This window comes from Acinetobacter sp. WCHAc060006, from assembly GCF_004209135.1.
Classification (GTDB): domain Bacteria; phylum Pseudomonadota; class Gammaproteobacteria; order Pseudomonadales; family Moraxellaceae; genus Acinetobacter; species Acinetobacter cumulans.
In genome coordinates this window covers 57672-115342 of the sequence record NZ_SGSS01000005.1, presented here as the reverse complement: position 1 = coordinate 115342, position 57671 = coordinate 57672, and the positions used below count along the sequence as shown (strand labels likewise).

Here is a 57671-nt window from a genome sequence, read left to right as displayed (position 1 = left end):
CCAAAATTCAGATTCTGCATACAGTTTGACATTGGCTAAATTGGCAAGGGTAATGACCGCAAAAAATACCAGTACCGAAACCCATGCTGGCACATGTGGCCACCAATAATTCACATATTTACCAATGGCCGTCAGCTCAGTCATCACCACTAAAATATACAAAATCCAGTAGTTCCAGCCTGTTAAAAATCCTGCAAAATTACCCCAATATTTAAAGGCAAAATAACTGAATGAACCTGTTACTGGCTCTTGTACAATCATTTCACCCAGCTGGCGCATAATTAAAAAGGCAATCAAACCGCCAATCAAATAACCTAAAATGATCGATGGCCCAGCCGATTCAATAATATGTGCAGAACCTAAAAATAGGCCTGTACCAATTGCACCGCCCATGGCAATCAGCTGAATATGGCGGTTCTTCAATCGGCGCTGCAGTTGAGGCATTTGGCTGCTCACAACACGTTCTCATCTGATAAAAAAGTAGATTGTAAATCTTTTTAGCCGTGTTAGGCGCTATTGTGGCTAACTCACCCCAATAAAAAAGGCGAACACATTTGTATGCATTCGCCTTGAGATGATCTAAATATAATTAATCTTCAGGATATTCAAAACGATAACCAACGCCATACACCGCCTGAATCCACTCATGACGGTTGCCCGTTTCGGCAGCTTCAGAAATTTTACGGCGTAGGTTTTTAATGTGGCTGTCAATGACACGGTCAGCAACATCAAAGCTGTCTGGGTTAATGTGATCTAGCAACTGCGCACGCGAATACACTTGCCCCACATGCTCCAAAAATAGTTCCAGTAATCGAAACTCTGTTGGTGTGAGGTTTAATGACTTTTGCTGATACCAAACACGTTGCTGGCCTTTGTCCATACGGAATAAATCGTTGCTTTCTGGCTCAGCTTTACGCTCTAGACGACGTAATACCGCTTGTACACGTGCAACCAATTCTTTCGGGCTAAAAGGCTTACAAACATAATCATCTGCACCCATATTTAAGCCCAACACACGGTCAATTTCCTCAGTACGGGCAGTGACCATAATAATTGGCAGATCTGACTGCTCACGCACTTTACGGCAAATGGTGAGACCATCCATACGCGGCACCATCAAATCTAAAATCATTAGACTAGGCTTACGCTGTGTAAAACTCTCATAGGCCTCTTGGCCATCATGAAACATGCTCACTTCAAAGCCTGCTGCTTCTAAATAATCACGCACCAGTTGTGCAAGTTCTACTTCATCTTCAACCAGCATAATATGCTTCATAAATGCTTATTTTCCTTTTAAGAGTTCACTTGTTTTGGGAAGCTTAACTTGCAACGTAATCCACCCAATGGCGAATGATCAAAACTGAGCTCACCACCCATTGCTTGCGCAATTTTGCCAGATAATGCCAAACCTAAACCTGTTCCACCAGTACTGCGTGTGCGCGAATCGTCTACACGATAGAAGCGTTGCCCTAAATTAGCCAACTGCTCATCGCTGAGCCCTAATGGACTATCGTCAACGTACACCATCCAATAGGCATCATTTTGTTCAGTATGAATTCGAACCTCACCACCCGCTTCAGTATAACGAATACTGTTACCCAGTAAGTTCACCATAATTTGTTTAAAACGGTCTATATCCAATTGTAAATCAGCACCCTCACCCTGTGCACTCACTGTTAAGTGTGCCTGCTCAAACTTCGGCTTAAAGTTTTCAACTTCTTGCACAATCACCTGCCACGGATTCACATTGGCCATATAGCATTTCAATTGCATCGCTTCAGCTTGTGCTAAATCTGCCAAATCTTGGGTCAGTTTTTTCAAACTGCTCACCTGATTGAGCATTGAGGCAAAATGCTCAGGCGTTGGCTTACGTATGCCATCCTGCATGGCTTCAATTTGCGCTTGGAGTACAGCCAGCGGGGTTTTCAGTTCATGTGAAGTATCGGCCACCCATTGACGACGTGATGTTTCATGTTGATCTAAAATCATGGCCAACTGATTTAACTCATTTGATAAATCGCCTAACTCATCATTACGATTGACAGTAATTTGATGCTGATAATGGCCTTTGGTTAATTCACGTGTTCCATTTAATAAGCGCTGAATCGGCTTTTTAAAATAGGTCGCTAGTAATAATGAAGCAATTAAACTGGCCAATAAGGTTAAACCATACACCAAAATCAAATAACGTTTCTGCTTACTAAAAAAGTTAATACTAATCGCATCATCTTGATCAAGTACAGGTTTTAAACCCAAATAACCAACGACCTGATTTTTCACCATAATCGGACGATAGGAAATATTTGCATCTGTTGGTTCGCCCACAACAAATTGGTGTTTTGCATCATATAAAGATAAACGTGAGCTCAAGCCCAAACGATCTGGCATTTGAATAAATTGCTTTTTGCCATCGGGTTGTGATTTTGAAGAGTCTGCTTGTTCCGATGCTTTTGCATCCTTCGGATCTTTGGGTCTAAATACATTTTGATTTGAACTTAAAGGAAATTTTAAGCCATCAAATGGGCGAAATTCCGAAGGTAAATTACGTTCAATAAAATCTAATTCGGCAAGATCCGCCTTATGTTTTTCAATATCCGATGGATTTAGAGTCGGGGTGGCTGCCACCAAAGTATGTTCTTTAAAATAGCGTTGTTGCAGTGCAATATCATACTGACGACGTAACCACCAATTTGATAATCGGTCATAGTCATCAGGCCCTGCATTACCTTCTATTTGTAATATTTGCGCCTGAATAGCATTGCCCCAGTCCTGATACACATCATAGACATCGGACAAATTATGGATCAGTAAATCCAGTTTCTGCATTTCAACATCTGCAACATAATTGGTAAAATTACGTTGCATATTCCAATGAAGCACGCCCAAACTCACCGTTGTGATCACTAAAGTGGTCAACAGCACAGTCAGAAATAAACGTAAAGCAATGGGCACACGACGGATATTCAAAATAGAGTCTCTATTTTTTCTTCTATATTTATTATTGTAACGAACACTGGTCTAAAAAACTCTTCATTGTTTCTTCATCATTATTATTTAATCTTTAAGCATCAAATATTCAATATATGCAGTGGGGCGAAACCAATGAACAAAACGACCAAACTCGCGTTAATCGGTGCAAGTGTTATCAGTATGGGTGCATTAACAGCCTGCCAATCAACCACTGCAAATCAAGCCAATGATCATCAACGTATGATGAAAGAACATCATGGTGATTCAGCGCGCAAAATGTCTCCAGAACAACGCGAGCAAATGAAAGAAATGCGTGCTGAACAACGCCAAGTGTTTAAAGAAATGAAGCAGGCCTGCGATAACAAAGCATCGGGGACTGCCGTTCAAGTCAAAGCTGGTGACAAAGTTATTGATGGTACCTGCACGGTTCAATTTAAAGCGGATCGTCAAGCGATCAAACAAGAGTTCAAGCAAGCACGTGCAGAACAAAAGCCAATGCGTGGCGAACACCGTCCAATGCGTGGTGATATGAATGGCCCAATGCACATGCGTTCTGCTGAGCCACTCACAGATGCCAAACGCGCTGAATTGGTTAAACAATTCGATCAACGTTTAGCTGAGCGTCAAGCACATCAACAAGCCATTGCTCAAGCTTGCCAAGCTAAAGCCAATGGTACAGCGGTACAAATTAAATCTGGCGAACGTACGATTGCAGGTAAATGTGAAGTTCGCTTTATCCCTAATGCCCCCCTTAAAACCGCTTAAGCTGACACAAAAGATCCGATAGACTAGAAATAGTCACATGAGGCGCTCTATTGCGCGCCTTTTTTATGCACAGTATTTCACTTTTCATGACTCCATTTAGCCTCTGCATGTACTCATCACCTTCAGCCCTTTGATACAACAACTTAATTATCGTTAAGCAACTGTTTTAAATAGCGCTTTATGAGGCGACATAACTTTTTACGTTTTTGACTATTCTGCTCATTAATATTGAAGCAAAACTGTATACACTCTACACACTTAGGATTTTCAAGATCAGATTCTTTGACTTTACAGTCACTAAGAAATGCCCTGGAAATGCTTGTACCTTACAATAAGATGTTGCACGATTAACCCATTGCAAAAACATGTGTCATTGAAGACACGATTAACCTTTATTTAGGATTATTAACGCTGGTAGAAACCAGTATTGAGGAAAACGATATGCCACAATACAAAGCGCCTTTACGTGATATGCAATTCGTTCTGCATGAATTATTAAATGCTGAAGAACATTATGCGAAACTTCCTGCATTTTCTGACACCGTAAGCCGTGAATTGGTTGACCAATATTTAGAAGCCGCTGCAGATTTCTGTGAAAACGAACTATCTCCTTTAAACCAAGTCGGCGACCGTGAAGGCTGTACTTGGAACGATGGCGTTGTAACAACTCCAACTGGCTTTAAAGAAGCGTATCAAAAATACATCGAACTAGGCTTCCCTTCTCTTTCTGCAGATGAAGAGTTTGGCGGTCAAGCATTACCAAACTCTTTAGGTATTTCTATCTCTGAAATGGTCGGTACTGCGAACTGGGCTTGGGGTATGTACCCTGGTCTTTCTCATGGTGCTGTACGTACTTTAGAGCACCATGGTTCTGCAGAACAAAAAGCAGCTTACCTTCCAAACCTAGTATCAGGTGTTTGGACGGGCACAATGTGCTTAACAGAATCTCATGCAGGTTCTGACCTTGGTATTATCCGTACTAAAGCTGAACCACAAGCAGATGGTAGCTATGCAATTTCTGGCGAGAAAATCTTTATCTCTGCTGGTGAACACGACATGGCTGAGAACATCGTCCACATCGTTCTTGCACGTCTTCCTGGCGCACCTAAAGGTACAAAAGGTATTTCTTTATTCATCGTACCTAAGTTCAACTTAACTGCAGATGGTTCTGTAGGCGAGCGTAACGGCGTACGTTGTGGTTCAATCGAACACAAAATGGGTATCCATGGTAACTCTACATGCGTGATCAACTTTGACAACGCAAAAGGTTTCCTCATTGGACCAGAAAACCGTGGCCTAAACTGCATGTTCACATTCATGAACACTGCACGTATTGGTACTGCTGTACAAGGTCTATCTGCATCTGAAGGCGCTTTCCAAGGTGCTTTAACTTATGCAAAAGACCGTCTAGCAATGCGTTCTTTAACTGGCCCTAAAGCACCAGAAAAAGAAGCAGATCCAATTATCGTTCACCCTGCTGTACGCAACATGCTATTCACACAAAAAGCATTTGCAGAAGGCGGTCGTGCACTAGTTTACTTACTTGCTCAACACGCTGACGTGGTAGAAAAAGGCGCGACTGAAGAAGAACGTAAGTTCTCTGACAACATCTTGTCTCTTCTTACACCAATCGCTAAAGCATTCTTAACTGAAACAGGTTCTGAATCTGCGAAACACGGTGTTCAAGTCTTCGGTGGTCACGGTTTCATTTCAGAACACGGTATGGAGCAAATCGTACGTGATACACGTATCTCTTGCTTATACGAAGGTACAACTGAAATCCAAGCGATTGACTTGTTAGGCCGTAAAGTATTGGGTACTCAAGGTGCAATGTTGAAAGACTTCACTAAGATCATCCACAAATTTGCAGAAGCAAACAAAGATAATGCAGCAATGGCTGAGTTTGTTGCACCGCTTGCTACCCTAAACAAAGAATGGGGTGACTTAACAATGCAAATTGGTATGAAAGCAATGCAAAACCCTGACGAAGTGGGTGGCGCAGCAGTTGATTACCTATACTTCTCTGGCTACGTAACACTTGCTTTCCTATGGGCACGTATGGCACTTGTAGCACAAGAAGCACTTGCAGCAGGTACAACTGAAGTTGACTTCTACAACGCGAAAATCACAACAGCACGTTTCTACTTCAAGAAAATCTTGCCACGTGTTCGCGCACACGTAGACGTGATTGCTGGTGGTGTAGATCCACTCATGACTTTAGATGCTGAACACTTTGCATTCTAATTTCAGTGCACACTGAACAATAAAAAGAACAAAGGACAGTCATTGATTTGGCAGTCCTTTTTCTTTATAACTAATTCAAAAATTAAGCCTTTAGTCGTCTAACACTGCAAAAAATTATCGCTTAGACTGATTAAATCGTTACGAATCAAACAATAAACAGGTGACACACGATGCCAATTTATAACGCACCTCTTGCGGACATGAAATTCATCCTAAACGATGTATTTAAAGCAGAACAATTCTGGCAAGACAATGAAAATCTTGCACATGTAGATGCAGCAACGGCTGAAGCAATTTTAGAAGAAATGGCAAAATTTGCTCAAAACGTAACGCATCCTTTAAACCGTACAGGTGATGAAGAAGGTGCAACATATAACAACGGTAGCGTAACAACACCTGCTGGCTTTAAAGAAGCATTTAAACAATATGCTGAAGGTGGCTGGATTGGTCTAGGTGCAGACGAAGAATGGGGCGGTCAAGGCATGCCAAAAATGCTGACTGTTCTGTCTGACGAAATGCTTTTTGCGACGAATCCATCTTTCATGCTCTACCCGCTTCTTTCAGTTGGTGCAGGCATGGCATTAAACAGCTATGCATCACAAGAGCAAAAAGAAACTTACCTACCAAAAATGTATACAGGTGAATGGTCAGGCACGATGTGCTTAACTGAACCACATGCAGGTACAGACTTAGGCATTATTAAAACTAAAGCTGAACGCAATGAAGACGGCACCTACAACATCACAGGTACGAAAATTTTCATTACTGGCGGTGACCACGATCTTTCTGAAAACATCATTCACTTAGTCTTGGCAAAAACACCAGATGCACCTGCAGGTTCACGCGGTATTTCACTGTTTATCGTGCCGAAGTTCATCGTGAATGCTGACGGTTCTTTAGGTGAGCGCAATGCAGCAGGCCCAGGTTCAATCGAACACAAAATGGGGATCAAAGCATCTGCAACGTGTGTAATGAACTTTGACGGCGCGAAAGGTTACCTCGTGGGTAAAGAAAACGAAGGCCTTGCTGCAATGTTCGTGATGATGAACTACGAACGTTTATCTATGGGTATTCAAGGCCTCGGCGCTTCTGAATTTGCATACCAAAATGCTGCGCAATATGCGACAGACCGTCTACAAGGCCGTAGCGCATCTGGCGTGCAATCCCCTGCTAAACCAGCGGACAGCATTTTAGTTCACGGTGATGTACGTCGTATGTTATTAAATGCACGTGCGAACAATGAAGCATCTCGTGCATTTGCAGTCTATGTTGGCCAGCAACTCGACATCACTAAATTCTCTACCGATGCAGAAGCAGTGAAAAAAGCCAATGACCGTGTTGCGCTTTTAACACCAATTGCAAAAGCATACCTAACAGACACAGCATTCAACGCCACTTTAGATGCACAAATGGTGTTTGGTGGACATGGCTTTATCCGTGAATGGGGTATGGAACAATGTATCCGTGACTTACGTATTGCCCAAATTTACGAAGGTACCAACGGCGTTCAATCTCAAGATTTAATCGGCCGTAAAACCATTAAATGTGGCGGCGCGTTCATTGCTGAATACATCCAAGAAATCCGTGATTTTGCCAATGACTTAAGCGCTGACCTAAACTTCATTAAAGATGCAACTTTAGATGCAGCTGCAGAAGTTGAGTCTGTAACGCAATATGTACTTGAAGCAGCAAGTGAAAACGTAGAATTCTCGAACTCTGCAGCGGTGGATTATCTACATGCTGTAGGCCTACTCAGCTTCTCTTATATGTTTGCCCGCATTGCCAATGCAGCCAAAGATAAAGACGGCGAGTTCTATCAAAACAAACTGTCTCTTGCACTGTATTTCGTTCAACGCGTTTTACCTGAACTTGCTGTACGCATTCAAAAAGTAAAAGCAGGTTCTGAAGTAATTATGAACTTCTCTGAAGATTACTTTACCAATCAGGCTTAAGCCTCCTTAAGTTTGAAATAAAAAAGCCCGAATATTCGGGCTTTTTTTATTTCTCTACTGGATGATACTGCCGCACCGAATCTGCCATTTCAGCATTCGAAGTCGCCAACGCCTTTGCTACATTCATCGCATCTACAATACTGCGGTTTTGACTCACTTTAAACTTACCCACAATTGAGTCTATTTCGATTTCAATCGCCACAATTTTCTCTAATTGTTCAATAATAAAATCATTCGGTGCATCACCCATTTTCCATGGCACAGCTTGCGTGGCTTCATGAGTACGAGTTAAACGAGCCAAAATTCCACGCAAATATTTTTCATCCGTGACTTTACGTATTTTGCCTTTGACATGCACTACACGATAATTCCATGTCGGCACGACGCGGTGATGTTCTTGTTTTCCTTCGTACCAATTTGGCGAAATATATGCCTGATCTGCATGAAAAATCACATAAGCTGATCGCTCATGTTCCAGTAAGTTAAACAGCGAATTTGCTTTGGCAATATGCCCACGAAGCATGCCCTTTTTGCCAGCTGAACGATCCAGTTCCAGCGGAATATGATTGGCCTCAATTTCCCCTTCATGAACCACCATCACACTGGCTAATGGATGCGCTTCAATACAGTCAAATAGCTCCGTTAAATCTTCCTGCTGAAAATGAGTCGGCAAATACATTCTATTTTTCTCAGACGAAATATCACCCGAACAACATAACATTAAAATTCAGCCAATTTATTTAAAAAAAATCTAATTTCGCTATTTAATGTGCATGAAACTTGCTTGTTATTTAATGAAATTTAACACTTTATATAGGAGGATAAGCCATGAGCCACCGCGACCCACGAATTATAAAACTTGAATCCCTCCTCGATCGTTTAGGCAATCTTGCCGTAGAAAGCTTTCACTACATTGCTTTATTTATTATTGGCTGTATGGTGATTTGGTCTGCTGGACATACGGTTTTTGAAATACTCACCGTAAAAAAATTCGCGACTATTGACGATATTCTCTTGCTGTTTATTTACTTAGAACTGGGTGCAATGGTGGGGATATACTTTAAAACCAATCACATGCCCGTACGTTTTCTAATTTATATTGCCATTACAGCACTGACACGATTATTAATTGCTGACATCCAACACACGCACAAAGCCAGTATGGATTTGGTGATTATTACGGGGTCTATTTTAATTTTAGCCTTTGCCATTTTGGTCGTGCGCTATGCATCTTGGACATATCCATCGGTTATTCGTGATAAACACACCGAAAAACCACTACCTGAAGGCAAAACCCCACGCCCAGAAGATGATGAACTCGCATAGACTCTGATAGTGCCCGTCCTCACCTGAGCAAGCTTTAAAGCACTGCTTTTAAAAGTGACGTGAAGTGAGGGTTCGGGATATCTGATAAAACCTGATCAATTCGATGCTAAGACATAACGACCATTTTCAAAGATCCAAAACATACCTGTTGGTGGTGCAGGCAAACCTAGTCGGTGCCAATCTGAAATCACACGATAAGTGGAACTCGAAATACTGGCCGTAGCAGGATCACCATTGACCCAACTATAACTTTGCGAATTTTGAATAATTGTTGTGGGTGCTTGGTACTGGATACTAATACCATTTTGAATTGGTGGACGGTGCTGTGGCGGACGCGGTTGATTTGGGTAAATGGGCGGACGATGCTGTGAATTGTTTGGATACTGCGGATAATGCTGAACATTAGGCTGTTGTGGATAGTTAGGACGGTGCCCCTGTTGCTGATAACCATTATGCGGTGGCATAGGTCTGTTTTGCTGCGCACTCGGAACACCCTGATAGTTTGCCCATTGATTTTCAGCAAAGGTCAACGGACTCGCACTGAGTAATCCAGCTGTTAGACTTAATGCAAATAATGCTGTTCTCACAAGATGCTCCTCCTCTATATGTGCATTCATTATAAAAGCATTTTTAGGAGAAAAAATGAACACTGCAGGGATTTTTTGCAATGCCGTAGATAAGCATGAATAAGATTGAATGAGCATTCATTACAGTGGAATATGCTAATATTCTTTTTATTTCGTTGTGGATCCAAAGCTGTGTCTGAATTAAGTTTTGACCGACTTTATCAATTCTTCTGTAAAGTTCCGAGTGTGCAACAAAACCATATTGACTCTTATGGTACAGATGGTAAAAGTGCATGGTGGTTTAAATTTCAAATTAATGTCGATCATCCCTTGGCATGGCAAACCGTACAAGAGCTTGGCCATGTGTTGAACTATATTTCTAAAAATGAACGCTTACCGACTCAGTTTTTACCGGTATCACCACCACCCTATATGAATGGTGAAGCTAAACAATTTTTAGCATGGGTCATTCAATGTAATCATGACGACTTTCCACCCGATGTGGTCTGTGACTGGCTTGAGGCACGCTTGCCACAACCTGTAGAAGATGAAACCAAGTGGAAAATCAAAACTGATTTGCATGAATTGGATAATATGACGGATAAGGATTTAGATACCTTAGTACCACCAAATCCAGAACCGAAGAATTAAAACTGATTAAATCCCTCCTAACCTCCCTTTAAAAAGGGAGGAAAGTCCCTCTTTTGAAAAGAGGGATTGAAGGAGATTAATACAATTCTAAAAAGTAGATAACCCGCTCCATTCCATAAAACGGTATAAGGCATATTTCAGTTTAGATTCATCAGCATATTGACGATATGGCACACTCATTTGACGGCCATCTAAATTTGACCATGCACGATTAAAATACTGATTGGCTTGTGTAAATACCCGAGCATCACGCCCACCAATAACATTTAAATCTGTTTCCAAATTATAGTTTTTTAAATTGCGCGCAGTGAAATTTGCCGAACCTAAAATCAATTGAGTCGTATACATATCACGTTTTAACAGCATTTTACTGTGGCACTGCTCGCCTTGGGTATTGCACCAACGCACATCAATACCCGCATTGTTCAGCTCAGCCGCCACTGGCCGGTTAGGAATACCATTTTTAGTACGGCCAAACGCATCTTTATTTGGATCTAAGAGTACTCGGATTTTTACACCGCGTTGATGTGCTGCAATTAACTGCTGAATAATCTGACGCTCAGATAAATAAAACATTGCGATGTCGATTTCTACGCCAGCCTTTTGACTACTTTTAATCGAGTCAAGTACCGCCTGATAAATCGCACCTTCAGTCAGCACTTGAACTTGCGGTAATGTTTTCGCCTCTTCAAATTCGCCCGTAATCACTGCCGGCAAATTGGCTTTCGACATTGCACCAACGGCTTGTTCTGTCTGCAGCACATCCAGTGCGGTTTTGCCTTGAACTAACAAGGCCACATTTGAATGGCGTGAGCTTCCATCATGTGGATTCATGGAACTAACTAAGGCTTTCCAACCATCAACCGTGTCCACCACCATAGTTTTACGATGATTGGCTTTAAAATTTAGAAGCTCAAAGTAGCTACGCAAAGTGATTTTTTCATTGCCAAATGGATTCGGCAACCAGCCTGATTCCGTGTTATTTCCCATTCCCTGACAACATAAATACCAAATGCCAGACCACGTTGGATTAGATGCACGCAATGGACTTAAATCGGTTTCAATCACATCAATCCCAACTTGGCGCAAGTCATGGTATTGCTCAGAATACACACCACCGTAAACGGTATTGATTGGATCAGTGATGAACTTAATTTCGAGATTAGGATTGTATTTACGCTTCTCAATAAGCGCATTCGTCAATTGTTGCATAAGCGCTTGATGCTGTACTTTAGAATCGCCTACTTGCTGATTAAACAAGAACATATCGATCACAATCGTGCTTTGCGCCTGCTCAATCAATTGAAGCATTTGCTTGAAAATTTGCTGATCTACATGTTGCTGACCTGTCGTATCGAGATAAGTTTGATCAACCAAAAATTCCACATTTGCATGACGTAATTTACCCGTGTAATCCAGCCCTTCTGGTAAAGGCTTATACATGTGATATACAGCGGAAGATAAATAGCCTAGCGCCAATAACCCTACAACCAGCCCCACATATCGACGTGTAGACCAATTGAGTTTACGGTGAATTCGCTCAAAAATACGCATAATAAAAAACCTAGTCCAATATGCTCAGACTAGGTATTATCCATTGATTTTTCAAGCGGATTTCTGTGATTGTATGCAATCAAAGGGCTATTGCGCACTCATGATTGCAACTCATTTAAAAGCCAAACTCTACGCCTACGCTAAAGTTACGGCCAACTTGTGGAATGGTCGATAAGTACGATGCATGTGAATAAACTTGATCATCTAACAGGTTATTGGCTTTAAAATACACACGATAATCGTTGTCTTTGGCATATTGTCCTGCATACGATACGCCTAGGTTCACCATATTATAGCCTTGCGTCTCTTGCTCAAAGTCTGCAAATTTATCTTGCTTAAACACATGATAATACTCTGCTAAACCTGACCACTGATCAGTGAATTTTGCATCCACTTTAGTCCCTAAACGGCCTGAAGGTACGCGCGGTGCATTGGCGCCATCAATTTTACCTCGTACATAATCACCAAATAAGCTGACTTTATACAGATCACTCAGTTGATAACCTGTTTCCGCCTCTACACCATAAAATTTCGCTTTGTCTTGGGTATAGTCCACTAAGCGGAAGTTGTCGTGTGTCGCCGTTGTTGCTGCATAAATATAGCTGTCATACCAGTTGTGATACACATGTACATGGTAGTCCAACTTATCAGCTTCGTAATGTAAGCCCAATTCAACATTATTCGACTTTTCTACACCCAGATTTTCATTGCCACGTTCATAGGTATTAGTTGCAAAGTGTTTGCCATTGGCATACAGCTCTTGCGCCAAAGGCAAACGTTCTTGATGTGATGCCACAAAGGATAGTTTATAGTCTGGTGCAAATTCCCAGTTGACTGCACCTGAGTACGAAATTGCATAATCGCTAAAGTCTTTTTGTGTCGAATCAATATCAATTTTTTGCTGATCGGCACGTAAACCCAGTTCCACGTGGAAATCGCCAAACTGTTTATGCTCTAAACCAAATAAGCTCCACTTTTCTGTGGTACTCGGATTCATCAAGGATTCTTCGCCTGAAATATTCAGCTTTTGGCGGTTATATTGAGTACCAATAACCCCTTCCCAATCGGCAATCGGGTTATGCACCAACTCTAAGCGTGCATCATAGCCTTTACTTTTAAAGGTGGTTAATACTTCACTTTCTTCTAACTCATCATGCTTATAGTCGGTATAACTCGCATGTGCACGAAGCTTTTGAAATCCTGCAAATGGCTCAGATAATTCCGTACGTAAATCATAACGCTCAGATTTTAAGTCAACCCAAGGCCCACCGTGCTCTTCTTCATCGTGGTCATGCGTATGACCACCTGCACCATGTACGTCACAGTCCAACGCATCACCATGCGGATGGCAGTTTTCATATTCATGACTATGCCCAGGCAAACCATACTGATCTTCACGATTACTATAAGACAGCCCGACAAAACCGCGATCATGAATCCATGATCCACCAATATTTACGGTTTGGCCTTCGGCAAAAGTATTATCAACACGGCGTTCTTTTACAAACTCAGTGTGGGTTTCATGCTGACCATTGCCCAAATCATGTTCATGGCTGTGCTCATGTACATAATCTGGCGCGATATAATTATTGGCTTTACGTTTTGAGCCTTCTACACGAATCGCAAATTGATCACCCAATGCAGCAGTGACCCCAGCACTCGCCAGCTTTTCATCACTACCTGAGTTATAGCGGAGACCAACTTGACCTTCGTAGCCTTTATCAGGCATTTGCGTTGGGATTTTTTGATCAGTGACATTCACTAAACCACCCACCGTGCCTGCGCTATACAGTAAAGTTGATGGGCCTCGAATGATTTCTACTTGTTTTGCCAAAATTGGATCAACCGTGACTGCATGATCTGGTGAAAGTGCAGAAACATCTGCGGTTTCAGAAGCATGCTGTAATACTTTTACACGTGGGCCATCTTGCCCGCGAATCACTGGACGGCTAGAGCCTGAACCGTATTGGTTTGAATACACACCAAGTTCATCAGCCAAAGCATCACCAATGGTTGTACCACGTTCAGCTAATTTTTTCTGACTAACAATATGATCAGCAACTGCAAAATCGGCAGCTGATTGTTCTAGGGGATGGGCTTGTACATGAATGGTATCGAGTTGTTGTACGGCCCCCTGCTTAGATTGGGTTAAAACTTCATCTGCAAATGCAAACGGTGCCATAGAGGCAAAAATAGATACGCTGATTAATTTCTTCTTGAATAGCATGCTGGCAGCTCAGGTAGATGGCTTTGTTTTGTTATATTATAACATTTCAATATTTTTTCAATAAAAAACATTTCTTGCCACAGCTCTAAGTTATAATTTGGTAATTAGCTTTTTGATTTATTTTAAATAATTATATTTTAAATTATGCCCTTTACTATTTCGCATGCTGTTTTAGCACCGCCATTATCTAAATTAACTGGTGGCCGTTTGCCCATTGCTGCTTTAGCCATTGGCTGTATGGTGCCTGATTTATTCCGCTTGTTTACCAATGCCAATTATGAAGGCTCACATCAATGGTCTGGGCTCATAGTGCCTGATCTTTTATTGGGCTTAATCTTTTGCCTACTGTGGTATGCACTGTATAGACCCATGCTATTTACTTTTTTTGGTCTACATAAACCTCTCAATCTACACGGCCTCAATCAATGCTGTGGTTTTATTCTAAGCCTCATCATTGCCATTGTGGTGGGTACATCCACACACATCCTTTGGGATGGCCTAACCCATGTCGACTTTCGCACCTTTGCCTTTAAAAATATTTTACTGCAGCCTATTCAGCTCTTTGGTCACAGCTATCCGCTACACCGTGTTTTACAAATTGGCTTGTCTATATTAGCGCTACCTGTTTTAGCATGGATGATTTACCGCCATCACCTAAACCACCGTAGTAGCGTAATCGTCAATCGATGGACTAAAGCTTATGTCTATGCTCTAGGGCTACTGTCCTTGCTTGCAGGCTTTCTCAGCTATCTATATTTTGCAGAAAGCGTCTATTCTGATGCTTTTGTTCATGATCTCTATACTTATATTGGTAAATCGATTAATTATTTTTTTCGCGCATTTTTAGCTGTGTTTACTATCGGTAGCCTTATTTTTGTCATCCTTAAATCGGCAACAAATATTTTTAAGCCCTCAGTTGAATAAGCACGATTTAAAATGATCAATGCAGGGAAATTTTACGGTTTTAAAGCCTAGCCCTTGTGACAAAATGGTCAAAAAGAGGCATAATCGCTGTTTCGAATAAAAGCGGTACGCTGTTTACGTATTCGCTGACCTTAACCCATATAGTTGGATTTCTAACGCTATGATGCGAACTCATTACTGCGGTTCTTTAACCGAAGCTCAAATTGACCAAACCGTAACATTATGCGGTTGGGTTCACCGTCGCCGTGACCACGGTGGTGTAATCTTCCTTGACATGCGTGACCGTGACGGTCTTGTTCAAGTGGTTATTGACCCAGATACTCCTGAAGCATTCGCAACTGCGGACAAATCACGTTCAGAATTTGTTTTAAAAATTACAGGTCGCGTACGTCGTCGTTACGAAGGCACTGAAAACGCGAATATTACTAGCGGTCAAATCGAAGTGCTTGGTAAAGACATCGAAGTGCTTGCTGCTTCTGAAACACCGCCATTCCCATTGAATGACGAAAATACCAATATTTCTGAAGAAGTACGTTTAAAATACCGTTTCTTAGACATCCGTCGTCCTGAAATGTTAGATCGTCTTCGTTTCCGTTCTAAATTGACTAACCTTATTCGTAACTATTTCGAAGACAATGGTTTCTTAGACGTTGAAACTCCGATTTTAACGCGTGCGACACCTGAAGGTGCACGTGACTATTTAGTACCAAGTCGTGTTTCTAATGGTAGCTTCTACGCGCTTCCACAATCTCCACAGCTATTCAAACAGTTGTTGATGGTTGGCGGTATCGATCGTTACTACCAAATTGCTAAATGTTTCCGTGATGAAGACTTACGTGCTGACCGTCAGCCTGAATTCACACAAATCGACGTTGAAACATCGTTCATGAGTGACGATGACATCATGGATTTAATGGAACGTTTAACTGTTAAGATGTTCAAAGAACTTCTAAACGTTGAATTCGATAAATTCCCTCGTATGACTTATGCAGATGCAATGCGTGACTATGCATCTGACAAACCAGATATGCGTATTCCTTTGAAATTGGTTGACGTTGCAGACATGATGCAAGACGTTGAGTTCAAAGTATTCGCAGGTCCTGCTAAAGATCCTAAAGGCCGTATTGTTGCGCTTCGCGTACCAGGTGCTGGCGCGCTTCCACGTAGCCAAATCGACGAATACACTAAATTCGTGGGTATCTACGGTGCGAAAGGTTTGGCTTACATCAAAGTCAATGAACTTGAAAAAGGCATCGAAGGTCTTCAATCTCCAATCGTTAAATTCATCGAGCCAATCGTGCTTGATTTATTGAAACGTGTTGGTGCTGAAAATGGTGACATCGTATTCTTCGGTGCGGACAAAGCGAAAGTTGTAAACGATGCAATGGGCGCTTTACGTATTAAAGTCGGTCATGACATGAAGCTTGCAACTTGCGAGTGGGCTCCACTTTGGGTTGTTGACTTCCCAATGTTCGAAGAAACTGATGATGGCAAATGGACCTCTGTTCACCACCCATTCACGTTGCCAAAATCAAGCGTTGAAGAAGTGAAAAACAACCCAGGTGCTGCATTGTCTGTTGCGTACGATATGGTATTGAACGGTACTGAAATTGGTGGTGGTTCACTACGTATCTTCAACCTCGAAATGCAAAAAGCAATCTTCGAAGCGCTTGGTATTGGTGAAGAAGAAGCAGAAGAGAAATTCAGCTTCTTGCTTAATGCGTTGAAATTCGGTGCGCCTCCTCACGGTGGTTTAGCATTCGGTCTTGACCGTCTCGTAATGTTGATGACTGGTGCATCTTCAATCCGTGACGTGATTGCATTCCCTAAAACTAAGACTGCGGAATGTCCTTTAACTCAAGCGCCTGCGCCAGTTGAAGCGAACCAATTGCGTGACCTTGGTATTCGTTTACGCGAAAAACCGAAAGCAGAATCTCAAGAATAACTTCTGAGAGTCTAAGTCTTAAAAAACCCTGCTCTTTCGCAGGGTTTTTTTATTAAATGTTATAAATCTCAAATTAAATTACATAGCATAAAATCGAATATTTGGTTGACTTTGCTAATTCTAAATACCCATCTCTACGCTATGATGCCAAGCCTCATCATGAACAATTGAAACGTTCAATTTCATGAATCATTATATTTTGTTTTAAAGCTTCTGATCATTTTCATTATTGAATACAACCAGTCTTCTCTTAGCAAAATTCATTTTCATTCGCTTGTTATACTTTTGAGATCGACGACCTGATGTATTTCGTTTTTAAAATCATCTCTGCCCTACCTTTAGAACTGTTGCAAAAGATAGCCTCTTTCATTGCATTATTTCTTTTTTATTTTAACTCATCTATCAAACGTATCACTGCAATTAATATTCAACTCGCATACCCTACCCTTCCGATGGTGACACAAAGACAACTTGTCAAAAAAAGTATTCAAAGCCAATGTTTCACTTATATTGAGTTTATTAAGTGCTGGGATATGCCACCAAGCTATAGTCTCAGCTTACTAAAAGATATTTCTGGTGAAGACATCGTCAACGAAGCGCTTGCGAATAAAAAAGGTGTGATTGTTGTTGTTCCACATTTTGGCTGCTGGGAATTGCTCAATGCATGGCTAAATTTATACACTGAACCCATGATTATGTATAAACCTAACAAGCATAAAGGGATTAACCGTTATTTATTAGAAGCTCGGCAAAAATTTAACGCCACATTGGTGCCTACAGATGAAACTGGAATACGGAGTATTTTCAAACACCTAAAACAAGGTGGACTGACCGTTATTTTGCCCGATCACTTACCTAAGCCATCAGGTGATATTTACTATGAGTTTTTTGGGCAAAATACCTTGTCTATTACGCTGGTGTCCAAACTTGCAGCCAAAACCCAATGTAACGTTATTGGCTTAAGTTGCATTCGAAATTCAGACTTAAAAAGTTTCAACGTTCATTGCGAAAAACTGAGTGATGACATTCTATCCCGCGATTTACAACATTCTGTAGATCACCTTAATATTGCGATGCAAGAGATCATCAATCAAGCGCCAGAACAGTATATCTGGTCTTATAAGCGCTTTAGACATTGTTTAGGCGACATCAACATGTATCATCAATAAGCAGATTTTGCTCCATATAGTGCCACCATGCAGACCGTTGCCACAGATGGATTGGGCTTATTCAATTGAGATCAATTTTCAACAGTGGCATAATAGCGCTCTCTTAGATTGTTACAGTGTATATCCCTATGGCTATGCGTCCTGAAGTTCGCCGTCGTGCAATTGTTATTATTGTATTTTCAATCGTTCAATGGGTGTTTATGCGCTATATCGTCGACAATCAGCTTTTTAATTTAACCACCTATAACCGTATTGTGATTTTCTGTGCCAGCAGTTTGGCAGGTGCATTCGCTATTTTTGTTGCCCTGATTTATATGGTCTTAAAGGGTAATGCGGATAAAGAAGAATAATTTCAGCTTATATATCGTCTAAGCCTAGAAGGTTCGCATAGGCTTTGTAAGTATTTCTTTTCTTAATAAGTTCACTCATAAGCAAACTTTCTATGCACCAGCGCCCTTCTGCAATCAGCAGAAGGGGCTATTCATCCAAAATAATTAAACCTTAAGCAACATGTGCTTTTTGATCTAATAGACTCTCATAAGCATCTAAATATTTTTGAGCAACATTGTTAATATCAAATCGCGCTGATTCAGCTTTCACTTTTGCAAATTTTTCATTAAATTCATTATAGTGTGAATAAACTTCATTAAATTTTAGCGTCAGTTTTTCCGCATTATCTTCAATAATAAAATCATCACCCAAAACTTCACGATGATTCGCTGTATCTAATGCAAAGACCATTTTCCCATAATAAATGCCTTCAATCAGCGCCAAAGAAAAGCCTTCTAGTCGTGACGGTAAAATTTGTAGATCTGAGCTATAAATATAATCCCAAGGATTATCGACAAATCCAACCAGTTTAACTTTATCTGCGACGTTTAATTTTTCAATCAATTCTTTCAATGCTTGCTCATGAATACCTTGACCCAGAATATAAAAACGATAATCAAAATTAACCTGACTTAAAGCACTAATTGCCAATTGCCAATTTTTATGTTCTTCCAGTCGGCCAACACCAACTATATTAAAAACGTCATTACTTAGAATCTTTTTCGGTTGCTGAAATTTAATGCCGTTTTCTATCAAAATATTCTTTTGTGCATTACAAAGCTTCAGCGTTTCTGGCGAAATACCCACACATATATCTGCATATTTCATGCGTTTCTTAACGAACCAATTATGCTTGGTAAATACCAACGGTATTTTTTTTGACAGAAATATTTGACAATATTTCATGATTTCTAGCATTTTTGTATTATGGCAATGAATCACATCGGGGTTAATATTTTTTAAAATTTTGGCAATTTTATATAAATATAAAATATTATGACGGTTTCGGTCCGTTTCAATATCAATAAAATTGACAGTGTCATCAATATAATCTGTAATTTTGTTGCCTTGAAAATCGTAAGTATTGGCTAATAAAAATACTTCATTATTTTGGCTCATCGCATTACACAAATCTACGCAGACTTTTTCTGTACCGGCAAACTCAGTAAAATATAATATGTGGACGATCTTCAACTTCTCATTCTCTAAATAGATTTTAGTTAACTCAGCTGCGTAAGCTGTGAGAAGATATTTTATACAAAAAAAATTACATTACGTTAATTTAGCCTTAATAAATTAAAAATATTTTAGAAAATAACACGATATAATACAAATAGATGTCAAAAAAATGGCTGACTTAAAAATTTTCAAATCAGCCATGTAAAAATAATACAAAAATAAACAAACTTTAAAGGATAGTTTGATATGCCTCTAAGTAGCTATTTGCCATTTTTTGAATACTAAATCGATCTTTACTGGACTTAATATTCGCAAACTCACCGACAAAGTCATTATAGTTTTTATAAACTTCATCAATCTTAGAGCGCAAAGCATCCGCATTAGTTTCAAATTTTAAAGACGCTGGTAAAATTTGCTCACAAATACCCGTATGAGATGAAATCATTAGAGGTGCATAATAGATTGCATCAATCGCAACAAGACCATAGGGTTCAAAACGTGATGGAATAATATGTAAATCACTACTATACAGAACGTTATTAATTTGATTACTGAACCCTTTTAAAAAGACTTTGTCTTGCAAATTTCGCTCTTGAATCAACTGCTGTAAATTGTCTTTTTCATCCCCTTCGCCAAATATATGACATTCAAAATCAAAGTTCACAGCGGAAAGTGCTTCAATCGCAATATCAAAGCCTTTCATGTTATCTAAGCGACCTGTTAGTACAACGTAAAATTTATCAGGACGTTCAATTTTGATTGGCGCTTTATAGGCCATACCATTTTTAATAATAATCGATTCTTGTTTCAAAAGTTGCTGCGTATCTTCTAAAATCGCTACACATAGATCGGCAAGATTGTATTTTTTCTTATATTGCAAGGTATGTTTAGTCGCAATAATCGGTATCTTTTTTTTCAAAAAAAATTGAGCATATTTCATAATCTCAATTTCCTTTGTGTTATGACAATGGATAATATCTGGTGCTATTTTTTCTAATAACTTCGCAGTTTGATATAAAAATAATGGATTATGACGATTCTTTTGAAAATCAAATTCTATGAGCTCTATAGAGTCATCAATATAAGGTTTGATCTTGTCATGACTCAAAAGATAGACCTGATGTTCTTTTACCATCTCATTACACAAATCCACACAGACTTTTTCCGTGCCCGCAAACTGAATCCAATGTAACGTATGAAGAATCTTCATCTATCTTCCCAAAATTGTATTACAGCTCAATTATTTTAAATACAGACTTAGATCTGAAAGTAAAGATCAAATCCGTCCATAGTCAGATAAAAATAATGCCGTAAGCGCTCATAAAATTTAAAACAACACGATTCTATTGATGTATAAGCCGTGCCAAACACCAATATTTTACTGAATGAATATCATACCTAATGTAGAATTAGATAAATAGTATTATGTCTTTACACAGCTTTATGATGCGCACAATTTTAAAGAAATGGTATAAATTTCAACAAAAGCAACATGCTAGAAAATTTGATTCTCATTGGTACATGCGTTTTGGCTGGTTGCAACAACCATTAAACAATCAAGAACAGCTAAAAACGCTTTTTGAAATTCACTCACCACGCAAATTTACTTTCGCTGATTGTTTTTATGCACAAGACAATGATCGACATTTCATTTTCTTTGAAGAAGTTGATGATATTCATCCTGTTGGTTTTTTGTCAGTTCTAGAAATATTTAAAGATGGAACTTATACAGAACCACAGACCATCTTAAAACTTGACTATCACCTGTCTTACCCATGTGTTTTTCAGGTTAAAAATGAATGGTTTATGATTCCAGAAACCAGCGCCAACAAAACTGTTGAACTTTGGAAATGCATAGACTTTCCTCTAAAATGGGAAAAACACAGTAATTTACTTGAAGGCATAGAGGCAGTAGATACAACACCCTTTTTGCATCATGGCATGTGGTATTTATTTACTTCAACCCGTCGAAATTGCAAAAAATTTGGTGACCGTTTAGATTTATTTATGACGCAAGATATTTTAAATCCTAACTGGCAAGAGCATCCACAAAACCCTGTATGCAAGGGACATCAGCAATTCCGCATGGCAGGAAAACCATTTATCTATGATGGCAAACTGGTGCGCCCAAGCCAAGATTCTCTCAAACGTTACGGTGGCAACATTGAGCTCAAGCATATTGTAGAGTTAAGCCCAACCACCTATAAAGAAGAGCTCTTAGAAGTAGTTCTGCCAGATTGGAATACCCAAGATGACGGCTGTCATACCATCAACGCTGAAGATAACTTTGTGGTACTCGATGCTATTCGCTTAACAGCCAAAAAGTAAATGATTATGCTGAGCGTAGCAAATCCTTGTAAATTTGAAGGGTTTGCTGTGTCATGGCTTCAACTGTAAGTTCTGCTTTTGCCTTTGTAAATAAAGGCGCAAAATCCTGCTCAGCGACATCTGATAGCGCTTGCTGAATTGAGGCATTTAACTGCTCAGCATTGCCAATTTCCGCCAAGTATGGTGCAGGCAACCATTCAATTACCCCATTCACTTTGGTTGATGCCATGGTTTTATCTGCTTGTAGCGCTTCCACCATGACTAATGGGAAGCCTTCACGATCTGAGGAAAGTACCACGGTATCAGCCAGCTGGATCAAATCACGTGCATCTGTACGAAAGCCTAGAAATGCAACTTGAGACTGCATATTTTGTTGCTGAACTTGCGCTTCTAAATGACTACGCAAAGAACCATCACCAACAATCCATAAATTAGCATCAATCCCCTGCATGGCCTGAATCAACAGACTGATATTTTTTACAGGTTCTAGACGCCCAATGCACATCACCAGTTTTTTTGAGCTATCCATAGCTGGATGCACTGTATAAATATCTGCTTTCAGTTGCTGTTTTTGCTCACTCAACAGTGCAGGTTGCGGATAAACACCGTTATATACAATATGTGCTTTATCTGCGGGAATGCCTTGTGTAAGCGCTTGACTGACTGCAATGACCGCATCACCAGAAGCATAAATGGCTTTATTTTTTTTGGTCCCATGTACTGTAGTCACCAGTTTTACAGGTTTCAACCAGCCACGGATTTTGCTCATCAGCTCAGCGGCCTTACCCGCCTGCGCATGCACAATATCTGGCTGAATTTGATTAATCAGACTTTTGAGTTGCCAAAGCAAAAATAAATTCCAGCGACTACGAGCAAAATCAACAGGGTGAAAGTGAACCTTTTCATTAAATTTTTCGGCATAACATGGGTGCGCCAAAATATGCACTTCATGTTGGAGCGACATTTCATTCACCAAGTTAAAGGTATGTTGCTCTAAACCACCAATACCGCCACTCGTTGCTAGAACTTGTACAATTTTCACGGCTGATCCTGTTTTTTCTTTGTAGCATTTTGATGTTGCTCAAAAAGCTTTGCCTCTTTTAAAAAGGCATAAAATGCATTGATCATGCTGTTTACAAAACCACGCCAGCCATTTAGACAGCTACGACGAATAAAGTAGGACTTTAAAAAGGTCACTGGCATAACCAAGCTTAATTTCAACAAGCTAGGCTTTTTGCCTTTTTGAAATTTTTCTGCGGCTTTTAAGTTGGAGTACTGATTATTTTTTTCAACTTTGACAAAAATACTCGACTCGCCATAGTGATAAATATCACCCTCTGCTTTCAGACTTTGCCCATCGACAATCACATTTTCATGGACTTTATTTGCAAGGTCATATTGGCCTTTGCTTTTACGAAAAAACCGTACTTTGGCATGTTTTTTCGTATGCTTACTATTGGGCACACCTAAAAATACATCGTTAATAGGTGTGATGAGTGCATCCACTTGATTGTCTTGAATTGTACGTTCAATCTCAGCTTTAAGCTCAGCAGACAGGACTTCATCACCATCTAAATTCAGCACCCAATCATTTTTGCACTGTGCCAAAGCTAAACTTTTTTGCGCTGCATAACCCTGCCAATCTTGATGTGAAATACGTGTATTGGCAAAAGACTGTGCAATCGCATAGGTATCATCGGTACTGCCAGAATCCAAAATAATAACTTCAGAAAAATCTTTAACGCTCTGCAAGGTGTCTTCTAACCAAGGCCCGCAGTTTAAAGTCACGATATAAACACTACATGGAATCATAATTTATAACGTCCTTTCGCTAAGGCAATGCGCATTTGTAACGCATTCATTGCGCCATGTGTACTCACACGTGGAATATTAAATTGGTTGGCTGTACTGATATGTTCTACTTTTTTACGCGTAGACACTGCATTTTTAAAGCCGATTTCTTTGGCCATTTGCTGGTGCTTTTCATTAAAACGACCAAAGGGGTAAGCAAAACTTGGGCATTGACCAACAATCGCTTCTACATCTTTTTTAGATGCCTGCATTTCTGCAAATGCCTGTTCATCTGACAATTTCAGTAGGTTTACATGGTGCTGTGTATGTGCACCAAACTCAATCACACCGGAATTAGACATTTCAATAATTTGATCTGTACCTAGCTTTTCAATACCTTCAATTTGAGTGGCCAAATAAATGGTTGCCTTGGCATTGTATTTTTTCAGTAGTGGATAGGCATGTTCATAGTTATCTAAAAAGCCATCATCAAATGACAGCGCGAACACATCTTTTTGCCCTTGGTACTGATCAATTTCAGAAACAAAACAGAATGTGGCATTCTTACTCACCAAATACTGGAGCAACTCTTCAAACTTGGCAGGTGGCATATTCATGCCCGATGCTTCTGCATGCGGTGTGACTTGATGCAACATCACGACGCGTGGGATATTTGCAGTGCGTAATGGAGGCAACCAAAAGGTATAATTACCCAACAGATAGAGTACGCCTGCCAACACCACTAAACCTACCAGCACATAAAGAATCCACATTAAGCATATACCTCGTGTGACCATTCATAAGGTTCAGACAATGGCTGATCAAAAGTGACTTCAATCATAAACTGTGTAATACGCTTTGCATTAAAACTACTACGCGTTTTATTCCAACCTGCTTCTGCAATTTTTTTAGCTTCGTCAGGATGATCTGCGTAGTGTTTAATTTTAGCAGCCAAGTCATTTTGATCGTCAAAATAAACCACTTCTTGCTCTGTATATAGCTGATCAAAACCAGGAATACGCGGACTAAAGGTTAATAAGCCATTGCCCGTTAACTGTACAATTCGATCCGAACTATATAAAGTCACGTCGTTTTTACGTGAATAATTTAGGCCCATTCGAGATTCAGACAAGACTTTATAATAACCTTTTCCATATACGCCAGGTTGCTCAAAGCAACCATAATACTGATATTGAATACTATTTTGAGTGAGTGTATCTGCTAAGTCTTTTAAGAATTTTTCTCGAACAGGCTCTTTATACACCACACCACAAAATATGAATTCTTTATTAATGTGATCCGATTTAAATTGCGTCAACACTTCCACATTACGATGCCCTACATTTGGCATATAGGCTGTTTTTAAATGCGGTTGTTGCAATTTTTTAAGATATTCCCCACCCGTCGTACAGAAAATTGCATCTAAATACGGCGAAAACTCGCGAACAAAGCCGAGCTTTTGTTCCAAGTACAATGGGTCGACATACCAAAAGGCAATTTTTGTTTGTGGAAATTGCTGTTTTATATCGCGCAATACTGTTGGACTCATCAAGTCACTGTGGCCGATCAATACTAAATCAGGTTCAATATTATTGACGATTTTTAAAATTTCTTTATTGGCCCAATTTGCACCCAATTTTTTAGTTTTAAAAATAGTGCCCATACGCGCCATATCACGGAAACTGAAATCATAAACAAAGTGTCCATTTTCAATTAAACCAGCGGAAATTTTGCGGTCAGTGCAATAGAAATGTGCACCCTGCTTATTAAATCCAAAATTCGCGATATGTAAGATTTTCATAAATCACTCAAAAACAAGCTGCTAACTTCTGCCTATTCGGCATATTCTAATATTCAATTCAAAAGCATAGCATAAAGCGGTTTTAACAGCAGTAACTGACTGTTTGCTTTTCTGCGCTAAGCCATTGAAATTCTGTATATGAACTATTTCACACTAAGGTATTGGGCTAAAAGCTTCTGCGCAACTTTGTTCGCTTCTTCAAATGCTGGCGCCACATGCAATTCATTCACATTAAACTGCGTAGAAACAATTTTTTTATCCAACAAGCCATCTACAGATTTCACAATCCGATCCGCTTTTAAACGATCCACTGGAATTACACCCACTTTACAGCCAGCGGTCAGTGCCTCATAAATCATAGACACACTATCTTCTGTCACCCAAACCGCCTCAGCTTTTTGCATTTCTTCAAAAATCCATCCCTGTGGCGTTTCTTCTACAGGAAAAATCTGCAACTGCTCGGCAAAAGCTTGTTGTTTCAGTTGCACTAAAAATTCACTGGGCGTTCTACGTGATGTAGTCAAAATAATGTCTGCATCCAGATTTTGCTCTGCAATTCGTTGAATAGAATGCAGTACTTTAGACGTATTCCACTGATGACGTTTAGATGAACCTCCTAAAGCAATTAACACCCTTTTGGGCTGATGACGTTGCTCATCAATAATTGGATTTAATGCACCTTGTGTCAAAATCACATTGCCCAGCTCAGCAATACCATCATGCTCAGGAATAACCACATGATCAAACCAGCCAAATGGAAAATTCGGCTTCATTAAAATCACTGTTTTTGACTCAGGATATGCCTTGCCCAACAGCAACACACGAGACTGCGTATGACTACCGACCCCAATAATGTAATCAGGTACTTGAGTAAATACGTTCGTCTTGGACTGAAGCATGGCTTTAATTAAAGTAAAAAGTGACAGATCATCAATCGAAACTTCTTGAAAAGTCACTGTTTCAGTAGATTGGCGCTGCATCGCTTTAAACAGGCCGAGGGCTTGCGAACGATGCCCTGCCTTACCATCACTGACATAAACAATGTGCATATTCAATTTCCAAATGATCTATTCATTACAACCAATAAAAAAAGGCGAAACATCTGTTTCGCCTTTCATCTTAACCGATCAGCTTATTTTACGTAAGTTAACCAGTGTGCATATTTAGGGTCTTTGCCCTGAACTGCATCGAAGTATGCTTTTTGGATTTGAGTTGTGATTGGACCACGAACACCTTCACCAATTTGACGATCATCATATTCACGAATTGGTGTTACTTCAGCTGCAGTACCTGTAAAGAATGCTTCATCTGCAATGTAGAACTCATCACGTGTGATACGGCGTTCAACAACGTCATAACCCAAGTCTTTAGCAATGGTAATAATAGTTTGACGCGTAATACCGTCTAATGCACCACCAGCGATATCAGGTGTATGAATCACGCCATCACGTACCAAGAATACGTTTTCACCAGAACCCTGACATACATAGCCTTGCGGATCTAGCAACATTGCTTCGTCGTAGCCAGAATGCGCGACTTCTTGGTGTGCAAGAATAGACAAGGTGTAGTTACCTGATGCTTTTGCTTTACACATCGTCACGTTTGGATGGTGGTGTGTAAAAGATGAAGTTTTAACGCGAATGCCTTTCGCCATCGCTTCTTCACCAAGGTAAGCACCCCAGCTCCATGCTGCAACCACTGCATGAATTGTGTTGTCAGATGCTGCAATACCTAATTTTTCTGAACCAATAAAGATAATTGGACGTAAGTAACAAGATGCTAATTTATTTTCACGAACCACATCAATTTGCGCTTGTTCTAATGCTGCTTGATCAAACGGAACTTTCAGTTGATAAATTTTCGCAGAATTTAGCAAACGCTTAGTATGTTCTTTTAAACGGAAAATCGCCGTTCCATTCGGAGTTTCGTAAGCACGGACACCCTCAAACACACCCATACTGTAATGTAATGTATGTGTTAATACGTGAGTTTTTGCCTCACGCCAATCAACTAATTGTCCATCTTGCCAAATAAAACCATCACGATCAGCCAAATTCATGACCTAAACTCCAAATTTTTATACACAGTCATTTTTATCCAAGGCAAACATTGCACTCGGATCGATTAATCTTTGCCATAACTTACAAACGACCTCTCGGGTATCGTGCCAATCCGTCGCATTTACTTGCATTGATTGATTTGCAAGGGCTAAACGGTGGCTCTCGGCGCGTTCGCGAAGATAAGCTTGAATCAATGCTGTCGCATCGTCGCTGGATAAGCGACTTGCTTTTGCGGCGTCTTCAAGGATTCGTACATTGTCGGAGTAGTGGGCGAGATCAGAATTCGTCCCACTCCATGCTAATACCACATACTGTGCCATAAATTCGATATCAACGATACCTCCTGCGTCTTGTTTTAAATGAAAAATCCCATCTTTTTGCTGTTCTTTAGAAGAACCTAAATGGTCTTTCATTTTTTGACGCATTTTTAAAACCTCAGCACGTACATTTTGCTCATCACGCGGTAAGGTTAAAATTTGACGGCGTAATTGCTCAAATTTCTGACGCAATGAATGTTCACCAGCAATTGAACGGGCACGCACCAGTGCTTGATGCTCCCAGACCCATGCGCTCTTAAATTGATATTGCTCAAAAGCTTTTAAGCTCGTAACCAACAAACCTGCTTCACCTGAAGGTCTTAAACGGGTATCAATTTCATAGACTCGGCCATCTAAAGTTTGTGTGGTCATTAAAGACATAAACTTCTGTGCCACACGCATTGCAAATTCAAAACCACTAATCGGTTTCAAACCATCGGTATCTGCTTGTTCGTCCATATAATGAATAAATACCAAGTCGAGGTCTGAGCCATAACCCAGTTCAATCCCACCCAGCTTGCCATAACCTGCAACTGCAAAAGCAATATGATCTAAACCACAGCGTTGACCATCAGCATCCACAGGATAACCATGTTTTTTAGCTACAATTTGGTAAGCCAAATTTAATGTTGCTTCGACTGACACTTCAGCAATATCGGTTAAAGCATCAGACACTTTCATTAATGGACTTTCTGCCAATACATCACTGGCCGCCACAGTTAATACATTCGATTTTTTAAATAAGCGCAGTACGCGCATTAAGTCTTCAACATCATCCAGCTCTATACGTAGGAGTTGCTGACGTAGGGAGTCTTCCAAATCTTTACGTTTAGGAAGCTCAAAATCCATAGATAAAAACTCATCCAACAACACAGGATAATGCGTTAATTCCTCACAAATCCATGGACTGACGGTGGCCATTTTCACCAGTCGTTGTAATGCACCTTTGCTCTCAATTAACATCACCAAATACACCGTACGGCGCATGACTGATTCAACCAAAGGCATTAAACGCTGCAAAGCCACTTGTGGACTGTCTGACTGAATAACCGCTTCAACCAAATGTGGCCAAAACATTTTTAAACGCTGTACCGCTTTAGCAGGTAATTTTTTTAAGGCATGGCCATGCCAAAACTCATGCACTAAATTTTTAGCATTATCATCCAGCACATCATTGAGCTGCTTTTCCAATTGACTAAAACTTTCAACTAATGGATCGGGTTCTTTTTCTTTAATCAAATGCTCAAATTGATAAATTACCCGTGCTCGTTTGCTGTTTAGTACCTGCAAAAATCCATCCCAAGTTGCATAACCCAAGGTGTCTAAAATGCGCTGACGTGGTTCATCTTCATGCGGTAAGGACTGCGTTTGCTGATCGTTTAAGGCCTGAATCGCATGTTCGATTCTGCGTAAAAATAAGTAAGCATCTTCTAATTCTTGCACCGCTGTCATATCGAGTAAGCCCACTTCACCCAAATGATGCAAACTCACCAAACATTGTCGGTCTTGGAGTTCTAATTTTGAACCACCGTAAATAAGCTGAAAGACTTGTACAATAAATTCAACTTCACGGATACCACCTGCGCCGAGCTTTATATCGTCTTCAATATTACGGCGGAGTACTTCCCGCTCAATCATGCCCTTCATTTCACGCATGGCTTCAAATGCAGTGTAGTCAACGTATTTACGGAACACGAAAGGTCGAGTCATGTCGAGTAATTCATTACCTTCTTGACCGCCTGTCACGATGCGTGCTTTGATCCATGCATAGCGCTCCCACTCCCGTCCATGCTGGCTTAAATATTTTTCTAATGCCACATGACTAATGGCTAACGCGGAACCATCACCCCATGGACGCAAACGCATGTCTACTCGAAAAACGAAACCATCTGCGGTAATTTGATCCAGCAGATAAATCAGTTTTTGTCCCCACAAAATACAAAATTGCTGTACATCAATACATTTACGGCCATTGGTTTCACCTTGCTCATCAAAGGCAAAAATTAGGTCAATATCACTGGACAAATTTAGTTCTTGTGCACCCAGTTTTCCCATCGCAATCACGATCAAATCTTGAACTTTGCCGTTATATCCTATTGGCTCACCATGTTTAGCCACCAAAGGTGCATAAGCAAATTTTTTCGCCATACAGATGGCAATATCGGCAAAGTCTGAAAGCTCTCGGGTAAGGGTAATTACATTCGTGAGCTGGTTAGCATCTTGCCAAATCCACCGAAACATTAAACGCGCACGTAAAATACGCATTTCACGCATCCAAACCTGCTCATCTTGAATTTCGCATAGCGCGACTTCAACAAATTCTTGTATTTTTTCGGTGCTTAAAGGTAATAAAAATTGGTCAATTGCATAATCTTGTTCTATTAAATTGCGATGGATTCCCAACACTTGCTCTGCATATTGGCTAGCACGCAAGGTCTTCTGCAATTGTTCCACATTCATTTGTTAACCCATAAGCCTGTTTTTTTCTAGTTATATCAGTTGCACAAGGCAAATGGGGAAAAATTTAGCGTTCATCACATCAAGTTATAGTTTCGCTTCAGCCTTCACTTTAGGTAAGGTCTCTACCTTTAGTACTTGATGTGAACTGGTGGCTTTAGGCAAATCCACCACGAATAACGTTCCCTCACCTTCTTTAGAATGTACGCTAATCGAACCGTGGTTTAAATCCACAAACCGTTTACATAAAACCAATCCTAAGCCCGTGCCTTGCTCTCCAGCAGTACCTTTAATACTGACTTTAATTTGTTGCTCAAATATATTCGCGACTTGGTTTTGATTCATGCCCAAGCCTGTATCTTGAACGCTAAAGCGAATAAACTCATCGCGCTCTTCTGCACGCAGAATCACTTTGCCTTCACCATCTGTATTGGTGAATTTCAATGCATTTGACACCAAGTTCTGAACAACCGACGTAATCATATTAATGTCGGCATTCACCTTTAGCCCTGTGGGAATTTCATTTAAAAGTTGAATATTCTTTTTAACTGCCAAGCTATTGAGCACACTACATACAATTTTAGCGGACTGATTCAAATCAAAATTAATTGGGTGATATTCAAAGCGACCACCTTCGGCCATGGCCCAATTCAGCAAACTTTCTAGTAAGTTATAGGTCGATTGAGCTGTATCACACAAATAATCCGCAATATTTTGAATACTTGATTCATCTAAGCTGTCACGCTCTTGTGCCAAGACTTCAGAAAAGCCCAGTAATCCATGAAAAGGTGCACGTAAATCATGTGCAATAATTTGAAAAAATTTGGTTTTGCTAAAATTTAATGCTGATTGTTGTTCGTACATTTCTTTTAATTCAGCATTTTCAACTCTGAGCTTTAAGACACTAAGCAAGCTTTGTACAAATTCAGACACGATTTCTAATTGCTTAGCTGTGTATTCATCAGCTCGATCATCAAACAATAATACCGTACCAATGCTTTGTTGTTCATCTCTTAAATGAAATGCCACCAGTCGCTGATGCTCAACGCCTAAACCATGTACATAGCCAGAAAAAGCCGAATAGTCTGTATGTTGGTGATCAATAATAGTGTTATCACCTTCAAAAAATCGCTCTAATTGTTCATTGGCATCTGCTAAGAAGGCTTTTACCCCTTCGTCAGAACCGTACCAAATATAAGGCTCATTTTTAAATGCCAAAATGGCACTTTCCATGCCTAAAATGCTACGAGCAAACTTGAGGAAATCTGCAATTTTATTATCGTCAGTATAAACACCCATCAACAAAGAAAGCCGACATGCACCCAGCTGTTCCGTCTGTGCGCCTATTTCTAATAAATTTATCGCCATAGACATCCTCTCTTGAATTGACTAAATTTGCAAAACCGAGCATTACACTCTACTTAATTAGCAAGATTAAGCACACATAGCAACAACAAAAAGCAACATTGCGACCAAAGGAGCTTGCTTTGGTGTAAACATCAAACTCCTTAACGATCGTAGTTAAAATACATAGTTGAATTTTCTAGAAAAAATTTTCAATGTTTTTCTAATAACTCATCATAACAAAAAGCCAAAACATGCCCAAATGAAATAATCTTTTAAGCATGCTCACTTACATTTTTTACAGACGGATTACATTTAGTTTTTATGTTTTGTTATTTACATCACAGTTTCATACTTCAGCCAATACTTTACATTTCGCCTAATTAACAGAACTTACCCACTGATCATAAAATTAGGCACTCAATCCAAGTGCACACCCAACGGTATAAACGCATACTTTCATTTTTTGTACTTACTGACAATTTTTGAAGATTTTCAACCTATCCACTGTCTAATTTCATTGAAATTCTATTTAGCTTCAAACAGTAAGCGACCAATTAAGCCGATATCTTCATGAATAAAGCTCTATGCAGTTTATGCAAAGCGATCAAAACCGACAATTAATATTGCACAAGTAAAATTGAGGTATCACATCTTTTGTATTTTTAAGCTCTTTACATAGATGACCACTTTATATTTAAAACCTTATATTTTTTGAATTGAGCAATGCTTTTAAACATAAGCTTGTTGACCGAAGTTTTTCTTGTTTTCGTCACTCGGGTCAATAGCCATTCTATATAAATAATGGTATACCTAAATTTAAGCGTTATTGTCCCAAACGCGCCTCAAATCTTGCCTTTTATTGGATTGTTTAATTCAATTTCAATTTCTCACAAAATAATTGTGCGAAAAGTAGACACTTTTCTGTATTATTTTTCAGCGAAATGACGTCATCACGGTATCTAGCGTTGACTGAAATGCGATGAGCACCGATACTTTCATAGTTTTATTTAAGCAAATCGGTTCGAAGGGGCTAAGTCATAAGCTCGGCCCTCAAAACACTATCTCAAGCAAGGGGCTATATATGGCTGGTGGAAAGTCAACTATCATTTACACACTGACCGACGAGGCGCCATTATTGGCGACATACTCACTGCTACCGATCATTGAGACCTTTACTAAGCCTGCCGGCGTTGAAATCGTTAAACGCGATATCTCTGTAGCATCACGTGTGCTCGCAGAATTTTCTGACTTCTTAAGCGAAGAGCAAAAGGTTCCAAACAACCTAGCAGAGCTTGGCCGTCTTACTCAAGATCCAGACACAAACATCATCAAGTTACCAAACATCAGTGCGTCTGTAGGCCAATTGACAGCTTGTATCAAAGAGCTTCAATCTAAAGGCTACGCTATTCCGAACTACCCGGAAAACCCAACGACTGAAGAAGAGAAAGAAATTAAAGCGCGTTACAGCAAATGTTTAGGTTCTGCTGTTAACCCTGTACTACGTGAAGGTAACTCTGACCGTCGTGCACCTACTGCTGTTAAAAACTATGCGAAAAAACACCCGCACTCTATGAGCGAGTGGAAGCAATGGTCACAAACTCACGTGTCTCACATGGATGAAGGCGACTTCTACCACGGTGAAAAATCTATGACACTTGACCGTGCACGCAATGTAAAAATGGAGCTAATCACTAAGACTGGCGAAACGATCGTTTTGAAGCAAAAAGTTGCGCTTCAAGACGGCGAAATCATCGACTCTATGTTCATGAGCAAGAAAGCGCTTTGCGATTTCTATGAAAAAGAACTCGAAGATTGTCGTGAAGCTGGCATCTTGTTCTCATTGCACGTGAAAGCGACAATGATGAAAGTGTCACACCCAATCGTATTTGGTCACTGTGTTAAGATTTACTACAAAGAAGCTTTCGAAAAGCACGGCAAATTGTTTGATGAGTTAGGTATTAACATCAACAATGGTATGGCTGGTCTTTACGAAAAAATCGAAACTCTTCCGACTTCTTTACGTGAAGAAATCATCGAAGACTTACATGCTTGTCAAGAACACCGTCCTGCACTTGCAATGGTTGATTCTGCTAAAGGCATCACAAACTTCCATTCACCTAACGACGTAATTGTAGATGCTTCTATGCCTGCAATGATCCGTGGTGGCGGTAAAATGTGGGGTGCTGACGGCAAACCTTACGACTGTAAAGCTGTAATGCCTGAATCTACATTCGCACGTATTTACCAAGAAATGATCAATTTCTGTAAATGGAATGGTAACTTCGATCCACGTACTATGGGTACTGTACCTAACGTTGGTTTGATGGCGCAAAAAGCTGAAGAATACGGTTCACACGATAAAACGTTTGAAATCGCTCAAGCTGGCGTTGCAAACATTGTTGATATCGAAACTGGCGAAGTGTTGATGTCTCAAAACGTTGAAGAAGGCGATATCTGGCGCATGTGTCAGGTGAAAGACGCTCCGATTCAAGATTGGGTTAAACTTGCTGTAACACGTGCTCGTAACTCTGGTATGCCAGCGATCTTCTGGTTAGACCCATACCGTCCACACGAAAACGAAGTGATCAAAAAAGTTGAAAAATACTTGAAAGATCACGACACAGACGGTCTAGACATCCAAATCATGTCTCAAGTACGTGCTATGCGTTACACACTTGAACGTGTTGCTCGTGGCCTAGATACAATTTCTGTAACTGGTAACATCTTACGTGACTACCTCACTGACTTGTTCCCTATTATGGAATTGGGTACATCTGCGAAGATGTTATCTATCGTTCCGTTAATGGCGGGTGGCGGTATGTATGAAACTGGTGCGGGTGGTTCTGCGCCTAAACACGTACAACAGCTTGTTGAAGAAAACCACTTACGTTGGGATTCTTTAGGTGAGTTCTTGGCATTGGCTGTTTCTTTAGAAGAAATGGGCATTAAAGAAGACAATGCTCAAGCGAAACTTCTTGCGAAGACTTTAGACCAAGCAACTGGCAAACTTCTAGATAACGACAAGTCTCCATCACGTCGTACTGGCGAGCTTGACAACCGTGGTAGCCATTTCTACCTTGCTAAATTCTGGGCTGAAGCTCTTGCTGCTCAAGACGAAGATGCTGCACTTAAAGCAAAATTTGCTCCACTTGCACAAGCACTTTCTGAAAATGAAGACAAGATTGTTGCTGAGCTTGCAGAAGTTCAAGGCAAATCTGTTGATATCGGCGGTTACTACGCAATTGATACAGCAAAAGTAAATGACGTAATGCGTCCAAGTTCAACTTTAAACGCTGCACTTGCTGCTGCTCAATAAGTTGATGCTGAACTAACACAAGTTAGTGACGTAAAAAAACCAGCGCGAAAGCGCTGGTTTTTTATTGGCCTACTCATTTTTATCACATTAAATGTATGCCAAAGCGTTGCAATACCAGTGACCACAAGAAAAATAATACTATCGTCACCAGACAACAAATTCCCAAAGTCAGCCAAAAACCACAGCGAACATATAGCATCGGAAAGAGTAAAAACATTGGCAAGGTCGGCACCACATACCAAAAGGTATACCATGCATGATTTGAAATTTTCTGTGGATCTTGATGTTCCAATTGCATCCAAATGAGCACAAGAATGGTGATCATCGGAAGTGCTGCTATCAACCCTCCCATACGATCGCTACGCTTTGCCACCTCTGAAATCAACACGATGACTGCTACTGTCATGGCATATTTTGCAACCAACCAAAGCATTTTAGGATCCTTTTTCAACAATGAATGACAGGCCTTTGTCATTATTTTAAACCCGATACATTCAATATGATTTCTTTTTTCATTTAAATGCACAACAGCATCTTTTTTAATTTTCATACAGCCAATAAAAAACCCCAAGACTTTAAGTCTTGGGGTTTTTTGAATCTTGGTCCCGGGGGTCGGACTCGAACCGACACATCATCTCTGATAGTGGATTTTGAATCCACCGCGTCTACCAATTTCACCACCTCGGGAATGAAGGCTATAATACGCTGTTTTCAAACACTGTCAACACCACAAAGACACAATTGATTATTTTTAACCCAATGATGATTTTTTCGTCTTAAAATTAAGCAAAATCAGCGCTAAAATCCAAAAAAGCATATAATAGCTCTTATTCAATCCCCTATTGTTTTAAGCACAAACCATGCAACTTTCAGATTTCAGTTTTGATCTCCCAGATGAGCTTATCGCTCGCTATCCATTAGAAAATCGTACCGCTTCACGCCTTTTACACCTCGACACCACGGGGCAATATCATGACCATTGCTTTACCGACATTCTCGACCTACTCAATGAAGGCGACTTATTGGTTTTAAATGACACCAAAGTGATGAAAGCACGCTTAAAAGGTAAACGTGCAACAGGTGGCGCAATTGAAGTATTGGTTGAACGTATTTTAGATCCACAAACTGCTCACTGTCATATTAAAGCCAGCAACACCCCAAAAGAAGGTGCTGAACTTTTTATTGGCCCAGATGAAGTAAAAGTGACTGTTAAAGGTCGCCATGAGAATCTATTTGTAGTTGAGTTTTCACAACCTATTTTACAAGTATTAGATTTATACGGCGCATTGCCAATTCCGCCTTACTTTAACCGTGAAGCAGAAGCCATTGATACCGAACGCTACCAAACTGTATTTAACGACCCAACTAAACTTGCGTCTGTTGCCGCTCCAACGGCGAGCTTACACTTTGATGAAGCACTGTTAGCCAAACTCAAAGCCAAAGGCGTACAAACAACATTTGTGACTTTGCACGTGGGCGCAGGTACATTCTTACCAGTACGTACAACAGATATTGAAAATCATATTATGCATAGCGAATGGTGTGACGTATCTGATGAATCAATGGCTTTAATACGCGAAACCAAAGCCCGTGGTAATAAAGTGATTGCTGTAGGTACAACTGCAACTCGCGCAACAGAAAGTGCAGCTCAAGCCAATGGTGGCGAGCTCAAAGGCTGGACAGGTGATACACAAATCTTTATCTATCCAGGCTACGAGTTCAAAGTAGTTGACCGACTTATCACCAACTTCCATTTACCTGAATCTACCCTACTCATGTTGGTATCAGCATTGTCTAACCGCGACAATATTCTTAATGCCTATAACCACGCTGTAGCAAGCAAGTATCGTTTCTTTAGCTATGGCGATGCCATGCTGATTGACAACATCAACCTAAAATAAAAAGAGCAGCTATGCCGATCGATTCTGTTAAACACTCCTTTCATATTCGTCGTAAAAAAAACGACGTCGTTTTTCGGAATATCGCTCGGCTTTGGGAGTTGGGGCGTAGTGCCCATGATCATCAAGCCCTCCTCGATGGCTTGCATCCATGGAATGCCCCAATTAACCTAAAATTTGAAAATGTCTTAGCCTGGTTTCAAGGCTGTATCGGGCTCATTTTTTTACTGCCAGTATGGATTACACCTGCCAATATCTGGGCACAACTGAGCTTCATTCTCGGCTTAGTGATTATGGCATGGGCCTATTTTAGCTATGAACAAGATGATCCGATTGAGGAAGTCATCGATTTTTTAGAACAACAAAGTATTGCTAAAAAATATCAATTGGCTTTCGATCGCCAACCTCACCATATTAGTGTTCCATTTAATTCCATACATTTTATTGCGCATTTAAAACAGCTTTTCCCTGTATTTGAACAAGGCAGTGTTTCCAATAAAATCACTCGTTATGCCAGCACAGTTTGGCAAGACGAAAATGATCAAGCACATCAAGTCATGCTATTTCAGTACCATTATGTTAATGAAATTAGGGTACGCGATAAAAATGGCGATGAGCATCAAGTTAAAGAAATTCATAAAGATCTATGGGGCGTATTTGTTTTTGACATCAACACCCAAGGACTTGCTGTCAGCACCTCAAATAAAAAATTTTATTATCCTTATAGCTACCCTTGGCACAGTAGTGATATCCAAATCAATCAACGCCTTAAATTCTATGGCAGTGATGAAATGGAAACTGCTAAATTAATGACCCCCGCATTTGTACTTCGCTTAGCTGATTTTTTTAAAAACCGAGAAGGTGATTTGCTTTTTCATCCAGAAAGTAAAATGCTGTGCTATATTGGTCCACATGATTTATTTAAAATTAGTAGTAAAACAAATGTGATTCAGGACATTTCAGCATTGCGTGGACACCTAAGAACATTTAAATTAATAGAATTAGAAAACTTACAACGTGATTTATTACTTTTTTTAAAGTAAAGGACTTATGGGGGCTTAAGTCGATGGGTTTACTGATTTTTCTGCTTTTAATCGTCGCTGTGGTGATTGCCTGTATTGCGATTCGCAATAACATTGTGCGTCATCACAATGCAACGGTGCGTGCTTGGGCAGATGTAGCAACCTATGAACGCCAAAAAATTAAAATCTTAGATGGCTTACAAACGTTGGTTGAGCAATACTCAAGTTTTGAAAAAGGAACTTTAGAAAAAGTCACCGAGCTAAGACAAAACATTCTAAATCTTAATTTAAAAAATACCGATGTTTCGCAATTGCAACGCATTGAGTCTTTAAATAAAGAATTAATGCACAGCTTAAATGTTGTGGTAGAAAATTACCCAGAATTAAAAGCAAATGAAATTTATCTTAAAATGATGAATGAAATTGAAGAGCAAAATGAAAATGTGGGGGCAGCCATTAGTATTTTTAACCGTAATGTCGAGCTGTTTAATAATCACATTCAAATTTTCCCAAACAACATTGTTAACACAATGACATTGAGCAAAAAAGCGATTCGTCCTTTTCGCGATGCTCAAGCAACACAAAGCTTCGACTACAAACCTAATTTCTAAAATAAAACGGTATTCCTTGGAATACCCTCTAAAAAAAGAATATAAACCTCATGATAGAACATATTGATATTTTAAAAACGGCACTCATTCAAGAGTTTTATCAACTCTATGATTATTATTATGAAGACGAAATTTACGCCTGCACCTTGGTATTCAACAAATATTTATCAATCGACTATTTAGCTGTATCCACCAAGCGCAGTATGTTTTCAGAAGACGAAGACAGTAAGCAATATTTATCACCAAGTGATCAATGGAATGTCCCAAAATGGCGTTATCGCTCTAGCCCTGCTGTAGACTCAGGACTGACCAAATTTAAATTTATTTTGGCGGACTACTTCAACTCACAGCATAGTTTTGGTAACCCCCTATTGGACAACCCACAACCCGATGCAAGCAACAATCTCGATATCCTACTCAATGCCTTTAAACAGGCCAAAGAAGCGTTAGTTGACTCTTACGGCTTAGACATCGATCAAATTTTATTTTTTATCAGCATTCCAACGCAGCCCGAAATTGAATTGCAATCCGCGCGCTATCTCAACCCAGAAAATCGCTTATTGCTTAATTTTCTCAAAATTAAAGAACCTAAAAAACAAACTGAGCACCCAACAAGCAAGCGTTTTAAGCTCACTCAAGCCGATAAAGACATGCTAATTGATATTGCACAGCTGGTCGAAGTTGAACCTTATGACTATCTACAAGTTGCACAAGCGGCCTACATGCTGACGCTTGAGCCTCACTTTATCGACACCAATATTTATATACAAAAGTTAGTGCAAACCATTGCCGCTATGCCATCTGGTGAACGCGGGAGCTGTGAAATGCCCAAAAAAGAGATTTTGGCACGCCTGAGCCAGTTTTATCATTTGTCAAACTTTGCTCAACACCCAGCAGATTCACTCTAAGAAAATTACATCGACTAAACGATGCAAAGCTGGTGTTTAGTTGCAGAATCAAGGAAAATAGCGCGTTTTAGCATTAACAATCAGCGAACTGTTTTTTCGCCTTGATTTGGAACACCTATGAAGTTTGAAAAATTAGCGCAGTCGGGCCGTGCCCGTCGTGGTCGCTTAACCCTAGAACATGGCGTCGTTGAAACGCCAATGTTCATGCCTGTAGGTACTTACGGTACAGTTAAAGGCGTGTTGCCTCGTGATATTAAAGAAATTAAGTCACAAGTTATTTTGGGTAATACCTTCCATTTATATTTACGCCCTGGCTTAGAAGTTATTAAGCAACACGGTGGCTTACATCAGTTTATGAAATGGGATAAACCTATTTTAACTGACTCAGGTGGTTTCCAAGTATTTAGCCTTGGCGCAATGCGTAAGATTAAAGAAGATGGCGTAACCTTCCGTTCTCCAATTGATGGTTCAAAAGTATTTTTATCACCAGAAATTTCGATGGACATTCAACATACGTTGAACTCTGACATTGTGATGATTTTTGATGAATGTACGCCCTATCCTGCAACGCATGAAGAAGCGCAAAAATCTTTGCAACTTTCACTTCGTTGGGCTAAACGCTGTAAAACACAACATCATGAAGTTCTCAAAAACCGTAATGCCCTGTTTGGTATTATCCAAGGGGGTATGTACGAAGACCTACGTGATGAATCTTTAAAAGGTTTACTCGAAGTTGACTTTGACGGCTATGCCATTGGCGGCCTTTCAGTGGGTGAGCCTAAAGAAGAAATGATCAAAGTATTGGATTATCTTCCTGAAAAAATGCCCGCAGATAAACCACGCTACTTAATGGGTGTTGGTAAACCTGAGGATATTGTGGAAGCTGTACGCCGTGGTGTAGACATGTTCGACTGCGTAATGCCAACTCGAAATGCACGTAATGGTCATTACTTTGTGACCGATGGTTTGGTGCGTATTCGTAACAGCCAATACCGCCATGACCAAGGCCCACTGGATCCACATTGCGATTGCTACACTTGTACCAACTTCACTCGCTCATATTTATTCCATTTAGAGAAATGTGGCGAAATGTTGGGTTCAATGCTCGGCACGATTCATAACTTACGCTATTACCTGCGTTTAACTGAAATGATGCGCGACGCACTCGACAACGGTACATTTGATGAATTTGTGCAAGACTTTTATGCCCGCCGTGGTCTAGAAGTTCCGCCTTGTCCTGAAGATTAATCCTTCAGCATTTGCGCTAATGAAAAAGACAAGGTAAATTGCAGAACAAGCCAATTTATTGTCATGTAATTGATATACAATTTTATTCGTTTTAGGAAATACAAATGAGCCTTTTTATTTCTACAGCTCACGCAGCTGGTGAAGCAGCACAACAACCAAGCATGATGGCAAACTTGCTCATGATCGCTGTGTTTGTTGCTATTTTTTACTTCTTGATCTGGCGTCCTCAGTCTAAACGTGCGAAAGAGCACCGCTCACTGGTTGAAAGCTTAGGTGTAGGTAGTGAAGTTGTTTTTGCTGGTGGCCTTATGGGCAAAATCGTTAAAATTGAAGGTGATTTTGCAGTGGTTGAATTGAGTCGCGGTGTCGAAGTGAAAATCCAACGTGCAAGCGTGATTTCAGTTCTACCTGAAGGCACTTTAAACAACCTTTAATCAAAAAACAGTCGTGCATTTGCACGACTTTTTTCATTTTAAGAAGAAAACAGATGCGTTACCCAGCATGGAAATATCTGCTGATCATCGTTGTTCTCGTGATCAGTACATTATATGCCCTGCCAAGTTTGTATCCAGATGAACCTGCTGTTCAAATTTCGGGTGCCAAAGCCGGTACTCAAATTGATCAGAGCATCGTGCAAAAAGCAGAGCAAATATTAAAAAGTGACAATATTGCATCGCATGACAATAGTTTCACCAACAATGCTGCACTTTTACGTGTAGATTCAAGTGAAGCACAATTAAAAGCAAAAGAAGCTCTACGCCGTGGTTTAGGTGATGACTATGTTGTCGCACTTAACTTGGCACCAACAACACCAGAATGGCTCCAAAAAATTGGTGCTAAGCCAATGAAATTGGGTCTGGACTTACGTGGTGGTGTTCACTTCCTGCTTGAAGTTGATATGGATAAAGCCATTTCTCAGCGTATGGAAACATCTGCTGCAGATTTGCGCCGTCAATTGCGTGACAGCAAATTAAAATTCAACAGCCTCACACTCAACAACAACTCGATTACTTTGCAATTTGCAAATAACGATGACCGTTCAGCTGTGATGGATTTTCTACGTCGTAACGGTAACGAATATACGCAACAAGCGATTGCCACTGATAATGGCTCAACTTTGCGTTTAACCTATACCGACGTTCGTAAGCAAGAAATTCAATCTTATGCAGTAAACCAAAACTTAACCACTCTCCGTAACCGTATTAACGAGTTAGGTGTGGCAGAGGCATTGGTACAAACACAAGGTAGCAACCGTATTGTGGTTGAGTTGCCTGGTGTACAAGACACTGCAGAAGCTAAACGTGTTTTAGGTCGTACTGCAAACCTCGAATTCCGTTTAGTGTCTGATCAAAATGATCAATACATTGATCCGTATACAGGTCAGGCAAAAGGCTCAGTTCCTCCAGGCACAGAAGCATTCGCTTATGAGTCTTTAGACAGTGGTCGTCAATTACTGCTTAACCGCAACCGTATTCTTACTGGTGAACGCGTACAAAATGCCTCTTCAGGCTTTAGCCAAGACACTGGCGGTGCTGAAGTGAACATTACCCTAGACACTGCGGGCGGTAAGCTCATGTCTGAGGCTACACGTGCTGCCGTTGGTAAACGTATGGCGGTATTGTTCATTGAGAACAAACAAAAAATTAGATATGTAACAGACCCAGCTACAGGTGCTCAAACAGAAGTTCGCACACCGTATACTGAATCTGTTGTCATTAATGCAGCAACCATTCAAGCTGTATTAGGCTCACAATTCCGTATTACTGGTTTAGCGTCACCACAAGAAGCGGCTGAATTGGCATTAATGCTCCGTGCAGGTGCTTTGGCTGCGCCAATGTACTTTGTCGAAGAACGTGTCATCGGGCCTAGTCTTGGTCAAGAAAACATTGATAAAGGCGTACTGTCTACACAAATCGGTTTCTTGCTGGTTGCCATTTGGATGGTGGTATTCTTCCGTCTATTTGGTTTAATTGCTAACTTTGCCTTGGTGGTAAACTTAGCGATGATCTTGACAGTGATGTCATGGATTGGCGCTTCCCTCACCCTGCCAGGTATTGCAGGTATTGTCATTACTATTGGTATGGCCGTCGACGCCAACGTGTTGATCTGTGAGCGAATACGAGAGGAAATGAAATGGGGGGCATCGCCTAAGCAAGCTATTATAGCTGGCTATGATCGGGCCTATAACACCATTTTCGACTCCAACCTCACTACATTCTTGGTTGCATTTATTCTTTTTGCTATCGGTACAGGCCCAATCAAAGGCTTTGCCGTAACACTTATGATTGGTATTGTTTGCTCAATGTTTACTGCAATTACAGTAACACGCGCAATCGTACAGCTCATTTATGGCAAAAAACGTAACTTAAGCAAGCTGAGCATTTAGGAGATCAATCATGACTGAAAATAATCAATTGGATCCTAAAAAATACGGTCGACCAGACAATGAACGTGTGATTCCGTTCATGAAGATTTCAGTTCCGGCTGCAATCATTTCGATTCTGCTGACCGTTGCCAGTATTTTCTTTATTACAACTAAAGGTCTCAACCTCGGCTTAGACTTTACAGGTGGTGTATCTGCTGAACTGAACTACAGCAAGCCTGTTCAAGCCACTGATGTGACTGCAGCACTTGCTGAAGCAGGCTTCAAAGACTCTGTGGTACAGACATTAGGCTCAAACCGTGACCTTATGGTCCGTATGCCTGTACAAGAACATGCTGAAGCGGCAAATTTAACGCAAGAAATTACTGCAGCAGCTCAGTTACCTGGGAACAAAGCCGAAGTTCATAAAGTAGATGTTGTAGGTGGCCAAGTCGGTAACGAGCTTTACCTTCGTTCGGGTGGTGCTGTTGCCCTCGCATTGTTATTAATGCTGGTCTACGTGACCATCCGTTTCGAATTCAAGCTTGCAATGGGGGCTGTACTCTCTTTGTTTCACGATATTATCGTGACACTGGGTATATTTGCCATGATGCAATGGCCATTTGACTTAACCGTATTGGCAGCAATTTTGGCAATTATTGGTTTCTCTCTCAACGATAATATCGTTGTATCAGACCGTATCCGCGAAAACTTCCGTAAGATTCGCGGTGCTGAGCCTGTTGAGATTATCAACATTGCCTTGACTGAAACTTTACGTCGTACAGTCCACACTTCAATGACATTATTACTTGTGGTTTTAGCCATGATGTTCTTGGGTGGTGATGGCCTTAAATGGTTCTCTGTTGCGATGTTTGTTGGTGTTTTTGTCGGTACATATTCATCAATCTACATTGGTACAGCCTTCGCTTTGTGGCGTGGCCTGAACCGTCAAGACTTTATCGTACAAGTTAAACCTGAATTTGATGAAGAAGAAATTCCTCACTAATTGAAGTTAACGGATTAAAAAACCCATCATCTGATGGGTTTTTTATTACGTTAGTGCAATCCTATCAAATATTTTTTACAGTCCTAAAAATGGCCAACATTACCATGCCAATTTCAATCAGAACGTGTATAAATCATAACGATTGGATCCATATGTAGCACATCTGTACAAGCAAAATTGACAGTTTTTTGCTGGTCTAAACTTTGAAAATAGTGATCTGTCTGCGTGCTTTGCAAAAACTGTAAAAATAAACAGATATTATTGACCAGCTTTACACATACCCAATCCTGCGTTTTTATGTCTAAGCTTCGATTACACAACACCTTCCAACCTACATTCAACATCGGAGCGTAGTTAGCCTCCACAATACAAACACCATATACATCGTTTGGGTGATATGTCTGTGAATCTAGATCAATATTGTATCCCTCTGGGCTCAGGATTAAATGAAAAGCCTGTTTTTCTACGCTTGCCATTTCATACATTTGAATATCATGATGACGATGATCTATATTCTCAAGCTGTTCTAATACGGGTGAATGAGCACATTGTTGCAGTATATTTTCTGAATCTAAAACGCCATCAGGCAATTGCAATTGTTGCTCAAGCAACCGTGCTGTTTTTTGTGAAATTGGCCTGTGGCTATTTAACAGTTGAGAAACTTCAGCCACACTCAAACCATAATGCTCACAAATAGCCTTCCCTGTTTGAAACTGAGTTTGCATTAAATGTTCAAACCATTGATTTAAATTATCTCTGCGTTGTTCTGAAAGCGTCATAAGTCGCAATATGTATTTTTATTCATGCTTAATAATAAATACCTTACATGAAAAAACCCGCATTGGCATGCGGGTTTTTTCATCAATTTATACGGCTGTTATATCAAGTCCGAAGCTTAATTCCCTTGAACTAGACGTCGAGCACTAATAATGCCAGGCTGTTGCTCTAGTCGTGCAAGCAGACGCGAAAGCTGTGCCAAACCTTTGACTTCAATTAACAATTTCATATTCGCAATACCATCAGACTCTGAAATGGTATTCACCTGACGAATGTTAATTTGATCTGAGAAAATCACCTGCGTTAAGTCTTTCAGCAAACCACGGCGGTCGTATGCTTCCACCACAATTTGCACGCTTTGACCACGTGTTGGTTGCATTTCCCAATCGGCTTCTACTGCACGCTCAGGCTCTTGCTGAATCATGCGCATATAGTCTGGGCAGGCAACCTTATGAATACTTACACCGCGATTGAGTGTGATATAGCCCCCAATCGATTCGCCATGAACAGGTTGACAGCACTGTGCAACATGTAATTCAACGTTGTCTAAACCATCAATTAAAATACCATGTGCAGATAGCGTATGGCTGGCACGTGGGTTTAATGTCGGCTTCAGCACCAGTTCAGGTTCATCCTGATCCAAGTGCATGTGACGGTTGACCTGATTAATGAGCGCATGCAGGCTAATATCGCCACTGACTAAGCCAATGAGAATATCTTCGCCCGTTTTAACATTGAAGTGACTGCAATAGTCATTTAAATCAATACTTTTCGGGTGAATTGCCAACCGTGCTAATTCTTTATTCAGAATCTCACGTCCAACTTCTAAATTCTTGCTTCGATCTTGCTGACGGAACCAATGACGTAACTTATCACGAGCGCGGGCGGTTTTAATGTAACCTAGCGAATTGACAATCCAATCACGGTTCGGCTCACGGTCTTTCTTGGTTAAGATCTCAACCTGCTCACCTGTTTTTAAGGTGTAGGTTAAAGGAACATAACGCTGATTGACCCGTGCAGCATAACACTTGTTTCCGACCTGCGTATGTACATGATAAGCAAAGTCTAATACGGTTGCGCCACGCGGTAATTCTTTAATGTCGCCATCACGGCTAAACACATAAATTTTCTCGAAACCTTCAAAGTCTTGAATTTGTTCAAAACTTTCTTCGCCTTCTTCGTCTTTATGTGCGCTAGCATCATTACGTTCTTGATAATGTTCTAAAACTGAACGTAATGAATGTAAACGATGATTGAATGAATGGTCGGTATTTTTCGAACCTTCTTTATAGTTAAAGTGCGAACACACACCCAATTCGGCTTCTTGATGCATGGTCTGCGTACGAATTTGTACTTCGAGTGATTTATTTTCAGCAATCACAGCGGTATGCAATGAACGGTAACCATTGGCTTTTGGGTTGGTAATATAGTCATCAAATTGATGTGGAATATGACGCCAAATTTGATGAACGATACCCAAGGTGTGATAACACTCGGGAACACTCTTGACCAATACACGTACCGCACGAATGTCGTACAACTGATCAAAGCTCAAATTCTTACTTTTCATTTTTCGATAAATCGAATAAATGTGTTTCACTCGGCCATTAATTTCGGCCTCAATATCATGATCGAGTAATTCTTGGCGTAATTTATCGGTGACGAATTGAATATATTGCTCGCGCTCTAAACGCTTTTCATTGAGTAGCGAGGCAATTTCTTTATAGCGCTCTGGAGCCAGATAACGGAAAGCTAAATCTTCTAGCTCCCATTTCAGTTGAGCAATGCCTAAGCGATGCGCCAAAGGCGAGTAAATGGTTAAAATTTCACGCGCAACACGTTCCTGACGCTCTTTTGAAGAGTTCGCCAATTCACGTAAGGCATAAGTTCGTTCTGCCAACTTAATTAAAACAACTCGAACATCTTCTGTCACAGAAATCAGCATTTTATAAATGCCAGTTAAGTGCTCACGTTGATTATTATTAAAATGGTCTTCCAGACGTTTATTTTGTTCAATCAGCTCTGAAAGCTTACCCATGGCCAAAGTGCCTTTGACCAATGCAAAAACTTGCTCACCAAATTGTTCACGTACTTCATCCAGTGATATCACACCTTCACGTACGCCACGGTAAAGCATTGCTGCCGACAAGGTATCTTCGTCTACATGTAAATGCGCTAAGATATCAGCCATTTCAATACCTGTATAAAAGGTATTGGAACGATGATGAACCGTCGACTCAAGCTCTTTCTGTAGCGTCAAGTGTGCAACTTCTTCAAGCTGCGTTAAAGATTCACCATCTAGTATGCCACGCACACGATCTAGCCATTCGTCTAGATCATGTAGTGCTTGATCGGCATGTTCTACAGTCGTTTCCTGAGACAACTCATTGAGACGCCCCGGGAGCTGTTCACGTACTGTGACCATACCCTACTCCTCTTTTTTACTTTTCATTACTACTTAAATCGTCAATCTGAGTGCTTAGATCAATCTGTTCAAATAACGCGATAGACTCTACGTGCCCAGTATGCGTAAACATATCCATGACACCTGCTCGGCTCAGCTGATACCCCTGCTGTGCTAACACACCTGCATCACGTGCGAGTGTTGCGGGATTACATGAGACATAAACTATTCTTTTTGCACCAAACTTGGGCAGATAATGCATTACCTCTTCCGCACCTGAACGTGGAGGGTCAATCAATAATGCATCAAATCCTTGATTTGCCCAAGATTGATGCGAAAAATCTTTTGTTAAATCTTGTGAATAGAAGCTCAGCCAAGAAATTGCATTATTTTTTGCATTTTCTGTACCACGAGCGACCATATCTTCACTTCCCTCAACAGCCACCACTTTGCCCTGTGCACCAACACAGCGCGCTAGCGGTAAAGAGAAATTACCCAAGCCACAGAATAAATCTAAAACACGCTCACCCGCCTTCAACTGAAGCAAATCACATGCCAGCTTCACCATTTTTGGGTTAACACTTGAATTTACTTGAGTAAAATCTAATGGACTAAAGGCAAAAGTCGTATCAAATTCTTCTAATCTGTAATGCAAACGCATTTCAGTCCCTTGGCCGTCCTCTCGGACTAAACTTTCTGGCCCTGCTGCTTGTAAATAAAGTTGCCACTGCTTCTGTAACGTAAATTTTCGCAATTCGTTGACATCGTCATCGCATAATTTATCGGTATGTCGAATCAGCAAAGCAACGTCTGCATCTCCCATGGCCAATTCTACATGACCAATGTCCGCTTTGCCTTTTAGACTTTGGAGTAATTGTTTTAACCGTGTAATCGAACCAAATTGCTGATCTAACACCATACATCGGTCAATAGAGGTCAATTTATTACTGGCATTTTCACGAAAACCCACAACCAATTTATCTTTGTGTGGCAAGTAACGTACGCCAATTCGTGCTTTACGCCGATAATCCTCACGACCTGAGCGTAAAGGCGCTAGCCACTCTTTTGGGCTTAATCCTGCAAAATGGCTTAAATGCGACTTTAATACATCCTGTTTTAAGCGAATTTGCTCATCTGGATGTATATGTTGCATATTACAGCCGCCACAAATCCCAAAATGCGGACACGGCGCCGGCACACGTATTTCAGACGCTTCACTGAGCAGTTCTAGGCTGTCGGCTTCTTCTAAACGCTTTGCAGTATGGGTAATAGTTGCACGTACAGTTTCACCGGGTAAAGCATAACGGATAAAGACTTTTTTACCCTGCTTTTCAATTGGATGCTCAGGATGTGAACCATAATGAGCAATGCCACGCCCCTCATGTGACAGCGACTCAACTTGAAAAATATAACTTTGCGCTGGTGCTTTTGGGGACTTGGCTTTGTGTTTCATGTGGACCTAATGTGTGGAAGATGGGAAATCAAATTGGGTAAAATCGGTTTGCTTCGAGTTTTCTCGCCAAACCGCTAAAAATTCAGCTTGCTGGGGCTGGGTGACTAAATACTGAATGGTTGATTGCACTAAATGTTGATGATCAGACGCTAAAATTTGCCCTTTCAACAATTGCCAGCGCAAGTAAATCAGCCATGTATTCAGTACATCGCCTTCGCAATAGCTAGTGAGTTGTTGCCATTGCTCGGTACGGACATATTCAGGCACATGATATGCCCCATCACCACGCTTACCAGGAAAACCCAATAAATGTGCAATGTCATCCAGCTTTTGAAAATGACGACCATTAAACATGGCCATGACATCCATTAAATCGACATGACGGTGGTGATAGCGATTTTGGTAGTTATTATAACGCTTTTGTGAATCAATCTCGCCCTGATCAAATAAACTTGGCGCAGATAGACCATGATACATCGCACGAAATAAAATCACGGGGACATCAAATTGCGAGCCATTCCAGCTCACCAACGTGGGTTGGCGTTTATCAAAAATAGATAAAAAGCGCTTTAAAATTTCAGCTTCACTATAATTTTCACGGCTAAATGAAAACAGTTTCATGCCATTTTCATCTAACCAAAAACCTGAAATACAGACAATTTCATGCAAAGCCAAACGCTGAAAGTCTGTACCACTTTCTTGGCGTCTTAACTTTGCCAAAGCCGCGCCTAAATCGGCTTCGGGTAAATCGAGTCCGTATAAATGCGCACCTGATTTTAAATCAGTCAAAGTTTCAATATCGAAAGTTAAAATAGGTAAACGCATAAAGACTCTTCAACCCCGAAATTATTCAGCATCAACCACAGAGAATAAACCTGTAGATAAATAGCGATCGCCACGGTCACAGATAATGCAAACAATGACTGCATCTGGGTTTTCTTCAGCCAATTTTACTGATGCCCATACCGCGCCACCTGAAGATGTACCCGCACTAATACCTTCAACGCGCGCCATTTTACGCGCAGTTTTTTCAGCTTCAATTTGCGGAATATCCATAATACGGTCAACACGACTCGCATCAAAAATCGTCGGCAAGTATTCTGTAGGCCAGCGGCGAATACCTGCAATATTTGAACCTTCAGAAGGCTGTAAGCCAACAATTTGAATCTCTGGATTTTGTTCTTTGAGGTATTTTGAAATCCCCATGATGGTGCCTGTGGTGCCCATCGCGCTCACAAAGTGAGTAATTTTACCGCCTGTTTGCTCCCAGATTTCTGGGCCAGTGGTCAGGTAATGTGCTTCTGAATTATCTGGGTTACCAAATTGATTAAGAACCAAGCCCACGCCGTCTGCTTGCATTTGCGCTGCCATATCACGCGCTTCTTCCATACTTGCAGATTCAATTAATTCTGCACCGTAGGCACGCATGGCATCTTTACGTTCTTGGCTTGAGTTCGCTGGCATAATCAGCTTCATCTTATAACCACGCATGGCAGCAACCATTGCCAATGCAATACCTGTATTTCCGCTTGTCGCTTCAATTAACGTATCACCCGGCTTAATCTGTCCACGCTTTTCGGCTTGCATAATCATGTTATATGCTGGACGGTCTTTGACTGAACCTGCTGGGTTATTGCCTTCTAACTTGGCCAATACAGTTGCTTGAGTGTGACATGCCAGACGCTGTAAACGCACCAACGGAGTCTTTCCGACATAATGGTCTAACAAAAAATCGTCTGCTTGAAAATCAGGGGTTATATTACTCATTATTTGTACCTTTATCGAGGTGCGCTTATTGTATGAAAAAATGACTGCGCCTGCACCCATTTACGGGGCTTTTTCGTGAAAGTGATTAAAGCGCAATCAGTTTCAAATAAAGCATGCTAATATGCAGTGCATAAGGAATAAACTGCTTGAATCATGTCAAATATCAACAAAAAGCTTTTTAAACGCCTACACTTAAATCATGCCTATGGACAGCTCATTGCGTTAATTTTTGTGCCCATTACAATTTTGGCATGTGTGGGTGCAACCTTGGTCATTAGCGAAACTTCCAATGCCGCCAAAGCACAACAACGCCAAATGGCGATTGCGATTTTGACGCGTTTTCAGCCTGCATCCGAAGATGCGCTCAACTTATTGGCACAATATCCATGGCAATTCGATCAAGCACGAAATGCCATGCAAAATATGTTTAGCGAAAAACATTTGATTCGTGCTGCAATCTTAGACAGCCAAGAAAAAAATAGAATTAGTTTTGGCTTCCAAGATGATGCGCCATGGCCAAAGCTTGCAGAGAACAAAAAATCAGAGTTTATTGGGCCTATTCGTTTAAATCACAGTAATGTGTATGCCACACAAATTCATGATGAAATGAATACGCCTTACTGGCTGGTGATTGAGCTCGACAACCAACCTCTAGAAATTGCACACTATCGCGTGCTGATGGTGTTGGTCGCAACAGGTTTACTGACCCTACTTTTATTATTGTTATGCCTCAATTTCTATTCGCGTCGCTGGATTGCACCGATGTACGAAATTCGTATGCAATTACAACGCCTCAATGCTGACACCTTAGATCAGCACATGATTATTAACAGTACAGGTGAGCTTCGCCTTTTACAGCGTGACATTGCCAACGTGGTCAATCGTCTGCATTTTAGTTTTTTAGAATTACGCGAACATACAGAACAAACCGAAGACGATTTACGCCGTACGCTCGATACTTTAGAAGTGCAAAATATCACTTACCGTCAAGCACGCGACCAAGCGATTCATGCCAATCAATCTAAATCGGTTTTTTTAGCCAATATTTCCCATGAACTCAGAACACCCTTAAACAGTATTGATGGCTTTATTCATCTGTTACTGCGCCAAGGTAATTTGAGCAATGAACAAAACTTATATTTACAAACCATTCGCAAATCTTCTGCACATTTGCTGGCACTCATTAACGATGTATTAGATTTTTCTAAAATTGATGCAGGCAAGCTTGAGCTTGAAACAGCGCCTTTTGACCTAGAAGAAGCTGTTTTTGATGTGATGGACATGCTTTCGCCATTGGCTGCGCAAAAGCATATTGATATGACTTTCTACTATGCTGACAACGTGCCCGTGCATGTAATTGGCGATGCACTGCGCTTTAAGCAGATTTTGACCAATTTAATTTCCAATGCCATTAAGTTCACCCCTGATGGTGAAATTATTGTTCGTGTGCGAATGGAACATGATGATATTGGCCAGTGCCTACTTCATTTTAGCGTACAAGACAGTGGTATTGGCCTAAGTGGCACAGACCGTAAAAAGCTGTTTGAATCCTTCTCACAAGGTGATGCCTCCGTTACACGTCAATTTGGCGGTACAGGTCTTGGTTTGGCAATTTCTAAACAATTGGTCAACCTCATGCATGGTCAAATTGGCTTTGAAGACAACCAAGAACGTGCACCGACCGAAAAAGGGTCAACCTTTTGGTTTACCGCAATGTTTAGCGTGAATGAAGATGAAGAAGTCATCCATCCACAATTTGAACATTTAACTGTGGTATCATATTTAGCACATCCTGCTACAGCCAATGTACTACGCCACTACCTTGAAGATTATGCTGTACAACACGTCGAAGCACAGTCGATTTTAGATTTATTTAGCCGTCTAAATCAGTTTGAACATGCTGAAAATACTTGGCTCATTTTAGACCATAGTGGCGATACCGAAGCCATGCTCAAAGAAATTCGCTCACGTTATCACGGCAATTTGGCGATTTATGGCTATCAAATGCTACTCGATCCAAGCATGCTAAATGAATACCGTGCTCGTCCATTACATCAACCGCTGAGTCGTAGTGCATTGGCACAATTGTTGGGTAATGAGCCCTTGTTTGAACATGACGCCATGGATAACTTTGATGGCCAAGGCTTACATATCTTAGCGGTCGATGACCATCTACCCAACTTGATTGTATTAGAGGCGCTCTTATCTGAACTTAACGTGACCACCACCAAAGCACTCAGCGGTCAAGAAGCCTTAGATATTATTCAATCTCGCCATGCGCAAGGGCTCAAAGATTTTGATTTGGTCTTCATGGATATTCAAATGCCCGTAATGTCTGGCATTGATACCACGCGTGCGCTGCGTTCATTAGAATCCACCAAAGAAGAACAAAAACGTCTGCCGATTATTGCGCTCACGGCACATGCACTTTCGGATGAAAAGCAAAAGCTGTTGCAAAGTGGTATGGATGATTACGTGACTAAACCGATCCAAATGGAACAGATTATTCAAATCTTGACCCATTGGACCGCTGAAAACTTTAAAAAGCCTGTTGCTGTAGAACGTACTGCTGTTATTGATTCACTCGACAGCAATATTTTAGATTGGCAACAATGTCTTATGCTAGCGGCCAATAAAGAGGACTTGGCGGTCGATTTGCTCAAAATGCTTACTGACAGTTTCGAAATAGAAGTGAATGAAATTGAACAGCTGATTGAGCTTGAAGATTTCCCACAACTCGAACATGTGCTCCATCGTTTATACGGTGCAACTCGCTATGTCGGCACACCCAATTTGCAAAATGTTACGGGTAGCTTTGAGCAATTTGTTTCAACCTTACGTAAAGAACGCCGCAGAGCCGATGATGCCTTCATTCAAGAAGTCCACAAACGCTTTGATGAAATGAAAGCCATCATTGCGCAAGTTGAACTGGCAGCCCAACATATTTTAAGTCAGCACAATACTTAAACAGGTCGTCATGCCCGATTTAAATAGAAGGATGACTGAGCTGTCATGCATGCAAGATAAGCTCATGCTATGCTCGTCGCAAAGAAACAAAAAGAGTGTACAACATGGCTTTGGTCAAATTTGAAAATAACAACGGCATTGCAACCGTTAGCCTAAATCGCCCAGATAAACGCAATGCCATGAGTTTTGCCCTGCTCAAAGAGCTGGTAAACATTGCCAATCGTATTAAAAAAGACCGTACGATTCGCTGTGTGATTTTAACTGGCGAAGCACAAGTATTTAGTGCAGGCATTGATTTAAGTGATTTAAACAACCCGAAAAACACCGCTTATGCTGCATGGGAACTGATCCGCCCTGGTCAAAGTCTGTTTCAAAAAGCATTTTTGATTTGGCAAGAACTGCCTGTTCCAGTGATTGCCGCCATTGAAGGCTATTGCTTTGGTGCAGGTATGCAACTTGCTCTGGCTGCCGATATTCGTATTGCACATCCAGAAACGCAAATGTCGATTATGGAAAGTCGCTGGGGTTTGGTTCCAGATATGGGGCTCAGCCGTTCGCTTAAAGGCATTATTGGCTTAGATTTGGCGAAAGAATTGACACTTACTGCCCGTATTTTTGACGCCAACTATGCCAAAGATATTGGTTTGGTCACGCATCTCAATGCAACACCGCTTCAACAAGCTCAAACACTCGCTGAAGAGATGCTTGGCCGCTCACCTGATGCCTTAACCGCAGCCAAACGTGTACTAGATGCTATGGAACATCAACCAAGTAAATCTTTACGTTTAGAAAAAATTTGGCAACTTAAATTATTGCTCGGCAAAAACAGCAAACTGGCACGTAAAAAAGACAAGAACCCTGAAGTTCAATTTTTACCGCGCCAATTCCGCTAAGCTTAAAACAGTATGATCATCTAATGGAACACGCATGAACTTCGACCTTCAAACTAAAATTGCATTTTTGGGCATGGGGCTCATGGGAAGCCGTATGGCAACTCGTCTCTTGCAAGCTGGCTTTGCAGTCGCAGTTTGGAATCGTAGTCCGAGCGCTTGTGATGCCCTGATTGAACAAGGCGCGACTGCACTCGACTTGAACCAACTTAGCCAATATCCTGTGGTTTTAATGTGTTTGGCCGATGATCATGCTGTGCAAAATGTCTTTAGCTTAATTCGACCACACTTAAGCAAAGGGCAAATTATTGCAGATTTTTCAAGTCTATCCGTAGAATGTACAAAGCAACTTGCTCAAGTAGCACAGCAACAAGGCGTCAATTGGATTGACTGCCCTGTCTCTGGTGGAACAGCTGGTGCCGAACTTGGCACTCTGGTTATTTTTGCAGGTGGTGATGCACCAAGCATTCAACGCCTAGAACTGATTTATAATGTGTTATCACAGCGTGTTACCCGCATGGGAGAAACAGGCGCAGGCCAAGCCACAAAAATTTGTAATCAGCTCATCGTCGCTGCCAACAGCACGCTCATTGCAGAAGCTGTTGCACTGGCCGAACACGCTGGTGTCGACACAACACTTCTCGCACCTGCTTTGGCAGGCGGGTTTGCTGACTCAAAACCTTTTCAGATCCTCACACCTCGTATGGCGAGCCAAAGCTTTGAACCCGTGCAATGGAAAGTACAAACTTTATCTAAAGACCTAAACAATGCCTTAAAGCTGGCAGCTTCATATCAATTGCATGTTCCCGTTGCCACACAAGCCCTTGATCAATTACAACAACATCAAGCCAATGGTTATGCAGAGGCAGACTTATCTACCATACGTTTACAGGTCAAATCTAACTAACCGTGTGCTGTCATCATTTTTCGCTTAATTTCAGAGGGTGCCAACCATGATTAAATTGGCCGTTAATCTGTCCATGATTTTTACCGAAGTGCCCTTGCTTGAGCGCTTTGCGCTGGCACGTGCTCATGGTTTCGATCATATTGAAATCCAATTTCCATACGAGCTAAGTATTGAGCAAATTCAAACCCAACTCACCATACATGACTTAAGCCTATGTTTGATTAATGCGCCTGCAGGTGACTTGATGACTGGTGGCAATGGCCTTGCTGGTATTCCGGGTCAAGAAATTGAATTTCATCATGGTTTAGAAAAAGCCATTCTCTATGCCAAAGCATTACAAGTACCTAGCATTAATATCCTTGCGGGTAAACAACCCCTAGATGCAGATTTACTGCCCTGCTTAAAAACCTTGGCCACCAATTTAAAACTGGCATGCCACATGTGTAGTGATCACGGTATTCAACCAGTATTTGAAATGATCAACGGCACCGATATGCCCCGCTTTTTAGTGCAAAACATTGCTCAAGCACAGGAAATGCTTGAAGCGGTACGTCACCCTGCCTTAAAAATGCAATTTGACTGCTACCACATGGCCATGATGGGCGAAAATTTATTGGAAAGCCTACAAGAAAATATCGATGCGATTGGTCATATTCAATTTGCAGACAATCCAGGTCGACATGAACCTGACACAGGAAACATTGATTATGCAGTCATTTTTGATTGGCTCAAACACAGCCAATATACAGGTTTCAGTGCTGCCGAATATCGCCCACAAAATTTGTCACAAAATTCTTTTGCGTGGAAAGACAAATACTTCTCATCAATAAACTGAAGAGATCAAGGTGCTGATTTGAAATTCAGCACCAAAACCGCTATATTAGATGATGAATAATTGTCTGGAAACCATACCCTCCATGAATTTAGAACCATCGCCCGGCGCTTCAAACTTTCAAGAACCTGCATTAAGTTCAAAAAAAGACGTACAAGCTTGCTTAGAAGTGGTACGTGAAGCTCTCGAAGATGTAAAAGCGAAAGAAATCGTCGAAATTGATGTTAGCGCGATCAGCAACGTTGCAGATGCAATCGTGATTGCATGCGGTACATCAACACGTCATCTCAAATCCCTTGCAAACAACGTTGCTGAAGAAGCACGTAAAGCTGGCTTCCGCCCGATTGGTGTTGAAGGCGAGCGTGATGCAGAGTGGATCTTGATTGACCTCGGCTTTGTCGTTGTTCATGTTATGCTTCCTACAGCACGCAAATTCTATGATTTAGAAAGCTTATGGCGCACAGCACCTGAGTCTGTGGCATAACATCTTTATCAATAAAAAAGCGGTCAATAGACCGCTTTTTTATTGCCTATAATATTTACCACTCACGCTGTTCTAAACTGGTCAAAGCCCGCAACATTTGACGCATAATATGGCGACGGCAGTGCTTCAAATCATCTGTTTCACAAACATCATTTAAAAAATGATTCAATGCATATACCGGCTGATTGCTATAACGTTGCTCCCAAAGACTTAATGCTTCTTCTAAAGCTACACTACTGATATAAGGCTCTAAGCTGCTGGCAATTGCAGATCTGCGGTTCTCAATATTTAATCGTTCTGTACTCATAGCGTCCCCCTGCTCAAATCAATAAACATGCCTTTCACTACGGTTATAAACTGCTTATTACTTATAGTTTTGCAAGAAAAATGCCAACAATATAAAACATAGCAATCATCAGGCTTTGCTTATAACACTCCCCCATTTGCCTACAAAAAATTGTCAGCTTGCGACCAGTTTTAGAGAATAATCTCTCAATATGTAGCAATTTTTGCGCATTACAGCATAGCTATCTTTTTTCATTTTCCATAAAAAAACCGCCCGAAGGCGGTTTCTCATCAAAAGTTTGAGTCTTAGTGACCGCCGCCATTGATTGCTTTTGTCATATCTTCTACAACTTTCTTCGCATCACCAAAGATCATCATTGTCTTGTCGTTATAGAACAAGTCGTTATCTAGGCCTGCATAACCTGTTGCCATAGAACGTTTGATCACCATGATGGTACGTGCTTTATGTGCTTCAAGAATTGGCATACCGTAAATTGGCGATGTTGGATCATCTTTGGCTGCAGGGTTTACAACGTCATTCGCACCAATCACAAGTACAACGTCTGTTGCTGGGAAGTCTGAGTTGATTTCGTCCATCTCTAAGATGTCTTCATACGCAACGTCCGCTTCA

At 40.7% G+C, this 57671-nt stretch carries 49 protein-coding genes and 1 tRNA gene (2 of these 50 cut by a window edge); 24 read left to right on the top strand and 26 right to left on the bottom strand.

Going from position 1 to position 57671, the window contains the following annotated elements; genetic code table 11:
- The 3 genes from EXE29_RS04845 to baeS all read right to left on the bottom strand — a co-directional run.
- Nucleotides 1–456: the start of an amino acid permease gene (locus EXE29_RS04845; protein WP_120364035.1), read on the bottom strand. It extends 900 nt beyond the left edge of the window; the window shows 456 of its 1356 coding nt (coding positions 1–456); it begins with the start codon at nucleotides 454–456; its stop codon lies off the left edge, out of view.
- A gap of 133 nt (nucleotides 457–589) precedes the next feature.
- A complete protein-coding gene (locus EXE29_RS04840; protein ID WP_106986268.1) occupies nucleotides 590–1276 on the bottom strand; it encodes a response regulator in 687 nt (228 codons plus the stop codon).
- Between the two features lie 17 nt (nucleotides 1277–1293).
- Nucleotides 1294–2967: a sensor histidine kinase efflux regulator BaeS gene (gene baeS / locus EXE29_RS04835; RefSeq protein WP_120364034.1), complete on the bottom strand. Its 1674-nt coding sequence runs from the start codon at nucleotides 2965–2967 to the stop codon at nucleotides 1294–1296.
- Nucleotides 2968–3102: 135 nt separating this feature from the next.
- Here baeS and EXE29_RS04830 point away from each other — a divergent pair, with 135 nt between their 5' ends.
- The 3 genes from EXE29_RS04830 to EXE29_RS04820 all read left to right on the top strand — a co-directional run bounded on the left by EXE29_RS04830 (nucleotide 3103) and on the right by EXE29_RS04820 (nucleotide 7931).
- The gene (locus EXE29_RS04830) at nucleotides 3103–3735 is read left to right on the top strand and encodes a hypothetical protein (RefSeq protein ID WP_120364033.1); all 633 of its coding nucleotides are present in this window, start codon (nucleotides 3103–3105) and stop codon (nucleotides 3733–3735) included.
- 441 nt (nucleotides 3736–4176) lie between these two features.
- Nucleotides 4177–5979 (top strand): acyl-CoA dehydrogenase C-terminal domain-containing protein, encoded by a 1803-nt coding sequence (locus tag EXE29_RS04825; protein WP_106986271.1) that lies wholly within the window; start codon nucleotides 4177–4179, stop codon nucleotides 5977–5979.
- 170 nt (nucleotides 5980–6149) lie between these two features.
- Nucleotides 6150–7931 (top strand): acyl-CoA dehydrogenase C-terminal domain-containing protein, encoded by a 1782-nt coding sequence (locus EXE29_RS04820; protein WP_106986272.1) that lies wholly within the window; start codon nucleotides 6150–6152, stop codon nucleotides 7929–7931.
- A gap of 46 nt (nucleotides 7932–7977) precedes the next feature.
- Here EXE29_RS04820 and EXE29_RS04815 read toward each other — a convergent pair whose 3' ends face one another.
- Nucleotides 7978–8610, bottom strand: coding sequence for an FMN-binding negative transcriptional regulator (locus tag EXE29_RS04815; protein WP_120364032.1), 633 nt, complete (start codon nucleotides 8608–8610; stop codon nucleotides 7978–7980).
- Between the two features lie 149 nt (nucleotides 8611–8759).
- On the opposite strand from EXE29_RS04815, the gene EXE29_RS04810 reads away from it, so the two are divergent.
- A complete protein-coding gene (locus tag EXE29_RS04810) occupies nucleotides 8760–9257 on the top strand; it encodes a phosphate-starvation-inducible protein PsiE (RefSeq protein WP_106984644.1) in 498 nt (165 codons plus the stop codon).
- A gap of 95 nt (nucleotides 9258–9352) precedes the next feature.
- On the opposite strand, the gene EXE29_RS04805 is transcribed toward EXE29_RS04810, so the two are convergent.
- Nucleotides 9353–9844 (bottom strand): RcnB family protein, encoded by a 492-nt coding sequence (locus EXE29_RS04805; RefSeq protein ID WP_227865854.1) that lies wholly within the window; start codon nucleotides 9842–9844, stop codon nucleotides 9353–9355.
- 171 nt (nucleotides 9845–10015) lie between these two features.
- Between EXE29_RS04805 and EXE29_RS04800 the strand changes: the two genes are divergently transcribed.
- The gene (locus EXE29_RS04800; protein ID WP_117007211.1) at nucleotides 10016–10474 is read left to right on the top strand and encodes a hypothetical protein; all 459 of its coding nucleotides are present in this window, start codon (nucleotides 10016–10018) and stop codon (nucleotides 10472–10474) included.
- An 87-nt stretch (nucleotides 10475–10561) separates the two neighbouring features.
- Here the strand turns inward: EXE29_RS04800 and EXE29_RS04795 are convergent, their stop codons facing one another.
- Both EXE29_RS04795 and znuD read right to left on the bottom strand, forming a co-directional pair.
- Entirely contained in the window at nucleotides 10562–12028 is a 1467-nt protein-coding gene (locus tag EXE29_RS04795) for a phospholipase D family protein (protein ID WP_120364031.1), read from the bottom strand.
- A 115-nt stretch (nucleotides 12029–12143) separates the two neighbouring features.
- Nucleotides 12144–14255: a zinc piracy TonB-dependent receptor ZnuD gene (znuD, locus tag EXE29_RS04790; protein WP_120364030.1), complete on the bottom strand. Its 2112-nt coding sequence runs from the start codon at nucleotides 14253–14255 to the stop codon at nucleotides 12144–12146.
- 144 nt (nucleotides 14256–14399) lie between these two features.
- Between znuD and EXE29_RS04785 the strand changes: the two genes are divergently transcribed.
- From EXE29_RS04785 to EXE29_RS04770, 4 genes are all read left to right on the top strand, one after another.
- Nucleotides 14400–15179: a DUF4184 family protein gene (locus tag EXE29_RS04785; protein ID WP_120364029.1), complete on the top strand. Its 780-nt coding sequence runs from the start codon at nucleotides 14400–14402 to the stop codon at nucleotides 15177–15179.
- A gap of 160 nt (nucleotides 15180–15339) precedes the next feature.
- Nucleotides 15340–17124 carry an aspartate--tRNA ligase gene (gene aspS / locus EXE29_RS04780; RefSeq protein WP_120364028.1) on the top strand — a complete coding sequence of 595 codons (1785 nt, stop codon included), beginning with the start codon at nucleotides 15340–15342 and terminating at the stop codon, nucleotides 17122–17124.
- Between the two features lie 302 nt (nucleotides 17125–17426).
- On the top strand, nucleotides 17427–18293 hold the full coding sequence (locus tag EXE29_RS04775; RefSeq protein WP_120364027.1) for a lysophospholipid acyltransferase family protein: 867 nt from the start codon (nucleotides 17427–17429) through the stop codon (nucleotides 18291–18293).
- A 128-nt stretch (nucleotides 18294–18421) separates the two neighbouring features.
- The gene (locus tag EXE29_RS04770) at nucleotides 18422–18643 is read left to right on the top strand and encodes a hypothetical protein (RefSeq protein WP_120364026.1); all 222 of its coding nucleotides are present in this window, start codon (nucleotides 18422–18424) and stop codon (nucleotides 18641–18643) included.
- A gap of 151 nt (nucleotides 18644–18794) precedes the next feature.
- Here the strand turns inward: EXE29_RS04770 and EXE29_RS04765 are convergent, their stop codons facing one another.
- On the bottom strand, nucleotides 18795–19817 hold the full coding sequence (locus tag EXE29_RS04765) for a glycosyltransferase (RefSeq protein WP_228198710.1): 1023 nt from the start codon (nucleotides 19815–19817) through the stop codon (nucleotides 18795–18797).
- A gap of 214 nt (nucleotides 19818–20031) precedes the next feature.
- Nucleotides 20032–21012, bottom strand: a complete 981-nt coding sequence (locus tag EXE29_RS04760) for a glycosyltransferase (protein WP_120364024.1) — start codon at nucleotides 21010–21012, stop codon at nucleotides 20032–20034.
- A 233-nt stretch (nucleotides 21013–21245) separates the two neighbouring features.
- Between EXE29_RS04760 and EXE29_RS04755 the strand changes: the two genes are divergently transcribed.
- Nucleotides 21246–22130, top strand: coding sequence for a glucosamine inositolphosphorylceramide transferase family protein (locus EXE29_RS04755; protein ID WP_120364058.1), 885 nt, complete (start codon nucleotides 21246–21248; stop codon nucleotides 22128–22130).
- 4 nt (nucleotides 22131–22134) lie between these two features.
- On the opposite strand, the gene EXE29_RS04750 is transcribed toward EXE29_RS04755, so the two are convergent.
- The 8 genes from EXE29_RS04750 to EXE29_RS04715 all read right to left on the bottom strand — a co-directional run bounded on the left by EXE29_RS04750 (nucleotide 22135) and on the right by EXE29_RS04715 (nucleotide 31924).
- Entirely contained in the window at nucleotides 22135–23172 is a 1038-nt protein-coding gene (locus EXE29_RS04750; protein WP_120364023.1) for a glycosyltransferase, read from the bottom strand.
- On the bottom strand, nucleotides 23169–23942 hold the full coding sequence (locus tag EXE29_RS04745) for a glycosyltransferase family 2 protein (protein WP_120364022.1): 774 nt from the start codon (nucleotides 23940–23942) through the stop codon (nucleotides 23169–23171). The genes EXE29_RS04750 and EXE29_RS04745 overlap by 4 nt, the downstream gene beginning before the upstream one ends.
- Complete coding sequence (locus EXE29_RS04740; RefSeq protein ID WP_120364021.1) at nucleotides 23939–24694, bottom strand: polysaccharide deacetylase family protein; 756 nt, start codon at nucleotides 24692–24694, stop codon at nucleotides 23939–23941. The genes EXE29_RS04745 and EXE29_RS04740 overlap by 4 nt, the downstream gene beginning before the upstream one ends.
- A complete protein-coding gene (locus EXE29_RS04735; protein WP_120364020.1) occupies nucleotides 24694–25722 on the bottom strand; it encodes a glycosyltransferase family protein in 1029 nt (342 codons plus the stop codon). The genes EXE29_RS04740 and EXE29_RS04735 overlap by 1 nt, the downstream gene beginning before the upstream one ends.
- A 143-nt stretch (nucleotides 25723–25865) precedes the next feature.
- Nucleotides 25866–26771 (bottom strand): mitochondrial fission ELM1 family protein, encoded by a 906-nt coding sequence (locus EXE29_RS04730; protein WP_120364019.1) that lies wholly within the window; start codon nucleotides 26769–26771, stop codon nucleotides 25866–25868.
- A gap of 83 nt (nucleotides 26772–26854) precedes the next feature.
- A complete protein-coding gene (locus EXE29_RS04725) occupies nucleotides 26855–27781 on the bottom strand; it encodes a branched-chain amino acid transaminase (protein ID WP_120364018.1) in 927 nt (308 codons plus the stop codon).
- 18 nt (nucleotides 27782–27799) lie between these two features.
- On the bottom strand, nucleotides 27800–30559 hold the full coding sequence (gene glnE / locus EXE29_RS04720) for a bifunctional [glutamate--ammonia ligase]-adenylyl-L-tyrosine phosphorylase/[glutamate--ammonia-ligase] adenylyltransferase (protein ID WP_120364017.1): 2760 nt from the start codon (nucleotides 30557–30559) through the stop codon (nucleotides 27800–27802).
- Between the two features lie 84 nt (nucleotides 30560–30643).
- Nucleotides 30644–31924 carry a sensor histidine kinase gene (locus EXE29_RS04715; RefSeq protein ID WP_120364016.1) on the bottom strand — a complete coding sequence of 427 codons (1281 nt, stop codon included), beginning with the start codon at nucleotides 31922–31924 and terminating at the stop codon, nucleotides 30644–30646.
- Between the two features lie 1060 nt (nucleotides 31925–32984).
- Between EXE29_RS04715 and EXE29_RS04710 the strand changes: the two genes are divergently transcribed.
- Nucleotides 32985–35219 (top strand): NADP-dependent isocitrate dehydrogenase, encoded by a 2235-nt coding sequence (locus EXE29_RS04710; protein ID WP_120364015.1) that lies wholly within the window; start codon nucleotides 32985–32987, stop codon nucleotides 35217–35219.
- An 82-nt stretch (nucleotides 35220–35301) separates the two neighbouring features.
- On the opposite strand, the gene EXE29_RS04705 is transcribed toward EXE29_RS04710, so the two are convergent.
- The gene (locus tag EXE29_RS04705; RefSeq protein WP_228198709.1) at nucleotides 35302–35769 is read right to left on the bottom strand and encodes a DUF3147 family protein; all 468 of its coding nucleotides are present in this window, start codon (nucleotides 35767–35769) and stop codon (nucleotides 35302–35304) included.
- Nucleotides 35770–35819: 50 nt separating this feature from the next.
- A tRNA-Leu gene (locus tag EXE29_RS04700) sits at nucleotides 35820–35906 on the bottom strand.
- Between the two features lie 173 nt (nucleotides 35907–36079).
- On the opposite strand from EXE29_RS04700, the gene queA reads away from it, so the two are divergent.
- From queA to secF, 8 genes are all read left to right on the top strand, one after another.
- Complete coding sequence (gene queA / locus EXE29_RS04695; protein ID WP_106984626.1) at nucleotides 36080–37120, top strand: tRNA preQ1(34) S-adenosylmethionine ribosyltransferase-isomerase QueA; 1041 nt, start codon at nucleotides 36080–36082, stop codon at nucleotides 37118–37120.
- An 11-nt stretch (nucleotides 37121–37131) separates the two neighbouring features.
- On the top strand, nucleotides 37132–38160 hold the full coding sequence (locus EXE29_RS04690) for a hypothetical protein (RefSeq protein WP_106984625.1): 1029 nt from the start codon (nucleotides 37132–37134) through the stop codon (nucleotides 38158–38160).
- Between the two features lie 23 nt (nucleotides 38161–38183).
- Nucleotides 38184–38750, top strand: a complete 567-nt coding sequence (locus tag EXE29_RS04685; protein WP_106984624.1) for a LemA family protein — start codon at nucleotides 38184–38186, stop codon at nucleotides 38748–38750.
- A gap of 50 nt (nucleotides 38751–38800) precedes the next feature.
- Entirely contained in the window at nucleotides 38801–39658 is an 858-nt protein-coding gene (locus EXE29_RS04680) for a DUF4303 domain-containing protein (protein ID WP_106984623.1), read from the top strand.
- Between the two features lie 117 nt (nucleotides 39659–39775).
- Nucleotides 39776–40906: a tRNA guanosine(34) transglycosylase Tgt gene (gene tgt / locus EXE29_RS04675; RefSeq protein WP_120364014.1), complete on the top strand. Its 1131-nt coding sequence runs from the start codon at nucleotides 39776–39778 to the stop codon at nucleotides 40904–40906.
- A gap of 104 nt (nucleotides 40907–41010) precedes the next feature.
- On the top strand, nucleotides 41011–41340 hold the full coding sequence (gene yajC / locus EXE29_RS04670; RefSeq protein ID WP_120364013.1) for a preprotein translocase subunit YajC: 330 nt from the start codon (nucleotides 41011–41013) through the stop codon (nucleotides 41338–41340).
- A gap of 53 nt (nucleotides 41341–41393) precedes the next feature.
- Nucleotides 41394–43292, top strand: a complete 1899-nt coding sequence (gene secD, locus EXE29_RS04665; protein WP_120364012.1) for a protein translocase subunit SecD — start codon at nucleotides 41394–41396, stop codon at nucleotides 43290–43292.
- A gap of 10 nt (nucleotides 43293–43302) precedes the next feature.
- On the top strand, nucleotides 43303–44274 hold the full coding sequence (secF, locus tag EXE29_RS04660) for a protein translocase subunit SecF (protein ID WP_120364011.1): 972 nt from the start codon (nucleotides 43303–43305) through the stop codon (nucleotides 44272–44274).
- Nucleotides 44275–44387: 113 nt separating this feature from the next.
- Here secF and EXE29_RS04655 read toward each other — a convergent pair whose 3' ends face one another.
- The 5 genes from EXE29_RS04655 to cysM all read right to left on the bottom strand — a co-directional run bounded on the left by EXE29_RS04655 (nucleotide 44388) and on the right by cysM (nucleotide 50675).
- Nucleotides 44388–45053 (bottom strand): hypothetical protein, encoded by a 666-nt coding sequence (locus EXE29_RS04655; RefSeq protein WP_120364010.1) that lies wholly within the window; start codon nucleotides 45051–45053, stop codon nucleotides 44388–44390.
- Between the two features lie 116 nt (nucleotides 45054–45169).
- Nucleotides 45170–47476, bottom strand: coding sequence for a RelA/SpoT family protein (locus EXE29_RS04650; RefSeq protein ID WP_120364009.1), 2307 nt, complete (start codon nucleotides 47474–47476; stop codon nucleotides 45170–45172).
- Between the two features lie 16 nt (nucleotides 47477–47492).
- A complete protein-coding gene (gene rlmD, locus EXE29_RS04645) occupies nucleotides 47493–48908 on the bottom strand; it encodes a 23S rRNA (uracil(1939)-C(5))-methyltransferase RlmD (RefSeq protein WP_120364008.1) in 1416 nt (471 codons plus the stop codon).
- 6 nt (nucleotides 48909–48914) lie between these two features.
- Entirely contained in the window at nucleotides 48915–49733 is an 819-nt protein-coding gene (locus EXE29_RS04640) for a 3'-5' exonuclease (protein WP_120364007.1), read from the bottom strand.
- A 21-nt stretch (nucleotides 49734–49754) separates the two neighbouring features.
- Nucleotides 49755–50675: a cysteine synthase CysM gene (gene cysM / locus EXE29_RS04635; protein ID WP_117007192.1), complete on the bottom strand. Its 921-nt coding sequence runs from the start codon at nucleotides 50673–50675 to the stop codon at nucleotides 49755–49757.
- A 153-nt stretch (nucleotides 50676–50828) separates the two neighbouring features.
- Between cysM and EXE29_RS04630 the strand changes: the two genes are divergently transcribed.
- From EXE29_RS04630 to rsfS, 5 genes are all read left to right on the top strand, one after another.
- Nucleotides 50829–53642 (top strand): GacS-like sensor histidine kinase, encoded by a 2814-nt coding sequence (locus EXE29_RS04630; protein WP_106984613.1) that lies wholly within the window; start codon nucleotides 50829–50831, stop codon nucleotides 53640–53642.
- A 104-nt stretch (nucleotides 53643–53746) separates the two neighbouring features.
- Nucleotides 53747–54535: a crotonase/enoyl-CoA hydratase family protein gene (locus EXE29_RS04625; RefSeq protein WP_106984612.1), complete on the top strand. Its 789-nt coding sequence runs from the start codon at nucleotides 53747–53749 to the stop codon at nucleotides 54533–54535.
- A 34-nt stretch (nucleotides 54536–54569) separates the two neighbouring features.
- Nucleotides 54570–55439, top strand: a complete 870-nt coding sequence (locus EXE29_RS04620) for an NAD(P)-dependent oxidoreductase (RefSeq protein WP_120364006.1) — start codon at nucleotides 54570–54572, stop codon at nucleotides 55437–55439.
- Between the two features lie 46 nt (nucleotides 55440–55485).
- The gene (locus EXE29_RS04615; protein ID WP_117007190.1) at nucleotides 55486–56274 is read left to right on the top strand and encodes a hydroxypyruvate isomerase family protein; all 789 of its coding nucleotides are present in this window, start codon (nucleotides 55486–55488) and stop codon (nucleotides 56272–56274) included.
- Nucleotides 56275–56356: 82 nt separating this feature from the next.
- Nucleotides 56357–56755, top strand: a complete 399-nt coding sequence (gene rsfS, locus EXE29_RS04610) for a ribosome silencing factor (protein ID WP_106984609.1) — start codon at nucleotides 56357–56359, stop codon at nucleotides 56753–56755.
- Nucleotides 56756–56810: 55 nt separating this feature from the next.
- Here rsfS and EXE29_RS04605 read toward each other — a convergent pair whose 3' ends face one another.
- Together EXE29_RS04605 and EXE29_RS04600 are read right to left on the bottom strand one after the other, a co-directional pair.
- A complete protein-coding gene (locus tag EXE29_RS04605; RefSeq protein ID WP_106984608.1) occupies nucleotides 56811–57062 on the bottom strand; it encodes a hypothetical protein in 252 nt (83 codons plus the stop codon).
- A 284-nt stretch (nucleotides 57063–57346) separates the two neighbouring features.
- Nucleotides 57347–57671 carry the final stretch of an NAD(P)(+) transhydrogenase (Re/Si-specific) subunit beta gene (locus EXE29_RS04600; protein ID WP_106984607.1) on the bottom strand. The gene runs 1130 nt beyond the window's last position, so 325 of the gene's 1455 nt are visible here — the last part of the coding sequence; its start codon lies beyond the right edge, outside the window; the stop codon is at nucleotides 57347–57349.

Bases quoted from the DNA above. Each gene is read 5' to 3' on its own strand.
- EXE29_RS04735 (WP_120364020.1), bottom strand. From the start codon at position 25,722: ATGAAAATCTTACATATCGCGAATTTTGGATTTAATAAGCAGGGTGCA.
- cysM (WP_117007192.1), bottom strand. From the start codon at position 50,675: ATGAGTAATATAACCCCTGATTTTCAAGCAGACGATTTTTTGTTAGAC.
- znuD (WP_120364030.1), bottom strand. From the start codon at position 14,255: ATGCTATTCAAGAAGAAATTAATCAGCGTATCTATTTTTGCCTCTATG.
- EXE29_RS04725 (WP_120364018.1), bottom strand. From the start codon at position 27,781: ATGAATTTGGCTGATCGTGATGGTTTTATTTGGCAAGATGGACAATTA.
- secD (WP_120364012.1), top strand. From the start codon at position 41,394: ATGCGTTACCCAGCATGGAAATATCTGCTGATCATCGTTGTTCTCGTG.
- EXE29_RS04655 (WP_120364010.1), bottom strand. From the start codon at position 45,053: ATGACGCTTTCAGAACAACGCAGAGATAATTTAAATCAATGGTTTGAA.
- EXE29_RS04640 (WP_120364007.1), bottom strand. From the start codon at position 49,733: ATGCGTTTACCTATTTTAACTTTCGATATTGAAACTTTGACTGATTTA.
- EXE29_RS04760 (WP_120364024.1), bottom strand. From the start codon at position 21,012: ATGAAGATTCTTCATACGTTACATTGGATTCAGTTTGCGGGCACGGAA.
- glnE (WP_120364017.1), bottom strand. From the start codon at position 30,559: ATGAATGTGGAACAATTGCAGAAGACCTTGCGTGCTAGCCAATATGCA.
- EXE29_RS04785 (WP_120364029.1), top strand. From the start codon at position 14,400: ATGCCCTTTACTATTTCGCATGCTGTTTTAGCACCGCCATTATCTAAA.
- EXE29_RS04820 (WP_106986272.1), top strand. From the start codon at position 6,150: ATGCCAATTTATAACGCACCTCTTGCGGACATGAAATTCATCCTAAAC.
- EXE29_RS04825 (WP_106986271.1), top strand. From the start codon at position 4,177: ATGCCACAATACAAAGCGCCTTTACGTGATATGCAATTCGTTCTGCAT.
- EXE29_RS04685 (WP_106984624.1), top strand. From the start codon at position 38,184: ATGGGTTTACTGATTTTTCTGCTTTTAATCGTCGCTGTGGTGATTGCC.
- EXE29_RS04755 (WP_120364058.1), top strand. From the start codon at position 21,246: ATGATGCGCACAATTTTAAAGAAATGGTATAAATTTCAACAAAAGCAA.
- EXE29_RS04730 (WP_120364019.1), bottom strand. From the start codon at position 26,771: ATGCACATTGTTTATGTCAGTGATGGTAAGGCAGGGCATCGTTCGCAA.
- aspS (WP_120364028.1), top strand. From the start codon at position 15,340: ATGATGCGAACTCATTACTGCGGTTCTTTAACCGAAGCTCAAATTGAC.
- EXE29_RS04630 (WP_106984613.1), top strand. From the start codon at position 50,829: ATGTCAAATATCAACAAAAAGCTTTTTAAACGCCTACACTTAAATCAT.
- queA (WP_106984626.1), top strand. From the start codon at position 36,080: ATGCAACTTTCAGATTTCAGTTTTGATCTCCCAGATGAGCTTATCGCT.
- EXE29_RS04705 (WP_228198709.1), bottom strand. From the start codon at position 35,769: ATGAAAATTAAAAAAGATGCTGTTGTGCATTTAAATGAAAAAAGAAAT.
- EXE29_RS04620 (WP_120364006.1), top strand. From the start codon at position 54,570: ATGAACTTCGACCTTCAAACTAAAATTGCATTTTTGGGCATGGGGCTC.
- EXE29_RS04795 (WP_120364031.1), bottom strand. From the start codon at position 12,028: ATGCGTATTTTTGAGCGAATTCACCGTAAACTCAATTGGTCTACACGT.
- EXE29_RS04775 (WP_120364027.1), top strand. From the start codon at position 17,427: ATGTATTTCGTTTTTAAAATCATCTCTGCCCTACCTTTAGAACTGTTG.
- EXE29_RS04830 (WP_120364033.1), top strand. From the start codon at position 3,103: ATGAACAAAACGACCAAACTCGCGTTAATCGGTGCAAGTGTTATCAGT.
- rsfS (WP_106984609.1), top strand. From the start codon at position 56,357: ATGAATTTAGAACCATCGCCCGGCGCTTCAAACTTTCAAGAACCTGCA.
- rlmD (WP_120364008.1), bottom strand. From the start codon at position 48,908: ATGAAACACAAAGCCAAGTCCCCAAAAGCACCAGCGCAAAGTTATATT.
- EXE29_RS04650 (WP_120364009.1), bottom strand. From the start codon at position 47,476: ATGGTCACAGTACGTGAACAGCTCCCGGGGCGTCTCAATGAGTTGTCT.
- EXE29_RS04690 (WP_106984625.1), top strand. From the start codon at position 37,132: ATGCCGATCGATTCTGTTAAACACTCCTTTCATATTCGTCGTAAAAAA.
- secF (WP_120364011.1), top strand. From the start codon at position 43,303: ATGACTGAAAATAATCAATTGGATCCTAAAAAATACGGTCGACCAGAC.
- EXE29_RS04615 (WP_117007190.1), top strand. From the start codon at position 55,486: ATGATTAAATTGGCCGTTAATCTGTCCATGATTTTTACCGAAGTGCCC.
- EXE29_RS04815 (WP_120364032.1), bottom strand. From the start codon at position 8,610: ATGTATTTGCCGACTCATTTTCAGCAGGAAGATTTAACGGAGCTATTT.
- EXE29_RS04840 (WP_106986268.1), bottom strand. From the start codon at position 1,276: ATGAAGCATATTATGCTGGTTGAAGATGAAGTAGAACTTGCACAACTG.
- yajC (WP_120364013.1), top strand. From the start codon at position 41,011: ATGAGCCTTTTTATTTCTACAGCTCACGCAGCTGGTGAAGCAGCACAA.
- tgt (WP_120364014.1), top strand. From the start codon at position 39,776: ATGAAGTTTGAAAAATTAGCGCAGTCGGGCCGTGCCCGTCGTGGTCGC.
- EXE29_RS04715 (WP_120364016.1), bottom strand. From the start codon at position 31,924: ATGGCGATAAATTTATTAGAAATAGGCGCACAGACGGAACAGCTGGGT.
- EXE29_RS04770 (WP_120364026.1), top strand. From the start codon at position 18,422: ATGGCTATGCGTCCTGAAGTTCGCCGTCGTGCAATTGTTATTATTGTA.
- EXE29_RS04680 (WP_106984623.1), top strand. From the start codon at position 38,801: ATGATAGAACATATTGATATTTTAAAAACGGCACTCATTCAAGAGTTT.
- EXE29_RS04745 (WP_120364022.1), bottom strand. From the start codon at position 23,942: ATGATTCCATGTAGTGTTTATATCGTGACTTTAAACTGCGGGCCTTGG.
- EXE29_RS04625 (WP_106984612.1), top strand. From the start codon at position 53,747: ATGGCTTTGGTCAAATTTGAAAATAACAACGGCATTGCAACCGTTAGC.
- EXE29_RS04810 (WP_106984644.1), top strand. From the start codon at position 8,760: ATGAGCCACCGCGACCCACGAATTATAAAACTTGAATCCCTCCTCGAT.
- EXE29_RS04740 (WP_120364021.1), bottom strand. From the start codon at position 24,694: ATGTGGATTCTTTATGTGCTGGTAGGTTTAGTGGTGTTGGCAGGCGTA.
- EXE29_RS04710 (WP_120364015.1), top strand. From the start codon at position 32,985: ATGGCTGGTGGAAAGTCAACTATCATTTACACACTGACCGACGAGGCG.
- EXE29_RS04605 (WP_106984608.1), bottom strand. From the start codon at position 57,062: ATGAGTACAGAACGATTAAATATTGAGAACCGCAGATCTGCAATTGCC.